This window comes from Neobacillus terrisolis (genome assembly GCF_051233475.1).
Classification (GTDB): Bacteria; Bacillota; Bacilli; order Bacillales; family Cytobacillaceae; genus Bacillus_BU.
On sequence record NZ_JBKFGH010000035.1, the window covers coordinates 1 to 57,671 of the forward strand.

The window sequence follows — 57,671 nt, forward strand, 5'->3', positions numbered from 1 at the left end:
GTGGTGTGACACCTGATCAAATACAATACGGTTTAAATAATCCAACGATGGTAACTCCAGAGACGAATACGGTCTTTAATGATTTTGAGGTAGCGAACGCATTGCTTCAAGCACATAAAAATGCTGCTGCCAATGGTGTGAGAGCCACAATGGAAATTGCCGACCCAAATCTTCGTCACATGCTATTAAACGGTGCGGTTAACTGTGTGAATCAAGCGTATGAGGTATTTTTATTTATGAACCAACAAGGGCTATATCAGGTACCTAAAATAAAAGATCACACAGCAAAAACGTTTCTTCACAGCTTTCAGCCTGCCGGAGAAGCGCTAAAAGCTCAATATACTTCCCAATTTGGACAACCACAAGGTCAGCCGATGATGGGGAATTTGATGGATGTAACTTCTGGAACTATGGCTACCCAAAACATGGCAATACATGGAGCAATAGGACAATCAGGACAAAGTCAATCCATCCCAGCAGTTGGTTTAGGGAGACAGACAAAAAGGGGCAGTGTTGGACAGCCATCTCCATCTTTTGGACAAATGGGGATGGGAAATGTAAGTGCTGGAAGTCAAACAAACATGCACCAATATCCAATTAATCAGCAGCATTAATAGAGGGTGACGATGATCGAAAAAACGGATTTTACCCTTTGATCTGCTTCATAAGTGTGGAAAAGCTAGACCATGCAACCGCATGGTCTTGTTTAATTGAATTAAATCAAGGATTCTTATATTTTGGGATTACAATATTTCAAGTGTCATAATATATTCAAAATCAAGTTGTGATAGAAGAAATGGATGTTGATATAATTGAAATATTAGAATAATCTATCAATTGATTCTTTCATAAAAGTTATGAATGAAGGAGGATTATTATGGTCGTAAATGAGGGTAGAATGGCACATGGCCATGCTTTAAATGCATTGTCTTATCTTCTTAATGAAACTTGGTCTTTTGAATTACTTGGATTAGTAAGGTTTGAGTTAGGCCAGGCGTACTACATGCTTAATAGGCATATAAAGAAAGGGGAATGTGCATGTGGTGACAGTCTAATAGATTTGAATTTGTACCGTTCACTATTAATTGACGTTAACGGAGCTATTTCCACTGAATCGCTTAGCCCCATCCCATTAGTCCGTGACGAACTAAAAGCCTATTTCTCCCAAAGAAAATCTTCTCACAATTGTATTTGTTCTACCCTGAACCAACAATCCATGATGTATGATGTTTAAAAGATTTATTAGATACAATCTTTTCTGAAAAAAAGTGAAATAACAATCATGATCATCCGATATATGGATGGTCTTTCTATTTTTTTGTCGAATTATAACAAAACGCCCTGGAAGAACTAAGTTCGTAATAAAACATGAAAATTTGCTTGTTTTTGCTGAAAATTATTAAGCAACACGGCCTTGGAGTTGTTATAATAAAGAATATCTGTGTTTTTAATTGGAAATATTTACAATTAGTAAAAATTTTTATTGCATGTATATAAACGATTTCATTCTGTTGTAAAATGAAGAAATACAGAGAATATTGTCGAATATAATTGAAAAATAGCGAAATAGACTTGAAATAGAGAGTAATATACAATGCCGTATAACTTAAGCCATGGATTGGAGACTGTCTGAATGCTAAGGGAACAAACAAGGTATTCTCGACTTGCAAATATAACAAAAATTATCAATACAAAACTAGAATTATCAATAGTATTGGAGCATGTTACTAGGGCAATATCTGAAGAAATTGTTCAATGTGATTCAGTTGGTATTTTTTTACCACAGGAGGATGGAACATATAAAGGATTTGCCGGAAAGCCTGAAATCATGAATGGTGAAACACTCCGTACGCAGGTAATTGATCCGAATATTGATATACTGGTCAGAGAGGTTATTGAAACCAAAAAAACGATCTACATACCTGATACGTCTAAAGATAGTCGTCCGGATCCTAGATCGGTTGATGCCTTTAAAATTAAATCCCTATTAGCTCTTCCAATCTCCTACGAGCAAGAGCTTTTTGGATTAGTATTTCTATTCGATTTTGGAACCCCTATGAACCTAACCGAATCAGAAATTCAAAGTGTTGAAGCTTATGTTAACATGGCTGCGGTTGCAATCCAAAATGCAAATAATCTACAACAAAAAGAAAACCTTATCGCTGAAAAGCAATTGTTATTGGATGTGACTCGAGAGCTTTCTATGTGTTCGTCGATGCAGGATTGTCTTGAAAAATGTTTTTTTTACTTAGGAAAGGTTTTAAACAATTATAATATTGATGTTCAGTTACTGGATCCTTTAGCTAATTCAAAAATTAGACCAATTATCCTTAATAAGGACCGTAACTGGTCGGATATTGATTGGATTAAATTATGTAATACTATTAAAAATGATCAAGGTTATGATTTCTGGATTCAAAAAGTGATTCAAACTAAAAAAGCGATCCACATTGCAGATATATTTACTGACGAAAAACTTAATCATGATGTATGCCGGAAATTTTACATTAAAGGACTATTTATTCTTCCATTAGTCTCAATGGGTCAGGTGTTAGGGGTTATTTCAGTTATTAATTTTGAGGAGGATAACCATCATTTCTCAAAATCACAGATTCAATTGGCACAATCCATTGTGGATACTACGTCTTCCACATTATCTAACCTTCTATATATGGACCAACTTGAAAATATGGTAGAAGAGCGAACAAAAGAACTAGCTGCTGCCAATGAAAAGGTTACGAATGTTATCGAAAGTATTTCGGATGGATTTTTTGCTTTAAATAAAGAATGGAAATATATTTATATAAATCAACATCAGATTTTGCCGCAAAAGAAAACAGCTCAAGAGGTCTTAAATAAAAATATATGGGAAGTCTACCCTAAATCCGTAAATACACCGATGTATAAGGAATTTCATCGGGCCATGTTTGAACGAGTCCCCGTTCATTTTGAAGCTCCTTCTGCCTATGACGATCATTGGTATGAGGTTGTTGCCTACCCTTTTGATGAAGGGATTTGTTGTCTTTTAAAAAATATAACCGAAAAGAAAAAATATGAGAAGGAAATGAAAAGATTATCTGGATTAGACTTAATCGGGCAAATGGCTGCAGGAATCAGTCATGAGATTAGAAATCCAATGACGACAGTCCGAGGTTTTTTACAGGTATTCAGTAAAGAGGAAAAATTTAAAAAATACGAAGAGTACTTAAACTTAATGATTGAAGAATTAGACCGTGCTAATTCTATCATTACGGAATTTCTTTCAATGGGTAATACCCGAAAATCTGAATTACAGAAGTTAGATTTAAATTTGATTATCCATGATATTACGCCACTACTAATGGTTGATGCTATAAACCAAAACAAATATATTCAATTGGAGACGAAAGAAATTCCGGAATTATTGTTAAATCGCAATGAGATTCGTCAATTAATTTTGAACTTATATCGGAATGGCTTAGAAGCTATGGAACCGGGGAAAGTCCTAACAATCGCAACTCATAAGGAAGATGATTGCGTTGTGCTTGCAGTGAAGGACCAAGGAAATGGAATCAAGCCTGAAGTATTAGAAAAATTGGGAACCCCATTTTTTACGACAAAGGAAAATGGAACTGGCCTGGGATTAGGTGTTTGCTATGGTATAGCAGCACGACATAATGCAAAAATTGAAATTCAAACAGGACCAGAAGGCACTACTTTTTTTGTGAAATTTAAAGCTTGAAATGGGATATTTTACCAAAAAGAAAGTTTTTTTAAAAAAGCTGTAGTATACAAAAATCTGTATACTACAGCTTTTTTCATGATAAAAAGGGTAGTTCAACAATATTTTTTTCAAATTTAAGGAAAAATACTATAGATGATTTCTTTGCTCTAACCGTTATAATTTTATAGTGTGTAAAAAAATATAATATTTTTCCATTGTTTGGTATCATTAACAATTTGTGAACTTTGATAATCTTTGTATTAAATTGATTGCAAATTAAGGTAAAATGAAAACTAAAAGTGAATGTGTCGAAAAAAGACGAAAAAGCGGTACCATTTACTGATCCAGGTCTTAAAACATCAGTGTCAAATTAATTATGCTAAGATTGGAGACCGGTTAAATGCAAAAGGAACAAACGAGGTATTCTCGTCTTGCTAATATAACAAAATTAATCAATACGAAACTTGAATTACGTGAAGTATTAGAGCATGTAACAACAGCCATTTCTGAAGAAATTGTTCAATGTGATTCTGTTGGGATTTATTTGCCGCAGGAAGATGGGAATTTCAGAGGTTATGTAGGAAAACCAGAAACAATTGATGGTTGGACACTCGATATGCATGTTATAGATACTGAAATAGATCTTTTGGCAAAAGAAGTAATTGAAACAAAAAAAACGATCTATATTCCCGATACTTCAAAGGATAATCGTCCGGATCCTAGAGCGGTCGAAGGATTTAAAATTAAATCCTTGTTAGCTCTGCCGATATCTTTTGAGCAGGAATTATTTGGTTTAGTATTTTTATTTGACTACGGGATTCCGATGAACTTAACGGAGTCAGAAATTCAAACAGTTGAAGCCTATGTCAACATGGCTGCTGTTGCGATTCAAAATGCAAATAACCTGACTCATAAAGAGAATCTTATCGCCGAAAAGCAGTTGTTACTTGATGTTACACGGGATTTGTCGATGTGTTCGTCAATGCAAGAAAGTCTCGATATTTGTTTTTCTTATGTTGGAAAGGTTTTAGATAATAATAATACAGGTGTTCATTTATTAGATCCTCTATTAGTCGGGAGAAAAATTAAACCGGCTGGATTGAGTAAGGATAGTGACTGGACAGAAGAAGCCTGGATTGAGACGCATAGAAAGATGAACAACGATCAAAATAATGATTTGGTTTTTCAAGAGGTAATAAAAACTAAAAAAGCTATTCTCATACCGGATGTGTTTGCAGATATTAGACCGAATCATGAACTTTGTGAAAACTTTGGCATAAAGGGACTATTTATGCTTCCATTAGTTTCTATGGGTGAGGTTCTAGGGACTATAGCTGTTGTCAATCTTGAGAAAAAAGGCGTCATCTATTCGGATGCTCAAATCCAATTGGCGCAATCGATTGTCGATGCAACGGCCTCGACTTTATCTAACCTATTGTATTTGGAAAAGCAAGAGGTCATTATCGAGGAAAGAACGTTTGAAATCACTGAGAAAAATTTCCAACTTGAACGAGTTGTAACAGAATTACAGAATATGAGCCGTGAGAAGGAGTTAATTCTTAACTCTGCCGGTGAAGGAATATTTGGTTTAGACCTTAATCGAAATATTACATTCTGTAATCCGGCTGGAGCCATGATGCTTGGATATGAGTCAAAATGTGAACTTATTGGAGTACCTGTAAGTCGGATATTTAATGGGTATGAATTGGGCTACCAAGAGGAAACATCGTCTATTTTCGAAGGAATATCTGATCATTATCATAAAGAAGAGAAGTTTTTTAGAAAAGATAATTCCTACTTTCCTGTTGAATTTGTCATCTCGTCTATAATGGAAGAAGATGAAATTGTTGGGGAAGTTGTTACATTTAAAGATATTACCCAACGGAAGCAGTTAGAAGAAGAAATCAAGTATCATGCTTATTTTGATAGCTTAACGGATCTGCCAAACAGGGTCCTGCTAAAGGACAGGTTAAACCAAGGTATTACTTACGCTCAAATGAATGGTGAAAAATTTGCAGTACTGTATTTAGACCTCGATCGTTTTAAGTATATCAACGATACCCTTGGGCATAGCTATGGGGATCTATTGCTACAAGATGTTGCCAAACGACTTTGTGGGTGTGTTCCAAAAAGTGCCACAGTATCCCGTCAAGGGGGAGATGAATTTACGATTTACCTTCCTAAAATTAAAAATGAAAATGAAGTGTTAAAGGTAGTCAATCTTGTTATCGATTCATTTTCTAAACCCTTTAATTTAATGGACAATGAAATCTACATTAAAACCAGTATTGGAATCAGTTTGTTCCCAGATAATGGGGATACGACAGATGCTTTAATCAAAAATGCTGATACAGCGATGTATAAATCAAAAGAAATATCAGGTAGCAGCTACCATTTCTTCAGTGAAGGTATGGATACAAGAACCTTTGAAAATATCAAGCTCGAAAATGCTTTATATAAAGCATTAGAACAAGAAGAGTTGATTTTATACTATCAGCCTCAAATCAATTATCAATCTAATAAGATTGTCGGGGTCGAGGCTTTGTTACGTTGGAATCATCCGAAGCGTGGCATGATTTCACCAGATAAGTTTATCCCAATTGCTGAAGAGACCGGTTTAATCGTTCCAATCGGTGAGTGGGTCTTAAAAGAGGCATGCAGACAATTGAAGGAATGGCATGAACAAGGAAGTCCATTAATCAGCATGTCCGTCAATTTATCTGTTCGGCAGTTTGAACAAAAAGACTTATATTCCACTGTAAAAAACGTCTTAAAGAAGGCGGGAATTTCACCAGAATATTTACATCTAGAGCTCACTGAAAATCTAATTGTTAAAAATGCTGAGTTAACGCTAAAAACAATGAAGAAATTAAAAGGTTTAGGAATAAATATCGCGATTGACGATTTTGGGACAGGGTATTCATCTTTAGGTTATCTGAAAAATATGCCGATCGATACACTAAAAATTGATAAATCTTTTGTTAAAGATATGCCAATTGATGATGCAGCCATTACCAATACGATCATTACCTTGGCTCAAAATTTAAACCTTAATGTCATTGCTGAGGGTGTTGAGACGAAACAACAGGCAGAATTTCTATCTGATCGAAAATGTTATTTAATGCAGGGGTATTATTTCAGTCGACCAATGGAGGCTGAAGATATTTCTAATAAATTCTTTACTTCAACAGAAAAACAATAATGGAGGAATAACATGAAAGCAGCTCGATTAGTACTAGAATATTTAAAGGGGAGTGGAGTCAAGCATATTTTCGGGATTCCAGCAGGGTCTGTAAATGGCATTTTCAATGAACTTTATGATATGCCGGAAATCACACCGGTTATCTCAAAGCATGAAGGTGCAGCATCCTATATGGCAGCCGCTTATGCAAAATACTCTGATCAAATGAGTGTTTGCATCGGTTGTAGTGGACCGGGTGGAACCAATCTGGTAACAGGTGCGGCCAATGCAATGCGTGAGCATTTGCCTGTTCTATTCATCACAGGTGCTGTCCCTGTAAATACTGAAGGGTTAAATGCTTCCCAGGAATTAGATGCTGAACCTATTTTTAGGCCAGTAACGAAGTACAGTGTAACGGTAAGAGATTCAAAGGACTTATTGAATCAAATCGTAACTGCAGCCGAAATAGCAGTGTCAGGAGTTCCAGGTCCTGTTCACATTGGAATCCCTATTGACGTTCAACATGAACAAGTGGAAGATGTTGAAATACCCGCTCCACCTAAAAGAACAGCGATGGTTCCTGATCTTGGAATCATAAAAAATGTAGCTGAGGAATTAGTGAAAAAAGAGCATGGCTATGTTTTTGTGGGACAAGGAGTTAGGAATTCCGTTGATCAATTAATCGAGCTTGCCGAGCTGCTTGAATGGCCGATCGTCGTGACACCGCAAGCCAAAGGATATATTCCTGAAAATCATCCTCTTTTTGCTGGAGTATTTGGTTTTGCAGGACATGAATCTGCTTCAAAATTGATTGGTGAAGGTAATGGACAAACATTATTAATTTTTGGTTCAAGCTTAGGTGAAACAGCAACCAATAATTATAATCAAAACCTTGCGAAAGATCGTTTCACGGTCCAATTCGACTTTGACCAATCGGTATTTAACCGAAAATATGAGATTGATATTCCTGTTTTAGGAGACATCAATTTAAGCTTATTATTTTTAATACAAGAATTGAAGGTTTTAGGTTTAGAGAAGAATATTAAACTAGTAGAAAACAATATCGATTCTATTGAAACTACAGATGAATATAATACGAAAAATGTGCTGTTAAATATTCAAAAGCATTTGCCAGAAAACACCCGATATTCGATTGATATTGGTGAGTTTATGTCCTATGTGATCCACCACATGAAGGTTCACCAATCGGATACATTTAATATTAATGTTCACTTTGGTGCGATGGGAACCGGAATTGCATCTGCAATTGGTTCCAAACTAGCTGAACCTGAGCGCCCAGCTGTCTGCATTACAGGAGATGGTTGCTTCTTCATGCATGGAATGGAAATCCTGACAGCACGAGAATACAATTTACCAATCTTGTTTGTGGTGATGAATAATGCTCGTTTAGGAATGGTTTACCATGGACATTCTCTACAATTTAAGCGTGTTCATTCAACCTTCGAACAAGAACCAACCAATATTTCTGCGATGGCAGCGGCAATGAATATACCAACCTATCGCGTTAATCAGTTAGAAGATATTAATCAAGAAGTGATTAATAGTTTATTGAATTTAGATGGACCGGCTGTTTTAGAGGTTGCATTAGTGGATAATAATGTACCGCCAATGGGAGATCGAGTTAAATTTTTATCTTCTTTTGGAAAATAAATATTTAAACACGATAACGCCTCTGTCTTGATGACAGAGGCGTTTTATGTTTATCCTTTTGGATATGATTGGCGGATCTCTTGAATCGTGGCGCCGATTGTTTGGCCTTTAAAGGAATCGGTTACCGCTTCCCCTGTGGGATTGGTGTATGTACAGCCGCCCAATTTCTCGTCAAAGGAATATCCGATTTCTGTTAAGGCATTGATTAAGTTAACCGGCAGGCTTGCTAACCCTGTTTGTTCAGTAAAATATCGGGTTGGAAAAATCTTCACCTCAACATCTCCCGTACCTGTGTGAACGACAAAAAGATCCTTTTCTTGTTGAAGCACCCACTGACCTTTTGAAAATAAAGAAATGCCTGCACCCTCTAATGAAGAAATCCCTTCTAAATTTATCCCAAAGATATCATTAATCAAGGTACGAATCTCTTTCCCTGTTATTACTTTATCCTCTTGGTTGAGGTAAGAGGAAATAAGTTTTCTTGCCAAAGTAGGTTCTGCAGGTGAAACCAATTCTAGTTCCACATCTATATCTTTTGTTAAAATAAGTACATTGTCTAGATTAAATCCGAAAAGGGCACTTACTATTTTACAAATCTCGTCACTAGTTATTTTTTTATGATTGGATTCGAAATATTTGTCCATGATTTCAATTTTTGTCATAGAAAGAATTTGTTCATTTAAAGCGTCATCAGAGCGTGCTCCGTCAAGTTCTTTTCTTAAAGCTTGCTTTAGCCCTTCGAGTATTTCAGAAGGATACTTGATTGTGTTTGAACTTAACATAAAAATAACCCCTATTCCCATAAATTAATTAGTACGTATCATTTATCTTATTTCCGAAATTGTTTATAATTTGGAAGTGAATAAACTTTATATCGATATAATTATATCTTAATTTTGGGGTTAAACCAGATAGATCAAGAGAACTTCTTTAGTTTTTTTGAAAGTGATAACCTTTAATAATCAAGAATAGATAACATCAGGGGAGGAACGAAAGGTGAAGGGACAAGCGAAATTTATTACTGCAATGCTGATCTTCGGTAGCATTGGAATTTTTGTGAAAAATATTAATCTCTCTTCAAGTGAGATTGCCTTATTGAGAGGGACAATAGGAAGTATTTTCTTAGTCATAGCCAGTTTATTTTTTAAGCAGAGACTTTCTTTTCATGCTATTAAGGATAACGTTGTATTGTTGATTTTTTCAGGTTCCGCCATTGGGTTTAACTGGATTTTCTTATTTGAAGCCTTTCGATTTACGACGATCGGCAATGCAACAGTAAGCTATTATTTTGCACCTGTCTTTGTAATGGCTCTTGCCCCAATTGTTCTTAAGGAAAAACTAACCCCTGTAAAAATAGGAAGTATTATCGTTGCCATGATCGGGTTATTTTTAATCGTAAATAATGGGGGAAGCACTACAGGGGGCTCGTATAATCACCCGGTTGGTATTTTTTATGGTCTTCTAGCTGCAGGATTGTACGCTAGTGTAGTTTTGATGAATAAATTTATTAAAAATCTGTCTGGTTTTGAAACGACCTTAATCCAGCTGTTGGTCGCTTCAATTGTGCTGCTTCCTTATGTGTACATAAAAGAAGGACTCGATTTCTCAGGTCTTGATCGGCATTCAGTCGTTTTCATTCTCATTCTCGGCATGATTCATACTGGATTAGCTTACTTCTTATATTTTGTGTCTCTCAAGGATCTAAAAGGACAAACGATTGCGGTATTAAGCTATATTGACCCGATTTCAGCGGTGGTGATGGCGGCGATTCTCCTCGGGGAAAACATGAGTCCGATTCAAATTGTTGGCGGGTTTCTGATATTAGGTTCAACTTTTTTTAGTGAGAAACTTGAAACGATACGTTTGCAAAGGGAAATTTAGAAGGTGGATTTCTTGGAGCTCCGGCGGAGTTGACTTTTGCCATTGGGACTTGCTTACTGACCATTATGGAGGTTTTACGGGTAAGTTTTGCCAGTGAGTGGAAATGGGAACGATCAGAGGGGGAATGTGCCCGCGAAGACCGAAAAAAAGCGGAAATGGGAACGATCAGAGAGTGAATGTGCCCGCGAAGACCCAAAAAAAGCGGAAATGGGAACGATCAGAGGATGAATGTGCCCGCGAAGACCCCAAAAAAGCAGAAACGGGAACAATCAGAGGATGAATGTGCCCGCGAAGACCCAAAAAAAGCAGAAACGGGAACAATCAGAGGATGAATGTGCCCGCGAAGACCCAAAAATAGCAGAAACGGGAACGATCAGAGGGTGAATGTGCCCGCGAAGACCCAAAAAAAGCAGAAACGGGAACAATCAGAGGATGAATGTGCCCGCGAAGACCCAAAAATAGCAGAAACGGGAACGATCAGAGGGTGAATGTGCCCGCGAAGACCCAAAAAAAGCAGAAACGGGAACAATCAGAGGATGAATGTGCCCGCGAAGACCCAAAAAAGCAGAAACGGGAACAATCAGAGGATGAATGTGCCCTCAAAGACCCGAAAAAAGCAGAAACGGGAACGATCAGAGGATGAATGTGCCCGCGAAGACCCAAAAAAAGAGGAAATGGGAACGATCAGAGGGGGAATGTGCCCGCGAAGACCCAAAAAAAAGCAGACCAATATGGAGGTCCAACGGGTAAGTATTGGCCAGTAGAAAATAATTTACTAACCACTTTGTAGCTTATGTACAGGTTTTAGAGTTCTTTACCAAAGTTACAATTATTCTATAAAGATCACTCTTTTTGATTGGTGGGGGAAACATGATTATTAATCATATATTAATTGTCAGTCCAATGTACAAGGAACTTCAGATCCTTATTGAAAGGGAAGGATTAACACCAACTTTTCGTTATCTTCCTGAGGAAGAGTTAGCTCAGGAAGATTTAATATGGGCTGATGCGTTGGTTTGTTTTAATTTAAAATCAACTATCGATTACAGTCAGGTAAAATGGGTTCATTCCCTTGGAGCCGGAGTTGACCGGTTTCTTTACCAAAAAAAATGGAATGAAGAGGTTTTGTTAACAAGAACAATTTGTTCATTTGGTCAACGAATTGGGGAGTATTGTTTAAGCTATATTTTGCGTGATTTGCAGTACCACATGGAATTTCAGGCCTTTAAGCAACAGAAAAAATGGGAACCGATCACTCCGAAGCTGTTAAATGAACAAAAAGTAATGATCTATGGAACAGGGGAAATCGGTCAAACAGTAGCGAAAATATTTTCTGCTTTAGGGATGGATGTAATTGGAGTGTCTTTAAGCGGCGAAGCAAAGAAATACTTTAAAGAAGTTCTCTCGGTTGATTCACATTTACCGCGCTTAAGCGAGATGAATTATCTTATTAATACCTTGCCGTTAACCGAACAAACAGCGAATATGTTCAATAAAGAAATCTTTCAACTCTTATGTAGTGCCGGGTTTATCAATGTTGGGAGGGGTGCCTCTTTAAATGAAGATGACCTCCTTGTTGCAATCGATGAAGACCGCGTCCGATTTGCTGTAGTTGACGTATTTTCAGAGGAGCCGCTTCCTACGGAGCATCCATTTTGGAATCATCCCAAAATCCATATAACCCCACATATTTCAGCTGTTACCACTCCGGATGAAGGGGTAGCTTGTTTTATTGAAACACTGAAAAATATCCAAGAAAATATGCCGCTTACTAATAAAGTAGATATAAAAAGAGGATATTAAGCAAAAATTTTTTCAGGACAAAGCTTTCATAGAGTTAATTAAACAATTACTAAGATTAGGTTCGCCCGGATACTCACAAAAATAAATTTATATTATACTAAATATGAAGTCATATATATATTTAATATCAGATATTGGCATCAAAACTGAGTTCAAGTGCCTTGTAATGCCAAAGGAGAATAAGCAGGTTATAGTCATTCAAAGACATGGACTAGAACAATTTGAAAAGGGCGGGGTTGACAATGAAAAAAGTTTCCGCATTTTTGGCTGTCGTTTTTCTATTTGGTATCTTGGTTGGTTGCAGCATGAATAACGGTAACAATAGTGTTGATGACAATAACAACAAAAACAATAACAACAATAGTAGCAATAATGGCAGCAATAACAACAACGAGAATGAAAAACCGAAACCGGAATTGTTGACTATCGAGAATTATTATCCCATTAAGAAAAACGCTCGATATATTTATGAAGGAGCTGGAAACGAGTTTGCATCCTTTGATATTTACACTGACTATGTATCAGGAACAAAATTCCAACAAAGAATCAACAATGGCGGCTCGGTGTTGGCTCGGGTCCTGGAGCTAAAGGATGGCAAGCTAATAAAGGTTTATTCAAGAGGAGAAGCGTATTATCGAGAAAACCATTTAAACACAGCGGATGATAATCAAGAAATTTTATTGATGGAGCCGATCAAAAAGGGAACAACATGGACATTAAAAGACTCAAGAGTTAGAACGATCACAGCTACTTCAGTTGCCATTTCCACACCGACAGGAAATTATCAAGCGCTTGAAGTTACAACAGAAAGCGATAATGATAAAACAATTGATTATTATGCTAAAAACATCGGATTAGTAAAATCCGTTTTCATCTCAGGTGGTAATGAAATAACCTCCACATTAAGTAAGATCGAGGAGAATGTTCCACTTATCCAAAACATTAATTTTTACTATCCGAATATCAATGACGGGAAAATCTATTATAAGAGCAAGCCCGTTTCGTTTTATACAAATGACATCACTAGAAAAGTTGTCGCAGAAGCCTACAAACAAGCGGCTAATAATCAGGTAGGAATTGTGTTTTCTGCAAATACCATGATAAACAGCTTATATTTAAATAAAGATCAACATGTGTACATTGATTTAAATCAGAAGTTTATCGACGAAATGGTGGCTGGTGCCGGGTATGAAGGAATGATTCTTCAAAGCATTGCCAATACGTTCGGGCAATACTATAATTCCGAGAGAGTGTACATCACCATTGATAACAAGCTATATGAGTCCGGTCATATCTCCATGAAAAAAGGAGAATACTTAAAGGTTCAATTTGAAAACACAGTTGAACTGAAGTAGGATGGAAACTGTTTAAAAAGCAGGGGTACCATGAATGGTGTACCCCTGCTTTTTTTTCTACATTTTGAATGCAATTATTTGGTAGCGGACATATGTTCCGCTATTTTCACAAAAAGGGTTGTTTTGATTGGCTAAGCGGACACCAGATTCCTTATTTGCTAATAAATTGGCAGTATTTTGTGGTTTTTATGTAAATAAGGTATCCTGTGTCCGCGTAAGTCTAGAAAAAGGGTAATTTTATCAAAATAAGGTCCTCTATGTCCGGTAAATAATTGAGCTTTGTAATAGAAGATAAATTAGCTAGAATTGACTGGGTTATTTTTATAAAAAGTTATATTTGAACTCCTACTTTTGGGAAGCATTCTTTATAAAATCATTTCAGATTGTACGTAATGATAAAGAAGCTTCGCCGTGTTTGCAATGGAATCCTGATGGGTTCTTTCAAATGCGTGGGAAGAGTCGATACCAGGGCCAACTAAGCCATGAATGATATCATGTCCTGCACGTATGGCAGCTGAAGCATCTGAGCCATAATACGGATAGATATCTAGTTTGTAGCCAATTTGATGATCCTTTGCTAGCTGCACAAGTCTTTTTCTTAATTCATAATGATAGGGCCCGCTTGCATCTTTCGTACAAATCGAAACGGTGTATTCATCTGTAGCTTGACCATCACCGATGGCGCCCATATCCACAGCTAGGTATTCAACCGTTTCAATAGGAATGTTGGAGTTTCCGCCATAGCCAATTTCCTCATTATTAGAGATAAGGAAATGGGTTGTGTAGGGAAGCAGAATTTTTTCTGATATTATTTGTTTTATTAGCTGAAGAAGGATCGCAACACTTGCTTTATCATCAAGATGTCTAGATTTAATAAAGCCAGTTGGTGTTTTTTGCACCCGAGGGTCAAAGGAAACAAAGTCGCCAATTTGAATTCCAAGGGAACACACGTCGTCTGCGTTATGTACTTTTTCATCTATACGCACTTCCATATTATCCTGATTGCGTTCGGTTTTGTCTGCATCTTTATACACATGAACGGATGTTTGATGCATTAAAATCGTGCCAGTGAACTTTTGGCCTGAGGATGTTTCAATTTCGCAATATTCACCTTCGATGGAATTATATTTAAACCCGCCAATTAAATCTAGCTTAAGGCGGCCGCTCGGCTTAATTTCTTTTACAATCGCACCAAGAGTATCAACGTGAGCAGTTAACATTCTGTGGTTTTGCTCGTCTTTGCCAGGAAGGGTTGCGATCAATCCACCTTTGCGATTCCTCTTTGTTTTAACATTTAATTCATTGAGGAAATGTTCTACAAACGTGATGACTTCATTGGTATTTCCAGAAGGACTTGGAATTTGGACCAATTTTTTTAATAAACATATTGTTTCTTCAGTGTTTGGATAAGCCAAGTGAAAGCTCCTCTCTTCGAAAAATCATTTTCATTTATCATTATAATCGTTTATGTTAATAGAAGATAATCTAAATATAGAACGAGAACTTATCCAAAAAAGGAGCTCCGGAAATGAATCCCAAAACAAAGTGGAATTCAAAACATAAAGAACGTATTAACAATGCTGAAGAACCTGCACCCAATGAACGATTAATGAAGTTATCTTCTTATCTAAACGGGGGGTTAGCCCTTGATCTTGCTTGTGGTCTTGGAGGAAATAGTGTTTTCTTAGCTCGACTAAACTATGAAGTGGAAGCAATTGATATATCAGAAGTGGCAATACAATATATTGCCGAGCAGGCCGCTATACACAAGCTTGAAATGGATGCTCACATGTATGATCTTACTGAAATGAATCATCTCAAGCTCCATCACAGTTCTTATAACCTGGTGGTCATTACATATTATCTAGATCGTTCACTGTTTCCATTGGTAAAATCCATCATAAAAGAGAATGGGTATTTCTTTATGGAAACCTTCTATTTATCACCATACAATAAGAACGAAGGAGTTTCTAATCAATACAAATTATACTCTAATGAGTTGTTAACTGAATTTGCAGATTGGAAGATTCTTTATTATGAAGAAAATGAACAGGATGGAAGGCAAACAATTTTTTGTGAAAAAAAATGAACGAGCCGAATATTTTGAAAGTGAGGCAGACGATGGTGCATTTGGAAAAACAATTTCCGATCATAATAGATATGCAGAAGGAAAAAGCGGTTATCTGGTTTAATCAATGTGTTAGTTCTCAATCCGCACCACAAATTTCGGCTGAGGATATTGAAGGAGCAAGACAACGGTTAGAACGATTTGCCCCATACATAGAAAAGGTCTTCCCGGAAACAGCTATGAATCATGGAATAATTGAATCGGAGCTGAAAGAGATTCCGAAAATGAAGGTGGCGCTTCAAAAATATAGTGAAAAAACTTTAGTAGGCAGATTGCTGATAAAATGTGATAGTCATTTGCCTATCTCAGGTTCGATTAAGGCAAGGGGAGGCATTTATGAAGTTCTCTCTATCGCAGAAACGATTGCCATAGACAAAGGAGAATTATCAATTGAGGAGGATTACTCTGTCCTAGCTGATGATAAATATAAAAGGCTTTTTTCTAATTACTCTATCTCTGTTGGTTCTACTGGGAATCTTGGATTAAGCATCGGCATCATCAGTGCCAAGCTTGGTTTTAACGTTACTGTTCATATGTCAGCCGAGGCAAGACGATGGAAAAAAGATTTACTTAGGGAAAAAGGCGTTACGGTTATTGAATATGAAGCGGATTACGAAAAGGCAGTAGCCGAAGGGAGAAAACAAGCGGAGCAAGACCCAAACTGTCATTTTATCGATGACGAAAATTCTAAGGCACTCTTTCTCGGTTATGCCGTTGCAGCCAAGCGGGTTGAACATCAATTGAGACAACAAAATATATCAGTAGATGCTCAACATCCATTGTTTGTCTATCTCCCTTGTGGTGTAGGTGGTGGACCAGGCGGAGTAGCATATGGTCTAAAACAAATTTATGGGGACCATGTCCATTGTTTTTTTGCGGAACCTGTCCAGGCGCCATGCATGCTTCTTGGTGTTATGACCGGATTACACAGTAACATATGTGTTCAGGATATAGGCTTAACCGGTCGGACAGCAGCGGACGGTTTAGCGGTGGGGAGGGCTTCACAGTTTGTCGGAACGATAATCGGTCATCAGTTAGACGGGATTTTCACTGTTGAAGATGACCGTTTATTCCAATTCCTCTCCACATTAGCGAGTGAGGAAAATATTGCAATTGAGCCGTCAGCAGCCGCTGGTTTTCCAGGATTTTTCCTAACTCAAAATCATTCTGACTACTGTACAAAAATCGGTCAAACTGCCATGAGCCAATCCACTCACATTGTATGGGCAACTGGAGGAAGTATGGTCCCAAGTCAAGAAATGCAGCAATATATTGAAAAAGGAAATGCATTGAACGCCTCATCTGGAGCATGAAAAATAAGAAATGGGAACCAATTCAAGCAAAAGGTTCCCATTTCTTATTTTTTTATCGTCGATCTTTGGCCTTATCTCTATTCTGACTTCGTTGTGCATTCATACTCGAGATAGCATGACTTACTACATTTGATGCAGATTTTGCATTACGTTCGTCTTCGATTGCTTTTTGTTCAATTTGGACAAGCTCCTCAGGGGTGTTTTCAGTCATTCTCCACACTTCCTTGTATTTGATTTTTCTATTATTGTGCCTAGTTAACCCCCAAAAAATGTAGATATTTCCGAAAACGCTGATGAAATTATTACTCTTTTAACCAACCTCAAATTTAGCTTTATCTTTCCCGGTCAACTGCTTTACTTTTAATAAAAATACTAAAGTCATAATGATGGATACTCCTCCGAAAAGGACGGACATTAGCTGGAGCCCCATCAAATCTAAGAGGAAGCCAGTTATTAGCAAGACTATCTGAAAGGTGACACGGTCCAACATGTTACGGAAGGAGAAAAATCTGCCATGGAAATCCTTCGGCACCTTTGTTTGAAATATCGTGGCAGCGGTTGGGAAAAAGGATCCTACTGAAAAACCAAATAAGATAAACGCGATAATCGTTAACACTGGGCTGTCCGCAAAATACAGCATAACCTGGGAAAGACCAATCATAAACGAGCTCCCGAACAAAATAATATATTCAGAAATTCGGTCACTGATCTTTTTAATCAAAAAGGCCCCGAGCATAAAAGCGATTCCTTCTGTTGTGTAGATCAATCCTTTAATGGCAGAGCTGTCTTGCAGTTCACTGATATTGATGATCACAAGGTTTATTCCACCTAAAAATAGTACAGGAACAAGTGTCATGATAATCGTCATATAGACGACAGGAAGACGTTTAATAATCGGAAAAACATCTTTAAAGCTAGTTTTTTCCGTGCTTCTTGGAAGCGAATGGATATTATCTTTCTTTTCATCGATGTTCAAGAAAAAGGTGAGAATAAATAAAGCAATATAAGCAACAAGGTTAGTCACGTACACGATCGAAAGCGGAACGATGACCAATAACAGTCCAGCCAATGCAGTCCCTGCAATTCGGGAAAGGGTTGAGACATTCATATGAATTCCGTTTAATTGGAGCAAATCCTTGTCTTCGACAACAAGCGGAATCGCTGCTTGTAGGGCTGGAAAATAAAATGCGGCCGAAATTTGGATTAAAACGAGAAATACAACCATCCACCAGATCGAACCCGTTCCAAGTGCAATGAGCATGAAAATAACACTGACCGCACGGATAAAGCCGGCAATCAGCATAACTTTTTTCTTACTTATTAAGTCGGTAAGTCTGCCTGCATAGGGTCCGACAGCAATTCCTGCTAACAGTCCAGATGCAAGGAGGAGTGACTTTAAGAAATCCGAGGGAATCTTCTCTTGCATGAATTCTAAATTTCCGATAATGCCAAGCCATAATCCGACACCGGCAATAAATTCTCCTGTTAGTAAAATCAAAACATTTCTATTTTTAAGCATAGGTTGTGCCTCACAATCATTTAATCATGTACTTAACAATATTACTATATTAATAGAATTATTGTTAGTCTAGAAATATGAATAGTTTCTCGCAAAGGAAAAATAGTTTAGGCAGAAGTTTATGTACTAAAAAGCTTTATATTTGATATTTTCTAATTAATAATGAACCATATAGTTATCGTTGCATTTGAAGGAGGGGTTCGTATGACAAGAGCTTTGATCAATATTGATTACACCGTTGACTTTGTGGCAGATGAAGGGGCGTTAACCTGCGGAAAGCCTGGGCAGCAAATTGAAGAGGAAATTACGAAAATTACTCTGGATTTTATCGAGAATAACGATTATGTCGTTTTCGCAATTGATGCCCATAGCCAAAAAGACGCCTTTCATCCGGAAACGAAATTATTCCCACCCCATAATATTATCGGCACAGAAGGGCGCTTATTATATGGTGCCTTAAACAAGGTATACGCAAATAATAGGTTTGAAGAAAATGTGTATTGGATCGATAAGACACGATATTCAGCCTTCGCAGGAACAGATCTGGAATTGAAATTACGAGAGCGTAGCATTACAGAGATTCATTTAGTGGGGGTATGCACAGACATTTGTGTCTTACATACCGCAGTTGATGCGTACAATAAAGGGTTTAAAATCGTCGTTCATCAAAGTGCGGTTGCCAGTTTTAATCAAACAGGGCATGAGTGGGCTTTGCAGCATTTTTCCCAATCTCTTGGTGCAGAAGTAATTTAAGTTAGGTACAGGTAATGTTTCAAAATTATGCTTAGCATTCATAAAAAATAACTAGGCACCATCCAAAAGGAATGGTGCCTTTGCAACTTAAGGGATATATTTGGTATGTTAGACCAAGCCCCTTTTTTCTAATTGTACAAATCCGCTTAATCAGATTTGAACAGCTACCTTTAAAAAAACACAATTAGTACCAGCCCCACCTACGCTGAATACCATGATGACCACTGATGTCATCCCACCCATATATATTATAAATGAAAACGCTTACATTATTCAATGTTTATTTGGTTACTTTTTGAAAAAAGGGACAAAAGTACCAATTGGCTCCTTGGTTGGTTTCACATACATATGTTAGAGCACTAAAGTTTTTGGCAATTTTAAAATATTTTTACTTTAAAAGAATAATTATGTCAAAATAATTCATTCGTTTTGTTTTGAGATAACCTTCGAAAATAGGTTTTTATTATCAAGAGGTTGTTGGTAAATGTGGTATTTTACCATAATATATCAATATCATTTGTTATTTTTCATAATATTTTTACTTTTTGTTTTCGCATTCACATAGAATAATGTCTGTGCTACTATCAGATTTATCTTAGGGTGCTTAATTAAAAGTATCCAGAACTTATGGGGTATGAGTTCAAGTGATCATGCATTCAAAATCATTTAACAAAAGGTGGTTATAGGATGAGATGTGTGAATTTGGAAAGAGAACCTATACAAAGTGAAAACATGACCCTTTTAATGGAGATTCTGACACTCAAAACAGACTTGCGTGAATTATACTTACAAAAGGGTCCGGGGAATTCAGATTATATTTCCCTATCTTTAAAGCTTGATAAACTAATCAATGAATATTTTGAGGAGAAATTACAAGCTCTTAACTTATACTTATAGGTTGTTTTTGGATTGAAATAATAAGTTCCAGCTAATTCGAATAAAAACTCGCGATGGCTAACTATATTTCAAAAGAAATTCAATTCTCTCAAATGTCTGGCGCTATCTATATCAGGTGGTGCTTTTTTTGTGTCTAAAGGCCCAAAAAGGGAAGCAGCAGCTTAGCGCTTCCCAACTGGTATGTAGTAATCAAGCCTGCTAAATTTCCTCGGTGTCAACCCATTCCTTTACTTCGTATATGCCGACTATATCTTTTTTTGCTTTTTCAAATACTTCTACTGATTCATCGTTTGAGAAGGAAAAAATATAATGTGTTGGTGTTTCGGTTAGAACTCGAAAAGAATCAATCTCGCTACCTGCAAGTTTGACCATATAGACTTTCCCTGAAATGACTTCATTTGTCAGCGCTAAATTTCTCATCTAACATCCAGCTCCCTTATGATGCTTTTCCCTATTATTATAGCAAAACCATGTATTCATTAATGCAACAAATTCCGAATGATCTGTTTGTTTTGCTTATAAAACAAAACGTATCATTCGAAAAAAAACGAACAGTACAACCGTGCTGTTCGCTTACCATATTGGAAGCATCCCGCTTCACTAAATGTTAATCAATTCAACCTCGAGCCATTTCCGAACACTATTGATAAACCAAATTCGAGTACATTTGCTTAGGTCAGCAACAGTTAATGTTTTTTCTTGAATATCCCCATCTTTAAGCAGCTTTTCCCGAAAGGTGCCAGCGAGGAGGCCGCTGCTGATGGGCGGAGTATAAAATTGCCCATCCACCTCAAGGACAACATTCCCATTTGTGAATTCCGTCAATTCTCCGTCTTCATTCCAAAGCAACACATCGAATACATCGGCTGGTTTCTTCTGCTGAAACGGAGAGTAAATATCCCGATGTGTTGTTTTATGGTAGAGGAAGGGGGTGTGTTTATTTACTGGCACCTCTGCCAGGATAGCCTTAATAGGGGAACCAAGTTGTCCAGCGGGTTGACTCTCGATTGTTATATCACCGTTCTTGCTTAAAAGGAAACGGACCTTTACCGAGCTGTTGCCATGCTCTTTTGCAAATTGCGTTAGTTTATTTCGAGCATCCCTCTCTTGATAGGCGAACCCAAAGTATTTGGCTGAGCGCGCCAGCCTTCCTAAGTGTTCCTCAAGCAAGAAATATTCTCCCTTATTTAATAAAAAGCTTTCTAATAGCTGAAACTCGGGACGATCCTCTCCAAGTAAACTTGCTTTAACCAGTATTTCGTCGTATTCACCCTCAGCCGTTGAATCCCATGTAATACCACCACCCACTCCATAGGTGGCCTTTCCTGTTTTCTTCTCAATGACTACGGTTCTAATCGGGACGTTAAAAATCGCTTCCCGGGTCGGTGTGATGAAGCCGATTGCTCCGCAATAAATTTCACGCGGCTCTGATTCCAGTTCAGTAATGATCTTCATTGTACTAAGCTTCGGCGCCCCGGTTATCGAGCCACAAGGGAAGAGGGCTTTGAAAATATCAACAAGGGACGTCTCTGCAGAAATCTTCGCTGCAATTGTCGAGGTCATTTGATGAACGGTTGGGTAATGTTCGATTTCATAAAGCTTTGGGACATGTACGGTTCCTGGTTCTGACACTATGTTTAGGTCGTTACGAAGCAGGTCGACGATCATAACATTTTCGGCACGATTTTTTTCAGAGCGATATAACCAACTGGCGTTTTCCTCATCCTCTGCCAATGTATTCCCTCTTTTAACAGTTCCCTTCATCGGCCTGGTGGTAATGTTGTCCCCTTCCAAATGAAAGAACAGTTCAGGGGAGGCCGACAAAATACTGTGGTCACCAGTATGGATATAAGCGCAATAATTGGAGGCTTGAGCTTTTTTAAGTTTTGTAAAAAAAGCAAGCTCGTCGCCAGAGAATTGGGAGTGAAGCCGAATTGTATAGTTCGTTTGATATGTATCTCCGCTTTCGATGGCCGCTTTTATATACTGAATCGATGTGTGGTATTCTTCTTTTCCAACAGAAGGCTTCCAATCTGAAAGCGTATAGGTTCCGGCGCTTGTTAGTTCGAGCTTTTCTGGTCCGGTAAAGATACCAAACCATACCAGTGGCATTGCATGACCGGGTTTTACTTTCATCGCCGGGTCAAATGCCGCTGCGCTTTCGTACGTTAAAAATCCAGCCGCATAGTAGCCGTGATTGACGGCAATTTGAACCTGCTCCATGCAAGATAGAACTTCCTCAATCGATGAGGTTGATATGATTTTCAGTGGATTTTTAAACGTAAATGGCTCAACTACTCCGGCAGATGTGGCAAATTCAAAAGATAAAAGTGGTTCTTGTTTGTCAAAGTTTGGTGTTGACATGTCTATGATCCTTTACAGCTTATTTTTCATTTTCGTAACAACAATATTATATAAGAGTAGAAGTGCTTCTGAGAAGAAGATAATTTCAACGCTTTGCAGGCAAAGGGTGAGAACCGGCAAATCACCTTAGTTGTTAACGTTTCCAAAAAATTGGTTGTTAACTTACCTTACTAATTAATAGAAAATTATAAATATTCAGAAGATAATCATCTTATGAGCTACAGGATAAGACAGGTCAATACCTGTACATCCAGATGAAACAGTTCAAAACCCTTTTCTTTACTAAAAATATGGAACATGTTCACGAAAGGAGTATGAGCAATCATGAAACAACAAAAGTTGCTTATTAGCAGCGCGAGATTAAAAGATACGCTTGAACAGTTTGCTCAATTTGGACGGACGGAAAATAACGGGGTTACCAGGCTATCATTGTCCGAAGCAGACCGTTTAGCCCGGGATTTTTTTCGCTCATCCTGTGAGGAATTAGGAATGTCTGTAAAGGTTGATGATATGGGAAACATGTATGCAGTTTTAGAAGGAAAGGAAAACAAAGCACCGGTTGTTATCGGTTCCCATCTTGATTCAGTTAAAAAGGGCGGGCGTTTTGATGGTGTGCTAGGTGTGGTAGCCGGTTTAGAGGTGGCGAGGACACTAGTAGAAAATAGAATTACCCCCACACTGCCGTTGATGATTGTTAATTTTACGAATGAAGAAGGAGCCCGATTTGAGCCGTCGATGATGGCATCTGGTGTTTTATCCGGAAAATTCACAAAGGCGGCTATGGTTCACAAAAGGGATGTGGACGGAATTACGTTTGAACAAGCCTTAAAATCAACGGGCTATGCAGGCAAGGAAGAGAATCGCTTAACGGAAGCTTCTGCTTTCCTTGAACTCCATATTGAACAAGGGCCGATTTTGGAGCAAGAAGTTCTCTCTATTGGGATCGTTGAATGTGTTCTTGGCATGGTTTGTTATGAAATTGAAGTGACTGGCGAGTCCGATCATGCAGGAACAACGCCGATGGAAATGAGAAGGGATGCTTTATTTGCAACCAATAACATTATCGCCCAAGCCCGGGAGCAGTTGAGTACCATCGATCATGAGCTTGTGTTTACGATAGGGAGAATGAATGTTTGGCCTAATATTCATACTGTGATTCCAAATAGGGTCATTTTTTCGTTAGAAGCACGTCATAAGGATCCCGTAGTGATGAAGAAAGTGGAAGAGATTATTCAAGGACTAACCGCAATTTCAGCCAATGAAGGCTGTATCATTACCGCAAAAAAAATGTGGGACCGTTCAACGGTCTGGTTTGATCAACTTCTTTGTGATCAGCTAGAGGGTGCTTCTAAATCATTAGGATATCGATATAAACGGATGGTCAGCGGAGCGGGCCATGACGCGCAATTTATCGCAAGCTTCATACCCTCTGCAATGGTTTTTGTCCCAAGTAAGAAGGGGAAAAGTCATTGTGAAGAAGAGCTAACCAGTTGGGAAGACTGCACGAATGGTGTCAACGTTTTGTTGGAAACAGTGTTATCCTTACAAGCTAATCACTAAAGGGAGGGACCGTGATTGAGTCAATCAAAATCAACTTCGATCGACTTAAGCGTAAATTTTCAAGAAATCAATCCCGGTTTCACAAAACAGGAAGCGGCTGAAGAGGCGAACCGATGCCTTTTTTGCTTTGATGCCCCATGTATTCAAGCCTGTCCAACAGGTATTGATATCCCCGTATTTATTAAAAAAATTGCATCCGGAAATGTTAAAGGATCAGCGAAAACGATTCTTTCTGCTAACCCGATGGGAGCAAGCTGTGCCCGTGTTTGTCCAACCGAGGAATTATGCGAGGGTGCTTGTGTTCTCAACCACTCTACGAAGCCTGTTAAGATTGGGCTGCTGCAGCGCTATGCTACCGATGTAGCCATCCAAAACAATGAAAAATTATTTGAACCCACACAAAAAAATGGGAAAACAGTAGCGATAGTTGGCGCCGGTCCAGCTGGATTGTCTGCTGCGTGGGAACTTGCCCTGCTCGGTTATACTGTTACGATGTTTGAAGCGGAGGAGAAAGCCGGTGGGTTAAACTCGTACGGGATTGTGTCCTTCCGGCTGCCGCAAGCTATCCCCGCATGGGAAGTAAAGCAGGTTGAAAGCCTAGGTGTGCAAATTCGGACCCGTTCTCGAGTCGGAAAGGATATTTCGGTCGAGGATCTCCTGAAGCACTATGATGCGGTCCTGCTAACCATTGGAATGGGAAATGTTCCAAAGCTGGGTCTCAGCGGTGAAGACCTTGATGGAGTTATGGATGCCATTGAGTTTGTGAAGAGTACAAAGACGAAACCAATTAAGACTAACTTGTTTGGTAAAAAAATAGCCGTGATTGGAGCTGGAAATACAGCGATTGACGCTGCGACTTGCTCGGTGAGGCTTGGCGCAGACAATGTGAAGATTCTGTACCGGCGAACGGTTGATGAGATGACCGCCTATCCTTTTGAATATGAGTTCGCTAAGCAGGAAGGGGTAGAATTTAGGTGGCTAACCGCTCCTGTCCGGATCATCGGAGATGAAAACGGGCGCGTTAAAGGTATTGTATGCATCAAAATGGAGCTGGCTGAACAAGGTGATGATGGTCGACGGCGCCCAAAACCGGTTTCCGGAACAGAGTTTGTCCTAGAGGTAGACGCTGTCATTAAAGCAACAGGGCAGTCGAGATATATTGAGCTGGTCGAGCAATTTAATCTCAAACATGAGAATGGCGTGGTCATGATTGATCCGAGCCGCTTTCAAACCTCAAACAAAAAGGTGTTTGCCTGTGGTGATGTCATTTTTGGACAGGGCCAGGGTGAGGCGATGGTTGTATCTGCTGCTCAGCAAGGGAAACAAAGTGCTTATGGAATTCACCAGTTCCTAAATGAATCCGCAGCGGATCCTGGATTGCTTTTTCAAATAAATAAGGAGGTATGAATATGGCCGATTTACGGATTCAAATAGCCGGAATCAAATCAGCTAATCCATTTTGGTTGGCATCGGCTCCGCCGACAAACTCTGGATATCAGGTGCAGCGAGCCTTTGAAGCTGGCTGGGGAGGAGTAGTATGGAAGACATTAGGGGAACCGATCGTCAATACATCCTCCCGGTTTGCAGCTGTAAACTTTAACGGTCAGAGGGTAGCCGGATTTAACAATATTGAACTAATTACCGATCGGCCTTTGGATGTGAACTTGAAGGAAATTTACGAGACGAAAAAACGTTTCCCGGAGCACGCAATCATTGCTTCGTTGATGGTTGAGCCAAGACAGGACAAATGGCATGAAATTGTGAAAAAGGCGGAAGCGGTCGGAGTAGATGGACTGGAGTTGAATTTTGGCTGTCCACACGGAATGGCTGAACGGGGGATGGGCTCGGCCTCTGGACAAGTGCCAGAGCTTGTTAAAAAGCAAACGGAATGGGTTAAGGAAGTGGCAAAAACGCCCGTTATTGTAAAATTAACTCCGAATATTACGGATATTACGGCTACTGCCGAAGCAGCGGTTAATGGTGGCGCGGATGCTATCAGTTTAATCAATACGATTAACAGCTTGGCAGGCGTGGACCTTGATACTTGGAATACGATTCCTCACGTAGGAGGCAAAGGAGCCCATGGAGGCTACTGCGGACCAGCAGTAAAACCGATTGCTTTACACATGGTTGGGGAATGTGCCAGAAATCCACGCATTCCGATTCCTATTTCAGGAATTGGCGGAATTTCTAATTGGCGTGATGCTGTTGAATTTATGTTAATGGGTGCTACCAGTGTACAAGTTGCCACAGCGGCGATGCACCATGGATTCCGAATCGTTGAGGATATGATTGACGGGCTATCAAACTACCTTGATCAAAAAGGAATTTCAGCGGTTATGGAGATCATCGGAAAAACCGTACCAAAATATTCAGATTGGGGTGACTTGGATCTGAATTTCAGCGTGGTGGCTAGAATTAATCAAAATTTATGTATTCAATGCAATAAATGCCATATTTCCTGTGAGGATACCTCGCATCAATGTATTGACAGGTTACTAGATGAGCACGGAAATAGCTTTCTTCAAGTAAGAGAAGAGGATTGTGTTGGCTGTAATTTATGTTCGATTGTTTGTCCTGTTGATGGTGCAATTGACATGATTGAAGTTACAAACGGTTTGCCGTCAATGACCTGGAATGAACGACAGGAAGTATTAACGGCAATGTCACATGAGCTAAATGCAAAAGAGAGGAATAATGTTGATTATTCTCAAAAGGCTTAAATACTCAACCAATAGCTAAGCAATTAGGATTTTCTACGAGTTCAATAGTTTGAATATTGAAAAATGAGGAGGTTGAAAATGAAAAAAATCATAAAAAACGGAACGATTGTAACAGCAGTCGATACCTTTAAAGCGGATATTTGTATTGAAAATGGAACGATTAGCCAGATTGGAAGTCAGTTATCTTACCTAGGTGCCGAGATCATTGATGCGAAGGGCTGTTATGTGTTTCCTGGTGGAATCGACCCCCATACCCATTTGGATATGCCTTTTGGGGGGACGGTAACAAAGGATGATTTTGAAACAGGGACGATAGCAGCAGCCTTTGGGGGAACGACCACAATCATAGATTTTTGTTTGACAAAGAAAGGTGAAACATTACAAAGCGCAATCGATACATGGCATGCGAAAGCACAGGCTAAAGCGGTGATTGACTACAGCTTCCACCTGCAAATTGTTGAAATGAATGAGAATGTGTTAATGGAGCTTCCTGTTGTGATGGAACAAGAGGGGATTACTTCGTTGAAGGTGTTCATGGCCTATAAACATCAGTTTCAGGCAGATGATGAAACCTTGTTTAGAACCTTGGTGACAGCAAAGGAGCTCGGTGCACTTGTCATGGTTCATGCCGAAAACGGAGATGTCATTGATTTTTTAGTGAAAAAAGCACTGCAGGAAGGCAACACTGAGCCAATTTTTCATGCGTTGACGAGACCGCCCCAAGCTGAGGGCGAGGCAACCGGAAGAGCGGCGATTTTAACAGAGCTTGCTGGCTCACAGCTTTACGTTGTTCATGTCTCCTGTGCCGAGGCGGCAGAAAAAATTGCGAATGCGAGACGAAAAGGAATTGACATTTGGGGCGAAACCTGTCCCCAATATTTGGTGCTGGACCAATCATATCTTGAAAAGCCAAATTTCGAGGGAGCCAAGTATGTGTGGTCTCCGCCTCTTCGCGAGAAGTGGAATCAAGAGGTGCTATGGAATGCCTTGAAGAGCGGTGAGCTGCAAACCATTGGCTCGGACCAATGCTCGTTTGATTTTAACGGGCAAAAAGATCTAGGCAAGGGCGATTTTTCAAAAATACCAAACGGGGGACCGATCATCGAAGATCGCGTCAGCATCCTGTTTTCTGAAGGAGTTGTAAAGGATCGAATCAGCCTTAATCAATTTGTTGACCTGACTTCTACAAGAGCGGCCAAACTGTTTGGGCTATATCCGAAAAAAGGCACAATTGCCGTTGGTGCTGATGCGGATATCGTTATTTTTAATCCAACCGTTGAACGAATTATTTCTGGAAAAGCACACCATATGGCGGTGGATTACAATCCGTTTGAAGGAATGAAAGTGACGGGTGAGCCGGTATCCGTTCTATCACGCGGGGAATTTGTGATTCGAAATAAGAAGTTCGTTGGAAAAGCTGGCGCCGGAATGTATTTGAAACGGGCTAAGTATGGAAACAGCCAAGTAAATAACGAAATGAAAACAATCAAGCTTTAGATGCGATTGTTATTGGTGCCACAAATCGTCCTTGCAAAAACATGTCAAAACAGGGGGTATTATCATGAATAAAGATGGAAATTATTTGAAATCCCAAGATTTGCTGCCCATTTCTCATCAGAACCGGAATATTGGCCCATTTGGTTTTTCAGTTATTTGGATCGGCATGGCGATTGTTTTGGCGGCGTTCGCGATGGGCGGGGGAGGCGTTCAAAGCCTGTCACTGCCAATGGTGATCCTCGCTACACTAATCGGTTCAGTGGCGATTGGGATTTTCATGGTGATTATTGGAGATATCGGAGTTGAACACGGTCTTTCCTTTCCTGTTTATATGAGGGCCCCGTTTGGAACGATAGGCACCCATATTCCATCGATTGTCCGCGGTGTAACAGCGGCTAGTTGGTTTGGGATTAATACTTATTTTGGTTCAACGGCAATGAACGGGATTTTAACCCTTCTGTTTGGCTATGATAATTGGTTTATTTGCTTTTTAATTTTTGCGGCGGTTCAGCTGTTCAATACCTCGCTTGGCATCAAGTCGATTGAACGCTTTGCCGATTTAGCGGCACCGGTCATCATCTTAATTTCTTGCTGGATGTATGTAACCCTCGCCGATCAAGCAGCAGAGAATGGGAAGGACATTTGGAATTGGGTTGAAACCCCCGTTACCGGCGGGGCAGCGTTTACAGCATTTATGGTGGTCGTGATGAGCAATATGGGCTTTTGGGGTACGCTAGCAGCGGATATGCCTTCCTTATCACGTTATTTTAAAGCACCTGCAAACGAACGAAACTGGTTTAAACGCAATAAAACCCAGCTTGCAGGAAGTCTCATTATCATGCCGATTTTTAATACTTTGATGGTTGTGATTGGGGCAGTTTCTTACATTGCTTTAAACAATTATGACCCGGTTTTCGCACTACAGGAGGCAGCCTCCGGTTTCGTATTGGGTATTTTGTTATTGATGATTGTATTGGCTCAATGGTCAACCAACACGTCTGCCAATGTTATCCCTGCGGCTACGATTTTCTCCAATGTCGGTGGTCCAAAAGTTCCGTTCTGGGTCGGGGTACTGGTTGCTGGCATTATAGGGATTTTGGCACAACCGTGGAATTTGTTTGATGTGTTAAGCACCGCTCTCCTTGTAATAGGCGGGATTTTATCTTCTATCGTTGGGATTCTTTTTGCAGATTACTATATGATTCGAAAGCGCCGCGTCAACGTGTATGATTTGTATGAAATGAATGGCCAGTTCAAATACATGAAGGGATTCAATCTTGCTGGGTTGATCTCCTGGATCGTCGGTGGAATTATTGCTAATTTATTACCTGCCTATTCTTCGCTCGTTGGGTTTGTGGCGGGGGCATTTCTTTATTACTTGTTAGCGAAATATTGGTGGTTTGCAAAATACAAACAAGCTGAGCTTGAGGACCCGAGTGATGAAAAATATTTAGGGATAACGGTTGGCCGAGACTGGGATATTGCCGTTGACGAGGAGTTAGGCGTCATCCCGGAGACAGTGAATGAACAAATTTAAGGTGATCCGGAAAGGAGAGCGGCATGTCCGAATACAAACAGTTTTTGATAGAACGAGAGCAAATCGACTCACTTATTCAAAAGGGCTACAAAATTTTCAGTGTGAACGAGGATTTGAACGGTTCGCAGGTGGAGTTTTTGAAAAGCGGGTCAGATAACGAATTAATGGAAACATTGCATATCATCTCTCCTGGGGGAAGGAAGTATTTTTCGGTGAAGCTGCTGGAGCAACAGAATCATTGATAGGAAGAAGTTAGATAAACCTCAATCTCCATCAATTATTGTTTAAAGGAGCTTTAAAATGACGATTTTTCTAGACAAAATCAAGCATATAAAAAACTATATCGGCGGGGAATGGGTCCAACCAGGCTCCAATCAGAAAGAACTCGTACTTAACCCAGCAACAGGTGAAACGATTGCTGAAATTCATCTTTCTACTAGAGAAGATGTCGACCGGGCGGTTCAAACTGCTCAAGCAGCATTCAAAACATGGGCACAAACTCCAGTTCCGAAACGAGCTCGAATTCTCTTTAAATATCAGCAGCTACTTGTTGACAATGGGGAGGAGCTCGCCAGGCTCATCACATTAGAGAACGGGAAAAGCGTGACAGAAGCTATGGGCGAGGTGCAGCGCGGGATAGAATGTGTTGAATTCGCGGCAGGCGTTCCGGCTCTTATGATGGGGCGGCAACTCCCTGATATTGCAACCAACCTGGAGTCGGGCATGTACCGTTACCCGATAGGTGTTATCGGTGGGATTACCCCATTCAATTTTCCAATGATGGTGCCATGCTGGATGTTTCCACTTGCGATTGCCTGTGGAAACACCTTTGTCTTAAAGCCATCTGAACGAACACCGCTCATGGCAGCGCGGCTTGTTGAACTTTTCGAAGAGGCGGGCCTGCCAAAAGGAGTTTTAAATATTGTGAATGGTACTCATGACGTTGTCAATGCATTATTAGAACATAAGGATGTTAGTGCCATCTCCTTTGTCGGTTCACAACCTGTTGCAGAGTATATGTATAAAAAGGGAACCGCCCATCTCAAGCGAGTTCAAGCACTTTCTGGTGCAAAAAACCATTCTATTGTGTTAAAGGATGCAGATATCGATCTCACAGCGCGTGAAATCACCAATGCTGCCTTTGGATCTGCAGGAGAGCGCTGTATGGCGGCAGCAGTCGTCGCGGTGGAGGAGACAATTGCTGACAAATTAATCAAACGTTTGATGAAATTAGCCGATAGCCTAATCATTGGCGACGGTTTGGATGAAGCGGTATCCCTTGGACCTGTCATTCGCGAAGAACACAAGGCACGGACGATCGGATATATCGAATCTGGTATCTCCCAAGGAGCAAAGCTAGTCCGTGATGGCAGGAAAGATGAAGCGGCAACCAGCAAAGGATTTTTCCTCGGACCAACGATTTTTGATAACGTTACACCAGAAATGAACATCTGGAAGGACGAAATCTTTGCGCCAGTTCTCTCCATTGTTCGTGTGAAGGATTTGTCTGAAGCAATCGAAGTGGCCAATTCTTCACGCTTTGCAAACGGCGCCTGCTTGTACACAGATAGTGCCGCTGCTGTGCGGCAGTTTCGGGAAACAATTGATGCCGGCATGCTTGGGGTTAATATTGGCGTCCCTGCCCCGATGGCCTTTTTCCCATTCTCTGGCTACAAGCATTCGTTTTATGGAGATCTGCATGCGAATGGAACGGATGGAGTTGAATTTTATACTCGAAAGAAAATGCTAACCGGTCGGTATGAATTGAGAACATAAGGAGCTGAACCTATGTCGATGATTAAAAATAAAGCAGATAGAATGATAGAAAAGGATCAGCAGTATTTATGGCATCATATGACACCCTATAAAGAACAGTCAATCCCCACTGTGGCGGTGGAAGGCTCCGGTTCATGGGTAACTGACATCAATGGTAAAAGATATTTAGACGCTATGTCAGGTCTGTGGTGCGTCAATGTAGGCTATGGAAGGGAAGAGCTAGCACTCGCTGCCTATGAACAAATAAGAATGATGCCCTATTTTCCGTTATCGCAAAGTCATCTTCCCGCAATTGAATTAGCCGAAAAACTAAATGACTGGCTTGAGGGAGATTATGTTATTTTTTACTCTAACAGCGGCTCCGAGGCAAACGAAACAGCCTTTAAAATTGCCCGTCAATATCATCAGCTTATGGGTGAACCAAGCCGGTATAAGTGTATTTCCCGATACAGAGCTTATCACGGTAACTCGATGGGGGCTTTATCAGCAACAGGGCAGGCAGTCAGAAAATATCAATACGAACCGCTTGCTCCTGGCTTTATTCATGTCAGTCCCCCGGATAGTTATCGTCGTCCGGCCGGGCAAACTGCTGAAGAGTTTAACTTGCAATGTGCTTTGGAAATTGAAAAAACCATTATTTGGGAGGGGTTGGAGTCTATTGGCGCTATTATTATGGAACCAGTGATAACAGGAGGCGGTGTGCTCATACCCGAACCGATTTACATGGAAAAGGTACAGGAAATCTGCGAAAAATACAGGGTCCTCTTGATTATCGATGAGGTGATTTGTGGGTTCGGCCGGACCGGGAAAAAATTCGGCCATATGCACTTCAAGGTAAAACCAGACATTGTCACAATGGCGAAAGGCTTAACAAGTGGTTACCTGCCACTATCAGCTACAGCGGTTCGAAGGGACATTTATGAAGCATTTAAGAGTACGGACGAGTACGGCTATTTTCGGCATGTCAATACATTTGGCGGCAATCCTGCTGCCTGTGCAGTCGCATTAAAGAATCTTGAAATCTATGAAAAAGAAAACCTGATTGAACGTTCACGTATATTAGGCGACCGCCTAAGTCAGGAACTGAATGAACTAAATACCCATCCGCACATAGGCGATATTCGCAGTTTTGGATTTATTTTAGGAATAGAATTGGTGGAGGACAAACAAACAAAAATACCGCTCGCTAACTCCAAAGTCGAGCAGATGATTTCTGAATGCAAGTCACATGGACTCATTGTGGGCCGAAACGGGGCGACAGTTGCCGGTTACAATAATATTTTAACACTAGCACCGCCATTATCCTCAACCGACGAGGATTTAGAATTCATAATCAAAACAATTAAAAAAGTCATCGGTAAAAAAGATTAGCGAATTTTCTAGTCAGGCAGGATTTTGTCTGACTGTTTTTTTGTTTATTACTGTGTCAATTTGTAAAAACCTTGTCAGATAATATTACAGGTTAATAGTAGAGAGTTCGTTTTTTTAATATTCTGAATAGGCGGTTGACAATACTAGTATTGTAACCCGAACTTCACTTATTTTAGGAGGATTCAAATGAAAACATTATCTTTAAACCTAGCAAAGAAATTAATCGAAGCTTCTGAACAAAAAGCGAAAAGCCTTGGCCTATCCATGGTTATTAGTATTGTTGATGAAGGCGGCAATTTAATCGCTGTTCATCGAATGGACGATGCGTGGATCGCCAGCATTGACATCGCTCAAAATAAAGCTTGGACATCTGTTGCTTTAAAAATGCCAACATCAGCATTAGCCAGTGCAACGATTCCAAACTCAGACCTGTATGGTTTGAATACAACTAACAATGGCAGAATCGTCGTATTTGGCGGAGGAATTCCCCTTGTTCAAGATGGTAAAGTGATTGGCGCAGTTGGCGTCAGCGGCAGTACGGTCCCGAATGATATTCAGGTAGCAGAAGCAGCGGTTAAGGCTTTTGAAGAGATCGCGGTTATGAACTAATCCTATTGGACAAGTACCAGGCTCGTTCCTTAAAAGGATGAGGCCTGGTACGGGTTAGGTTATTGAAGGTTGGAATCCTGTGTCTTAATGAAAAAAGCGTTTTGAAGGACTCTCGAAAACCCCTCAAACTAAGATACCACCATATTTCCCAAAAGATTACTAAAATCTACATAATTATGTTTCGATTACATTTCTGTCCCTTTTCAAATCTATTATATAATCAGAACAATGAACTTAATCTATTTGGATTATTACATCTAGGAAAGGACTATAAATAAAAACAAGCTCTTTTTTTATGATTTCAGCCCATTTTTGTTATATAATTGTAGAAATGACTTTGAGAAAGCCATAAAAGGAAGGTAGTATATGTCTGTAGAAAACGAAAACATTACAAGAATACATCTAGATGGCAAGGAATATATCCTTGTTGGAACAGCCCATGTTTCGCGACACAGTGCGGATTTGGTTAAAGAAGTGATTGAAGCGGAAAGACCAGACTCAGTTTGTGTCGAACTAGATGAACAACGATATCAATCGATTGTAGATGGTAACAAATGGAAAGATACCGATATCTTTAAGGTAATTAAAGAAAAGAAAGCTCCATTGCTGTTAATGAATCTTGCCCTATCTTCCTTTCAAAAACGGATTGCAAATCAATTTGGGATTAATGCTGGACAAGAAATGATCCAAGGGATTAAATCAGCCGAAGAAGTTGGCGCCAAGCTTGTCCTTGCAGACCGAAATATTCATATAACCTTTTCTCGGATTTGGCGTGGTGTGGGCTTTAAGGGAAAAATGCTCCTGCTTGCTCAAGTCATTGCGAGCGTATTCAGTAAGGAAGCCATTTCCGAAGAGGAACTGGAAAAAATGAAGAACCAGGATACGATTAATGCTGTTCTTAATGAGTTCACCGAAGCTTTCCCAAGATTAAAGAAACCGTTAATTGATGAACGGGATCAATATTTAGCTCAGAAAATTAAAGATGCACCAGGGGAAAAGGTAGTTGCTGTCTTAGGGGCAGCTCATGTACCAGGCATAAAAGAAGAAATAAAGAAAGACCATGATCTCGCCCGCTTAAATGAGCTTCCAGCAAAATCAAATGCACCGAAATTAATGGGCTGGATCATTCCAATCTTGATTATTGCGATGATTGCTTATACTTTTTATGCGAACCCTACAGCGGGATTGCATCAGACGATGAGTTGGATTCTGTTTCATGCGTCATTCTCTGCACTTGGAGTAGCACTTGCATTTGGGCACCCGCTCGCGATTCTGACTGCATTTGTTGCTGCACCCATCACTGCATTAGACCCGATTACCGCAGCAGGCTGGTTTGCTGGTTTTGTTCAAGCTTATTTCCGCCGACCAAGTGTGAGAGATTTTGAAAACTTGTCTGAGGACGTTTTCTCCGTTAAAGGATTTTGGCGCAACAAGGTAACCCGAGTTCTCCTTGTCGTGATGTTCGCGAATATAGGAAGCTCCTTAGGGACTTTCATTGGTGGAGCTAATATTGTTCGCTTATTTTTAGAGAATTTTAAATAAAAGTATAAGTTATGGACAAAGACAACAGCCTTTTCACCAATCGGTAGGGGGGAGCTGTTGTTTTTTTGTGCTGTTTTGGTTAGAGTGAGATATAAATTAACTGCTTTATCTGTAAAAAAAACAATATATCAAGAAAAAAACGAGGTATATCTGTAAAAAATTAAATATATCAAGAAAAAACAACAATATATCTGTAAAAAATTTATTTTATCAAGAATTTACCATTTATTAGGAGGGAAATATGGACAAAACTTTAAAAAAGTTACAAAAGCTTCATCGTTCCGTTCAACAATTAGAAACAGCTTTGCATGAGGTTTGGAGTGGCATCGAAGAGATTGGTGAGGACGAAAGATTTAGTGGATTAATGGAGGAAGCGAGACAATACCAATCCAAAAGAAAAAATTCAGATCCCAAGATGGAGGAATTCTGTCAACGGCTGGATGAATTTGAAAAGTACATGGAAGATATTCCAGAAGACGGTACAACAGCAGAATATTTTGATGACGCTATTGCAGAGCTAATAGCCTGGATTGAAGAAAATCGATGATACCAGAAAGACGTGTTGAACTCCAAAAATGACGATGGAGCAACACGTCTTTTTTAAAAAAAATCGACAATTCCTCAAAATCTATTATTATTTCAAAAAAATGTAAAGGGATTTTGTCCAAAAAACTCGAATTTAATAGAAATAACAAAGTTATTACATCACAAAAATATTGTAAAGGTCCGCGGTATTTACTTATTGAGTGAGGGATTAATGTGTGATTCTTTTAATAAATAAGGTTGGTTCAAGAAATGGATATACGCACAATTTTGTTTAAAAGTATTAATTTACAACTTTCCTTATTAAAAAGGTGTTTTAACGAGGTTTTTACTATTAATCACCTAACAAATATACATACGTGTTCGTTAAAAAAAATAATTTGTTGTTATTTTTCATAAACCTCTTGAAAACTTATACGTACATATATATAATGTGAATATAACGATGAAGAACAAGTTGGAACTATGTGGATAGTGAAAACTATGTTTTTATTATTATATCAATACATATTTTATTTGAAAATGAAAACGCTTTATTCTGTGGGGTTGCGTGAAGTATATTAAATCACATTCCGTGATTTTAATATAAAAATTTTTACAATATAAAAAGAGGGGGCAGTACATTGAAAAAATTTATTTCTTTAATGTTAGTTGCAATCCTAGCTTTAGGATTAGCTGCATGTAACAAAGAAGAAAAGGCAGCAACTGACTCAGGTGGCGAGAAAAAGAAAGATGATCAAATCGTCTTTGGTTATACCTCTATGACCCAGAATAATCCTTTCTTCCAAATTCTTGAAGAGTCTATTCGTAAAGAAGTAGAGGCAAAAGGCGATAAACTGATTACAACAAACCCTGCAATGGATGTTGCGCTTCAAATTAACCAAATTGAAGATATGATTGCTCAAGGTATCGATGCAATCTACTTAAACCCAGTTGACTGGGAAGGTATTCGTCCTGCTTTACAAATGTTAAAAGAAGCTAATATTCCTATTATTAACTATGATACAGAAGTAAAAGATTTCGATTATGTAACTGCTTATGTTGGTTCTGATAACAAAAATGCGGGCCGCGTTTGTGGTGAAGACTTAGTAAAAAGATTCCCTAATGGCGGGAAAATCGTTATTCTTGATAGCCCAACTATGAACTCTGTAAACGATCGAATTGCAGGTTTCGAGGAAGCTATTAAGGGTAAAGGTTTTGAAGTAGTAGCACAACAAGATGCAAAAGGTGATTTAGAAACAGCTCTTGACCTTACTGAAGATATTCTTCAAGCGCACAATGATGTAATCGCTATCATGGGCGGAAATGACCCAACTGCTTTAGGTGCTTTAGCTGCTGTTAAAGCTGCAAACAAAACTGATATTATCATCTACGGTGTTGACGGATCTCCAGATGCAAAAGCTGCAATCGCTGAAGGTGGCCCATTTGTTGGAACAGGTGCACAATCACCAATTCAAATCGGTGTTCAATCAGTTGAAGTTGCATACAAAGTGTTAAACAAAGAAAAGTTCGAAAAGAGAACTCCAGTTGAAACTTTCTTAATTAACAAAGACAATGTAGAAAAATATGGCCTAGATGGCTGGCAGTAAGATTTAACCAATAATGGTCTAGATTATAGTGGGTGACTCAAAACATAGGTTTCAGCCTTCAAACTACATATTTTAGTAGGTAAATCTGCTATTTATGTATAAGAATTGGTGCCAAACACTTATGAGTCACCCTTTCTATTTAACGAGGTGGAGAATATGAGCGGCAAACTGTTGGAAATGAGTGGCGTAAATAAACGGTTTCCTGGGGTTTATGCTTTAAAGGGTGTTGATTTCGAACTGGAAAGTGGAGAAGTTCACGCGCTTCTTGGAGAAAACGGAGCAGGTAAATCAACGCTCATGAAAATACTTAGTGGTATTTACAGCATAGATGAAGGAAAGATCTTTATCAATGGACAAGAGGTGCAGATCAACGATGTAAAAGATGCCCAAAAGTATGGAATTAGCATTATTCATCAAGAAATCTGTTTAGTACCTTATTTATCCATCGCGGAAAATATATATTTAGGGCGTGAACCAGTCAAGAAAACAGGTTTTATTGATAAAAAAACGATGTATGAGAATGCTCAAAAGTTTTTGGATGAATTTGATCTTGGGGTGTCTGCTCGTACAATAGTCAATAAACTTAATGTGGCCCAGCAGCAAATGATTGAAATTATTAAAGCGGTATCGTTCAATTCGAAAATTATTGTCATGGACGAACCAACTTCTTCCTTAACAGAAAAAGAAGTTGATTTCTTATTTAAAACAATTCGAAACTTAAAGGCGCAAGGCGTTGGAATGGTTTATATTTCTCACAGAATGAATGAGTTATTTGAAATTACCGATCGTATCACGGTCATGCGTGATGGTGCCTGTATTGGGACTGTAGTCACAAAAGAGACTACACATGAAAAATTAATTGCCATGATGGTTGGTCGAGAATTAACCAATTATTATGTTAGAGACTTTTCAACTACTGGGGAAACTGTGTTGAAGGTGAATAATTTATCCAGAAAAGGGGTATTAGAAAACGCCAGCTTCGAACTTAAGAAAGGTGAAATCCTTGGTTTTGCTGGATTAGTTGGTGCAGGCAGATCTGAACTAATGAAGTGTATCTTTGGACTGGATCCATTTGAACAAGGTGAAATCTTGGTGAATGGAGAAAAGAAAGCGATTAAAAATCCAAATGATGCCATAAAAAATGGGATTGCCTACGTAACGGAGAATCGAAAAGAAGAAGGCTTATTCCTAATCCAGTCTGTTCGATACAATACAACTATTAAGATTTTGGATAAATTTATGAAATTCTTCAGTGTTGATTCTAAATATGAAAATAATGCAGCTAATAATTATATAAAGGATTTATCGATTAAAACCCCTAGCGCTGATCAAGAAGTCGGAAATTTGAGCGGCGGCAATCAGCAAAAGGTTTTAATTTCTAGATGGTTAGCGACAAAGCCACGAGTGTTAATCCTTGATGAACCAACCAGGGGTGTCGATGTTGGGGCAAAAGCAGAAATCTATTCAATTATGAACCGATTGGTTAAAGAAGGGGTTTCGATCATCATGATCAGCTCAGAGTTGCCGGAAGTTATCAATATGAGCGACCGAGTTGCCGTTATGTGTAAGGGGAAAATTCAGACCATTTTAGATAGAGGTCGCTTTAGTCAGGAAACGATTATGCATTACGCTACTGGAGGTAATTAACATGTCTCAATTGACTGTATCAGAAAAGAAGAACACCAATTTTGTTCTAAATGTTGGAGTGGGGCTAAAAGATTTTATCCGTCATAATTTAGGGATTATTTTAGGGTTTTTAGTATTATGTATTGTCATTTCCATCGTAAACCCTAACTTTTTATCATCAAACAACTTAATGAACGTATTAAGACAAACTTCTACTAACCTTTATTTAGCGTTAGCGATGACGATGATCATCATTTTGGGTGGAATTGACCTTTCAGTAGGCTCGATTATGGCGGTTGTCGGGGTTGTCACGACTGCTCTTATTGCTCAATCTGGTGTACCCGTTTACCTTGCAGTAATCGCAGGTGTTTTGGTAGGTATTTTGATTGGATCAGTGAATGGTTATGTAGTCGCCACAACGGTTATCCCTCCATTTATTGTTACGCTGGCCACGATGAATATCGCACGTGGAGCCGCATATGTTTTGACAGACGGGAAACCGGTTCGGGTTATGTCGGATTCCTTTAACTTTATCGGTTCTGGTTATGTTGGTGGAGTTGTTCCTATGCCGGTCGTCTATTTAATTATTATTCTACTTCTATGCTATTTAATCATGAATAAAACAAAGCTGGGTCGTTATATGTATGCGGTTGGCGGAAATGCTGATGCGGCTAAATTTTCAGGGATCAATATTAAAAAAGTAAAATTCTTTGCTTATACATTTAGCGGATTAATGGCATCAGTTGCTGGTATCGTTTTAGCATCACGGATGTTCTCAGGTCAGCCAACTGCAGGAAATGGAGCAGAGCTTGATGCCATCGCAGCTGTTGTCTTAGGTGGTACTAGTATGACCGGAGGATCGGGGCGAATTGGTGGTACGGTAATCGGCGCATTAATTATCGGTGTACTGAGCAATGGCTTGAATTTAATGGGAGTTAGCTCATTCTGGCAATACATTGTAAAGGGTATCGTTATTTTAGTGGCTGTTTATGCCGATGTTATTAAAAAGAGAAAAGCTTAACCTAAACAAATTATTGTTTAGGTATTCTTTTTACCCAAATCGATACTCAATTATTCTGTTGCATGTTAAGACTATTAATGCGAGTAGGTGATAGTTTGAGAGAGGGAATTGCAATTGCGGGTACAATCGCATTGGATGAAATAAAAAGAATTGAAAAATATCCAAATAAATCTGAACTTACCACGATTCAAAGTATCGGTAGATCGATAGGTGGAGCCGTCTCCAATTGTTCGGTTGCTTTGTCAAAAATTGATCCAGGTCTACCTATCGAGGTAGTAACGCTTATTGGTGATGATGAAAAAGGTCTATTTTTGAAGGATAAATTATCTCAATATAAAAATATGGATCTGAGTCGAGTAAAAGAGATTGGAAATACACCGTTTACTGATGTAATTGCGGATTCTTCGGATCATACGAGAACCTTTTTCTACTACAGAGGAAATTCAAGTTTATTTGATGAAAAGACAATTGATCTTGAAACATTAAATTCAAAGATCCTTCATATTGCCTATATTTTATTGTTGGAATCTTTGGACCAAGAAGATAGCGAATACGGTACAAAGATGGCCAAGGTGTTAAAGCAAGCACAAGAACTCGGGATAAAAACTTCGATAGATATAGTTAGTGAGAATAGCAACAGGTACGAACGGCTTGTTCCTCCAAGTTTAAAATATACAAACTATTGCGTCATCAATGAGCTTGAAGCGGGTAAGAGTGTCGGTATTAACTTGAGAGATGTTGATGGAAAATTAGTTACTCAGGATATTAAGAAGGTTCTGTTTAAGTTAAAGGATTTTGGTGTAAAAGACTGGGTGGTACTTCATACCCCGGAAGGAAGCTTCGGTTTTGATGGTATGAATGTGCATAGTATCCCTTCCTTATTATTAGATAAACACATGATTAAAGGTACGGTTGGTGCTGGGGATGCCTATGTATCTGGAGTTTTATACGGTGCTTTAATAGGTTTAGATCTTCCTAGTTCTATGAAGTTAGGGACAGCGGCAGCTGCCTCATCATTGTTTGAAGAGGATAGCACTTCGGGAATTAAAGGTTATCAGCAATTAATTGCTATGTATGAAGAGTTTCCTAAGCGGGACGAATTACGATTATAAGGAGGATATTATGTTAGTTACTTTAAACGAAATTCTAGCTAAAGCAGAAGAAGGAAATTATGCAGTGGGTGCTTTTAATTGTCCTACTTTAGAGGCGGTTCGGGCTGTAACGGAAGCGGCAGAGGAATTGCAAGTGCCAATTATCTTATCCCATGCCGAGGTACATAATGAACTTGTTCCGATTGAAATTATGGGGCCGATTCTCGTAGATTTTGCGAAAAGAGCTAGTGTTCCTGTTGCAGTCCATTTAGATCATGGTACCAATATAGAGATTGTCAAAACAGCCATAGATTTAGGCTTTAGCTCTGTCATGATCGACGCTTCCCATATGAGTTATGAGGATAATATTCGGACTGTTAAGGAAGTTGTAGAATATGCCCATCAACATAATGTATCAGTTGAAGCAGAGCTTGGCGTCATGACTTCCTCCGGGATTGGTGGAGAAGAAACGCAAGGTGCAGAGCTAGCGGCCTCTGGTGAAGCTTCAGATTATTATACCGATCCACTGATTGCGAAAGACTTTGTTGAGAAAACAGAAACGGATGCGTTAGCAGCTTCCTTTGGAACGGTTCATGGAATTTACATGAGTGAACCTAAGCTTGATTTTGACCGCCTTCAAGCGATTTCAGATAATATTCAAAGACCTGTCGTGATGCATGGCGGATCAGGGCTCAGTACCGATGATTACCTTAAAGCAATCAATAACGGTGTAAGAAAAATAAATTATTATAGTTATGCGGCTAAAGCGGGTGCGCAAGCTGTTAAAGAATATATTAATGCCCATGAAAATCTCTTCTACCATGACCTTACAACTGCAGCAAAAGAAGCTATTAAAGAAGATGTGAAACGAGCAATGGAAATCTTTTTAAATACAAAAAAATAATCTGCATATTTTACAAATAAGATTGGACTGGAGATGAGCAGTATGGATCGCAAAGATTATGAAAGAATGAAAGAAAAAGCATTAGAGCTGTTTGATAAAGCAAATATTATTCTGACGGATGAAGAGAAAGAACAAGTAGAGGTTGCCGATTTTGGCTTGAATAAGGTTGAGGATACAGGATTGCAATTGATCACTTATGTCAATACAGAACAAGTTTGTGCAAAGGAGCTGGCCTTACTGCCATTCCAAACATGTCCGGAACACAGACATCCGAAACGTGCATTTGATGACGGAAAAGAAGAAACATTTCGGTGTAGATATGGTACGGTTTATCTTTATGTTGAAGGGGAAGAAACAGAAAATCGTACGATGCAGCCTCCAGTTGGTGATGAAAATTATTACACTGCATACAAAGAAATCGTTTTGCACCCTGGTGAGCAATATACCATTTATCCAAATACACTTCACTGGTTTAAAGCAGGAAGTGAAGGGGCGGTAGTCTCTGAATTTTCAACAAGAAGTACAGATGAAGAGGATATTTTTACCGACCTAAGAATCAAAAGAATACCAGAAATCAATTAATACGTTCAAAATGCCCTTAATAGATTTTGCTATCTTTAGGAGGTTGGGAGGGTTGTCCTCCCTTTTTTTTGCAGTTATTGAATGTACGTACAATTTATATTAAAATAGAAATAGGTTTATAAATATGCGTACAACTTTGTGGTGTTTATTACAACAACTAAGTACAAGTTAGTCTTATCCAAATAATAGGATAAGAGAATGAAAGAGGTAATAAGGAATTTCTAAACTAATTTCATATTGGAAAGGTGTTGATTTATAGTGTTAGAAAAGTTAAAGGAACAAGTACTAGAAGCTAATTTATCTCTCCCGAAATACGGCTTAGTTACGTTTACTTGGGGAAATGTAAGCGGTATCAACAGAGAAGAAGGGCTTATCGTCATTAAGCCGAGTGGTGTTTCCTATGACGAAATGAAAGTGGAGGATTTAGTTGTTCTTGATTTAGATGGCCATATTGTGGAAGGCCATTATAAACCGTCTTCAGATACGGAAACTCATCTAGTTTTATACAAGCATTTTCCTGACATTGGTGGGATTGTTCATACTCATTCCCCTTGGGCAACAGCCTGGGCCCAGGCGGGAAAATCGATTCCTGCCTTGGGAACAACACATGCAGACTATTTCAATGGGACCATTCCTTGTACAAGAGAGATGACTGAGGAAGAGATTGAAGGTCAATATGAGCTTGAAACAGGTAATGTGATTATCGAAACATTCAAAGGCATAAACCCTAATGAAGTGCCAAGTGTGTTGGTACATAACCATGCACCATTTAACTGGGGAAAGAATCCTTTAGAAGCAGTTCATAATGCGGTCGTTTTAGAGGAATGTGCTAAGATGGCTTACCACGCCTTTCAATTAAATCCAGGTTTACCTTCCATGAATTCAATTTTATTAGAGAAACATTTTTATAGAAAACACGGTGTTAATGCTTATTATGGCCAAAAATAAAGAGGTGATATTGCCATGACCAAATATACAATTGGGATCGATTATGGAACACAGTCAGGGCGAGCAGTGTTAGTTTCGCTTGCTGATGGAAAGGAAATAGCCGATCATGTCACTCCATACCGGCATGGAGTGATTGATGAGGTGCTGCCAGAGTCCGGGATTGTTCTCGGGCATGAGTGGGCCCTTCAACACCCTTATGATTATATTGAGGTTATCAAAAATTCAGTACCAGCAGTATTAAAGGAATCTGGTATCGACCCAAGCCTAGTAATCGGAATTGGAATTGACTTTACAGCATGTACGATGCTGCCAGTGAATGAATTTAAGCAACCCCTTTGTTTATTAGATGAGTATAAGGATAATCCGCACAGCTGGGTTAAACTTTGGAAACATCATGCTGCACAACCTGAGGCGAATAAAATTAATGAAATCGCAGAAAAAAGAGGAGAGAAGTTTCTTCCGCGGTATGGCGGGAAAATTTCCTCAGAATGGATGATCGCTAAGGTTTGGCAAATCCTCAATGAAGCACCAGAAATTTATGAGGCAACAGACAAGTTTGTTGAAGCAACGGATTGGGTTATTTCACAACTATCCGGCAATCTGATTCGAAATAGCTGTACAGCCGGTTATAAAGCAATTTGGCATAAGCAGGAAGGATATCCTAGTAAGGAATTTTTTAAAGCTTTAGACCCACGCCTTGAACATTTAACTGAAACAAAGCTCCGTGGTGATGTGGTTGCTCTTGGAACTAAAGCGGGTAAATTGACAGAAGAAATGGCTCGTTTAACGGGTCTTACGCAAGGTATTGCGGTTGCAGTAGGGAATGTTGATGCCCATGGCGCTGTACCTGCAGTAGGCGTAGTTGAGCCTGGGAAATTAGTTATGGCAATGGGGACTTCCATATGCCATATGCTGCTTGGCACAGAGGAAAAACAAGTTGAAGGCATGTGCGGGGTTGTTGAGGACGGGATTATACCTGGGTTATACGGTTATGAAGCTGGACAGTCTGCCGTAGGGGATATCTTTGAGTGGTATGTCGAAGAAGGGATACCTGCATACGTCAAAACGGCAGCAACTGAGCAAGGCTTAAATATCCACCAGTATTTAGAACAAAAAGCTTCTGAATATAAACCGGGTGAAAGTGGTTTACTGGCATTGGATTGGTGGAATGGAAACCGTTCCATATTAGTTGACACGCAACTTACAGGACTCATGCTTGGAATGACGCTACAAACAAAACCAGAAGAGATTTATCGGGCTTTACTAGAAGCGACTGCTTACGGAACAAGAACTATCGTCGACGCTTTTAATGAAAATGGTATCCACGTAAATGAACTTTATGCATGTGGTGGCCTCCCGCAGAAGAATCGATTGTTAATGCAAATTTATTCAGATGTGACCAACCTGCCGATTAAAATAGCAGCTTCCAAACAAACTATGGCATTAGGTGCGGCCATGTTTGCTGCAGTAGCTGCAGGAAAAGAAGCAGGTGGCTATGACACGATTTTAGAAGCAGCTGAAAAAATGGCCCGCGTAAAAGAGGAAGTTATTCAACCAATAGCTGAAAATGTTGTAATCTATGATAAAATATATGCAGAATATAAGAGATTACATGATTATTTTGGTCGTGGGGAAAATGATGTCATGAAAAGACTGATGGTACTCCGGACATCTTCCTCCGAATAACTACTATTTTCGATTCATCTAGGAGGTTCATATGTTACAAGTAGGGCCATATCAATTTTGGTTTGTTACAGGCAGTCAGCACTTGTACGGTGAAAATGTCTTATTCGAAGTGAGCAAAAACTCACAAACGATTGTTGATGTTTTAAACCGTGCCGAAAATCTTCCACATAAGATTAAATTTATGGGTGTTTTAACAAAAACAGAAGAAGTTAACAATCTCATTCTTAAAGCAAATTCAGATGAGAATTGTGCTGGAATCATTACTTGGATGCACACCTTTTCACCGGGTAAAATGTGGAAGGCTGGCTTGACTAAACTACAGAAACCATTACTTCATTTGCATACGCAATTTAATCGAGATATCCCTTGGGATTCGATTGATATGGATTTTATGAACCTCAATCAATCTGCACATGGTGATCGGGAATTTGGATATACTGTTACGCGCTTAAAGATTCCAAGAAAAGTGATTGTTGGATATTGGGAACATGACGATATGAAGAGAAAAATCGGCGACTGGATGAGGACTGCGGTGGCCGTTATCGAAAGTCAAAATATCCGAGTGGCACGTTTCGGAGATAATATGAGAAATGTTGCTAGCACAGACGGGGATAAGCTTGAAGCACAAGTAAAATTCGGCTGGATTGTAGATTATTACGGTATCGGGGATCTAGTTGTAAAAATGAAAGAAATTACTGAGGACGAGGTAGATAGACTTTTTGAGGAATACAAAGAGCTTTACGACATGGAGCCAGAAAGCTTAGTACCTGGTCCTCATCAAGAATCAATAAAGGAACAAGCACGGATTGAATTAGGCTTAAAGGCATTTTTGAATGAGGGAAAATATACTGCTTTTACGACCAACTTTGAAGATTTGCATGGAATGAAACAACTTCCAGGCCTAGCTGTCCAACGGTTGATGGCGGAGGGATACGGCTTTGCCGGGGAAGGGGACTGGAAAACAGCTGCCATGACACGGCTTTTAAAAGTCCTAACAAATAATAAAGAAACCTCTTTTATGGAAGATTATACTTATCATATGGATCCTGAAAATGAAATGGTTCTAGGCTCTCATATGCTGGAAATATGCCCAACGATTTCAGCCGTAAAACCTAAGCTGATTGTACGACCTTTAAGTATTGGCGGCAAGGCAGATCCTGCACGGCTTGTTTTTGATGGTAAAAAAGGAACGGGAATTGTAGCTTCCCTTGTTGACATGGGTGGACGTTTTCGACTGGTGTTGAATGAAGTAATTGCAGTTCAACCAGCTGTCGAAACACCGAACCTCCCAGTAGCAAAGGTGCTTTGGAAGCCGCTTCCTTCGTTGACAGAAGCCGCTGAAGCATGGATCTATGCAGGGGGATCTCATCATACTGTTTTCTCATTATCTGTAACGAAGGATCAATTGTTTGACTTTGCTGAAATGATGAAAATCGAGTGTGTGATGATTGATCAACAAACGGATCTTTACCGTTTTAAACGTGAACTTCAAATAAATGAGTTTATATGGAAATAATGTGAACAAACAAGATAGTCTGCTTATGAAGGCAGTATATAGAGGATTTTAAGCTGAGCATTCAGCTGTAATGATAGATTTGAACGGTTTAATCATGCAGCTTGTTGGCTTATATTTTATCCCAGCCTAAAAGAATAATGAGGTGTCGGTCTGTGGCTGAAACAAAATATAATAAGGTTAAAGGTTGGATTAGGTCAAAAATATTAGATGGAACATATGCTCCTAATCAAAAAATTGCTTCTGAAAGTGAATTAATGAAACAGTTCGATGTCAGCCGGCATACGGTTCGAGTTGCTATTGGTGAGCTGGTTAGTGAAGGATGGCTATATACGGAGCAGGGAGCGGGTACTTTTTGTACGGATCGTGCTTTAAATCAACAGGAAGCACCTCCTTCGAGTCCAAAAAAGATTGCGATAATTACTACATATATTTCAGATTATATCTTTCCTTCCATCATTCGCGGAGCAGAATCAGAAATTAGTAAAAAAGGATATCATGTTAGTTTATTTAGTACAAATAATGATCATGAAAACGAAAAACGTATTCTAGAAACCATTATCACTCAACGATTTGATGGTGTCATTATTGAGGCAACTAAAAGTGCAACATCCAATCCTAATTTAAACTACTATCTGAATTTAGAATCATTAGGAATTCCTTACATTATGATCAATGCTTATTATGATGAGCTAGAACCCGTGAGTGTAGTCGTAGATGATGAAAATGGAGGATATTTACAAACTGAACATTTAATCAAATTAGGACACCGAAATATTGCCGGTTTCTTTAAGACCGATGATCTTCAAGGTGTAAAGAGGATGAAAGGCTTTATAAAGGCATTACGGGAGTATGGAATTCCAATTAACCCCAAGAATATTATTACGTATACGACTTCAGAGAAAACTGTAAAACCAGCTGAATGTTTGAAGTCAATGTTGGAATCCAGTCAAGAGAAGCCATCAGGTCTCGTTTGTTACAATGATGAATTGGTCATGAGATTACTTGATGTCATCAGGAAAAAGGAATTAAATGTACCAGAAGATATTTCTATTGTAGGCTTTGACAATTCCTTTCTTGCGGAGGTCTCTGAAGTCAAGCTAACAACCATTGAACATCCAAAAAGTGAACTAGGTAAAATGGCTGCCAAAATGATTCTCGAAATGATCGCAAAAGGCAAAGGGTCAAAGCAAGGCAGTTCAATCGAATCGTACGTTTTTGAAACCAAACTCATTATCAGAAATTCGACAAGTTGCCTTTCACCTGAATAAGTTGCAAGTCAATACCCGAAAAAACTTGTTTTAGGAAAAAGTAATCATGTGCTGGAATGATAACATTTCCAGCACATTTTCACGATGATAGAAATAACAAGAATAGGGTGATGAACGTGAAATATGTGATCGGAGTCGATTTAGGTACAAGTGCTGTAAAGGTATTATTAATGAATCAACAAGGTCAGGTTTGCGGTGAAGTTTCAAAATCCTACCCTCTCATACAAGAAAAGTCCGGGTATACTGAGCAAAATCCAGAGGAATGGGTGGAAAAAACCGTAGAAGCATTACAAGAATTAACTTCGCATTTTACCGGTTCCCCATCAGAAATCGAGGGAATAAGTTTTTCAGGTCAAATGCATGGTTTAGTTTTATTAGATAACCATGATAAAGTACTGCGAAATGCCATTCTTTGGAATGATACAAGAACGACGAAACAATGTCAGGACATTTATGAACTGGTCGGGGAAGAACGGCTTTTATCGATTACAAAAAATCCTGCCTTAGAGGGTTTCACACTGCCGAAAATTTTATGGGTAAAGGAAAATGAACCAAGCATATACGAACAAGCTAAAATGTTTTTATTACCGAAAGACTATCTTCGTTATCGACTAACCGGACAAATACATAGTGATTATTCTGATGCTGCCGGAACGTTACTATTAAATGTCGCTGAGAAGGAGTGGAGCACTGAGGTCTGTCAAGCAGTTGGTGTTGATATCCATCTTTGCCCTCCGTTGCTTGAATCGCATGGTTTTGTGGGTACGATTACAGCGGAAATTTCCAAAGCGACTGGACTACCTGAAGCGACAAAGGTTTTCGCAGGTGGAGCTGATAATGCTTGTGGAGCTATTGGTTCTGGCATTTTAGCTGAGGGGAAGACATTATGCAGTATTGGAACCTCAGGTGTTGTTTTATCGTACGAAGAAAGCAATTCTCGCGATTTTAAAGGAAAGGTTCATTATTTTAATCACGGAAAAGAGGACGCTTTTTATACGATGGGGGTTACGTTAGCAGCCGGTTACAGCTTAAGCTGGTTTAAGGATACGTTCGCCGAAAAAGAAAACTTTTCTGAAATGCTTCAGGGCTTAGCAGACATTCCGATCGGAGCAAATGGATTATTGTTTACACCCTACATAGTAGGAGAAAGAACCCCTCATGCTGATGCGTTAATTCGTGGAAGTTTTATTGGGATGGACGCTTCACATAAGCGGATTGATTTTGCAAGAGCGGTGATTGAAGGCATTACCTTTTCCCTGAATGAGTCTATTGAGATTTTTAGAGAAAGCGGAAAGATGATTGATACGATCATTTCAATTGGTGGAGGAGCCAAAAATGAAGCCTGGCTGCAAATACAGGCCGATATTTTTAATGCAAAAATTCAAAAGCTTTCAAGCGAACAAGGACCTGGTATTGGAGCAGCAATGCTTGCAGCATACGGCTGCGGCTGGTACAGTTCCTTAAATGAATGCTCAGATGTATTTACGCAAGTAGTTAAAACCTATGAACCTATTGAAGAGAATGTTCAAAAATATAAAGAATTATTCCAACTATATAAAATGGTATATTCGCAAACAAAAGAGCTAAATAGTCAGCTTAATAGGTTTAGAAAGTAAGAAGAAGTGAAGTAGTAATAAGAAAACGGCCGTCAAATTTGATGGCTGTTTGTTTTTGTCTTAGGAAGCATTATGGGAATTATTTTTATCTCAATCGAGGGTGTCCGCAAACATATCCTTTAGTGCCTTTAGTGCACTCATTTTCCGGTTTATCTACAATTCAGGGTACTAACATATCCTTTAGTTCTCTCTGTTTTTCCGATTTATCTAAAGAAAACAAACTATCATGATCCAAGATGGGTTATAATGGAAAATAAATGGAATTTTTTAAAAAAAGGAGGATAAAAAGTTGGAGTTGATTGAAAAAGCTTTACAAATTGCAAGTAGAGCACATGAAGGCCAATATCGAAAACAAACTGATATTCCTTATATTGCACACCCGGTTGCAGTAGGGATGTTGTTATTAAGAGCCGGTTATGAAGCCGAACTGGTCGCTGCAGGTATCTTGCATGACACCGTTGAGGATACAGCTGTTACGATTGAAATGATTGAACAAGAATTCGGTCCAAAAATTGCAGAAATTGTGTCAGGTTGTTCAGAACCCGATAAATCGCTTCTTTGGAAGGAGCGCAAGGAGCATACAATCCAGTTTTTAAGAACAGCTCCTGAGGAAATTCGAGTCGTTGTTTGTGCAGATAAATTACATAATATTCGTTCGATCATTGATGATTATGAACTTTATGGAGAACAAGTTTGGGAAAGATTTAATGCAGGTAAACAACAGCAGGAATGGTACTACAGGAATGTGGTGGAAAGTTTAGGAGCCACATCAACCTTTCATTTACTTGAAGATCTTCAAAAAGAGGTGGAGCGATTATTTAATTTTCATTAAAACATTGAGAGAAGGGGGTAATTTTCAAAATTTAGTAGTGATTGTGCCCTTGAGGATTTCTAATGAGCGGAAACGGTAATGATCAGAGTGTGAATGTGCCCGCGAAGACGCAAAAAAGGCAAAAACGGGAACGATCAGAGGTTGAATGTGCCCGTGAAGACCTAAAAAAAGCGGAAACGGGAACGATCAGAGTGTGAATGTGCCCGTGAAGCCCCAAAAAAGGCAGAAGAGGGAACGATCAGAGGTTGAATGTGCCCGCGAAGACCCAAAAAAGGCAGAAGAGGGAACGATCAGAGGTTGAATGTGCCCGCGAAGACTCGAAAAAAGCGGAAACGGGAACGATCAGAGGTTGAATGTGCCCGCGAAGACCCGAAAAAGGCAGAAGAGGGAACGATCAGAGGTTGAATGTGCCCGTGAGGACGCAAAAAAGGCAGAAACGGGAACGATCAGAGGCTGAATGTGCCCGCGAAGACCCGAAAAAGGCAGAAGAGGGAACGATCAGAGGTTGAATGTGCCCGTGAGGACGCAAAAAAGGCAGAAACGGGAACGATCAGAGGCTGAATGTGCCCGCGAAGACCCGAAAAAGGCAGAAGAGGGAACGATCAGAGGTTGAATGTGCCCGCGAAGACCCGAAAAGCGAAGAAACGGGAACGATCAGAGGTTGAATGTGCCCGCGAAGACCCGAAAAAGGCGGAAATGGGAACGATCAGAGGTTGAATGTGCCCATGAAGCCTCGAAAAAGGCGGAAATGGGAACGATCAGACAATGAATGTGCCCGCGAAGACCCGAAAAAAGCGGAAACGGGAACGATCAGAGGTTGAATGTGCCCGCGAAGACCCGAAAAAAGCAGAAACGGGAACGATCAGAGTGTGAATGTGCCTCTGAAGATTCGAAAACCGAAGTGATTTAAAGGAAACCTTTACCCCATCACATCTGGAGAGGAGAAGCAAATGAACCTATTAAACATCATATTTATTGTCCTATTTATTTTGGGAATAATCTACTTGCTCTCATATCGATTAAATCTAAAGAAGGCTACTGAAATTGCGAAAGATGCCATTTTCCCTAGACAAAAAGAAGAGTTTGCTAGGGTTCTAATTCCTATTGAGTGGAAGGAAATGCGGCCACTTACCAAAAGCACTAGATCGTACCAGACGGTCAAATGGGGAACGGTAGCGGTAATCATCTTGTTTTCGGTAGTATTATGGATGGTTTTCGCCACCGAATGGTTAGAATCTGCATTTTTAGAGGTCATTTATTTATTTTGTGCCATTATAAGTGCGGTTCATCATCCCGGCAATTTTTATATTTTACCAAATGGAGTCATACTGAATGGTAGATACTTCTCATTTAACAAAATTAAAAGTTATGAAGCTGAAAAAATAGTTCGTTGGCATGATTTATATGGACTGGATTCGCGGGTGAATAATGCGTATAAATTAACGATAAATGTAAAAAAATCATTCGTTCAACCCAAATTCGTTGTGGTAGAGGACCAGGTGTACTTGGAGAAGATTATTAGCTTACTTGAGCAGCAGGGGATCGAAGGGATACAAAAAATTAGAAGCGAAGTGAATGATTCAAGAAAAACTCAAGGATAAAATCTTTGAGTTTTTTTAGGTCATTTATTAATAGACAATAATTATGTTATGTAAATAACACAACCGAAAAAATTCAAAGAAAAGATAAATAAAAGGTAAGGGAGATTGACCAAGGTCAACCTCCCTAACAAGCTTTTCAAACCCCCAAGAATTCACTCCTTCTTATCAGCAGAAGCAATTACTTTCTTAATGATACTTTCATAATTCTTTTTCACCTTCTCTAATGGCAGTGAAAGGTCTGATGACAGTTGGAAAAGGTAGTCATTATCGTAACGGAGCCATGAAGTATAATTCCGTTTTATAAAATACTCTGCCTTTTCATACGAATCAAATGCCTCGGTTATTTTTTTACCTTGATGAATGACCTCGTACATTCCATCAGATAGAGGATGAATAAAGGAGACTTCACCTTTTCGATTTTCATACGAAGAACCATATGAGGCACCTTTAACATTGATTTCATTGCGGTCCGCATCCAGTTTGGCTGGTTGGATAGGGAAGACATTTACCACAAATTTCTCGAATGCATCTGGGGTTAAATCACAGCCAGAAGCTTTAGGGTGGCCGCCGCCACCGAAACGGGTAGCGAATTCCGATACATCCACATGATCATGTATGGTTCGAAGGCCCACTTTTTTCGTACCAACATTGAGCAAAACAATCATGTCAAGATGGGGATTGAGCTTGTTTAACGCGTTTCCTAGCTCTGATAAATATTGCTCGGCATGGACTATTCCTACACAGTACTCTTCAGTTAGAGTTTGAACCATCTGTCTGTTTTTTGAATTGATGTAGCGTTCGATTTTCTTTTCCTCTACGTCGAGTAAAAGATTTTCGGTTTCTGTTAAGGTAAAGGTTTCGGGATTTTCGCGGAGCCTTTTTAAGATGCTTTCTTCAAACGGCTCACGGTCAATAATATAAAATAGGTCATTTAACCGTTTGGCGGTGACATTGTTGTTTGCATCCCATTCCCATGTATCGTACTGACGGACTAGATCGATGAACTCCTCGAGCGCTTTGCTTCTTTTAATTTTATTTTGACTAACAAGATAGTCGTAAAACAAAGAGGTTGCACATGTTTTTTTACCTGTTTCATATTCGGGGATAACTGTTCCCCATGCATATTTGTTAAAGTGCATCGCCGTTACATGATGGTCGATTACTTTGATATGGCGGCCTTCTTTGAAGCGCTGCTCTAGTTTTTTTTCTACTTTTTCATTAACAGCAAGGTCGGTAATATACGTTTCTGTATTATGAAAATCAGGGTTTTCAATAAAATTTTCAACACGCTGATTTAAAACACGATAAGAGCAATACGATACATAAGCCTCTTCTCCAAAAGCAAGCTTTGCGATAATACCGCAGCCAAGCCCATCCAAGTCTATATCCGTAAATAATTTCATTTAGTGAGATCACCATCCTGTAAATTTTTCCATAAAGTCTATTTTAAACCATGCCCGAATACTTATACAGCTTTGGGGTGAAAATATTCTTATTTTTATATTAGGCGCCATTATTGTTTGTACATTTTGTTCTGTTCATTTAGTAATTCTTATGCGATTTTTTCAGGATTTTTTCAGAATCATTGTCTAATATTTATGGTAATTGGACCAATAAAAAAGGGGTGTACGTTAATGAAATCATTAAAAATAATCATGACTGCTTTTCTTTTTACATTTGTTTTCGCATTTTTCGCAAATATCATTGTCAGTGCAGATGATTTTGAAGATGAAAAATATGAACAATACGATGAAGATGATGAAAAGGAAGGGCCGTTTGAAGAGTTTGGTAAAATGGTCGGTTGGGGCACAGCTATTTCGATGGGCGCGGCCGGAATCTTACTCCCGGTTAGAAGAACGACCAAAACAATAGTAAAAAAAGCACCAAGTGCAAAGAAATTCGTTCTAACCCTTTCACAATTTTTAGGAAAAAGGCACGTGTTTTTTGGAATAATAGCCCTTGGTCTAAGTCTTCTTCATGGTGTTTTCATGTTTTTAAGCGAAGGGGAGTTAGAGGGAGAAGCGATTTCAGGAATTGGTTCGGTCCTTTTTATGTCTATTGCAGCAGGATTTGGATTTGCTTTACTTAAAAATAAAAAAACAAAGAGAGTTAGAACAGTTCATATTACCTTGTTAGGAATTACCGTCCTATTAGGAATGTTTCATATTTTTATTTAATGGAGCAATATAATTTCTATATTTTCAAATTGTTTAATTAGTTAAGAACATTTTTAGAATTTTCTCTAAATAAATAGACAAATCCAAAGTTAACCAAATATACTTCAATTGAATAGGATCTTTTTATTTTGCTAAAAAAGGTAATTAATTAAAATGATAGGGATCATTTAATTAATTACCTTTTTTAAACATTGAAAGGATCCTTCTATTCCGTATTTTAAAAGAGATAATCAGAAGAAGAAGGAGATTCGTTGATGCCCCGTTACAACTGGTTAGAAGCAATAAATGTTACAGAAGAACTTTTGACTGAACCAAAAACACGTTTACCCGTTATTTGGATAAGCGCCTTGGATTGTACCGGGTGTAAGGAAGCTTTTATTCGTTCGTTTGAACCCACTGCTTTGGAAACGATTCTCAATTTCATCTCATTGGAGTATAGTGAGCTATTGTCAGTTGCGAGCGGTTATCAAGCGGAGGAACATAAGGAATCCATATTTGAAAAATATAAGGGTGAGTATGTTCTAGCAATTGAAGGAGGAATTCCGGGAAGTGATGACTATTTAACGATTGCCGGAAAATCCGTCCAAAAGGAAATCATCTCCGCTGCCAAACATGCCAAGGCAGTGATTGCATTTGGAAGTTGCTCCGCCTGGGGTGGAATACCAGCAGCAGTGGGCAACCCTACTGATTCCACTGATGTTGTAAGCATCCTTCCTGAAGGTATTCCCGTTGCCCTTGTTCCAGGCTGCCCTCCCATTCCTGAAGTAATTATTGGGACGCTTTTATACGTGCACTTTCACGGTGAATTACCAGAGCTAGACAAAAAACTGCGCCCGACCGCATTTTATCAAAAAACTGTCCATATGACATGCCATCGCAAACCCTTTTTTGATCAAAAATTATTTGCAGAATCGTTTGATGACGAGGGTGCGCGAAAAGGCTATTGTCTATTTAAACTGGGCTGTAAGGGGCCTCAGGCATTTAATTTTTGTGAATTAATTGGTAAGGACCACTGTATTGCCGCAGGCTTCCCGTGTATTGCCTGTTCCGAAAAATCCTTTTGGGATAAAGGAGGCTTTTATGGGAAAAAGAAAAGAGGATGAGGAAAAGGCGATAAGTTTTATGTTTAAATAAAGAGCAACTAGGTGTTCGTTCACAACCCATAACTTACAAGTTTAAGGGGGAAGAAGGATGACACCCTATGTTATTTTAATCATAACCGGCTTATCATTCCTTATAAATTTTTTAGCGTCATATTATCTTAGTAATATCGTAAAAAATACAAGGTCCGCCAGTATGTCTGGAGACGAAGTAGCTAATACCATTTTGAATTTAAATCATATCAGTAATGTCAAGGTTAGAAAAATTGATATTGCTGGAGAAAATGATTATGATCCGATTCTGAAGGTTATCCAATTAAGTCCAGACGTGTATGGCTGTAAGACCATTTATTCAATTGCTGTTGGTAGTCATGAAGCTTGTCATGCGGTAGATTTTCAATATTTTCGGTTTTTATTTATTCCTGTGACCTTTTTCGTTAAATATATTTTTATTCCATTATTTCTGTTATCATTCTTCATCGATTCAAATCTATTTCATGGAATTGTTTTACTCGTCTACCTATCTTTATTGTTATTAAAATTAATCGTAGAAGTGGTGGACGAATTCCATATTAATCGAATGTCGGTTCATACATTGAAACATTTTCAGCTAGTTTCACCTGATGAAGTCACTGAAACGAAGAAACTTTATCGATTTTTCAATTTTTCATACCTCGTTAGTCTGCCATTGATGATATTGTTTAATCGCTAAGGGTGAACATTGATAATTAATGTTTAAATCTCAAAAAAAGAGCTAGCATCAAAGCTAGCTCTTTTCCTTATTTCTTCTATTTTATTAACTTTGTTCGAAGTAATTCTGTTAACTCTTCAAGTTCACCCAGCGCAGCTGCGACCCGTTGCATATTGATTGGACCAATAGGCATAACATGGATCGATTCATCCGGCAGAGTGGATTTATGAGCAATCCTTTCGAAAACCTCATCATTTATGTCGGCAACACCAAGGTCTGTAAGTGAAACGGGTAAGCCGAGCTCACGATAGAAAGGGAACAACTGATTCACTTCATCTTGTTTTTCTTCAAGAATAAGTTGAACGAGTATCCCGTAGGCTACTTTATCCCCGTGTAAAGCGTGGTGGGTTTCTTCCAATACCGTCAGTCCATTATGAATCGAGTGAGCACCGGCAATTCTTCCAAAATGATCACCGAAACCGCCCACCATTCCACCAAGCATGATAATCGTTTCAATGACTTTGATGAAATCTTCATTAAGCACGCCGGCATCTAGAGTATGGATTGCTCCACTGGAATGAGCTAAAAGCAGGTCCTTGCATTGTTTTGCAGCATAATGCGAAATTTGCAATGGGACAGGCTTGTTTTCAATTACAGCCATTTGAACATCGGCTTCGTACCATTTTGCTAGAGTATCACCAATCCCGGCGATAAGCATGTTCAGAGGAGCATTCACAATAATCATCGGTTCTACTAACACAAGGCTCGCGCTATTCGGATAAATATCATAGCGGATAAATACCCCAGATTCATCATAAATTACACTGATTGGCGTCCAAGGGGAACAATTAGATGCAAGCGTTGGGATTAAGATCGATGGGGTGTTGGCTAAATGACATACAGACTTAACCAAATCAAGCACCTTTCCACCACCAACTCCGATGACTGCTGTATAACTTTTAGCACGAACTATGCTTGCAATCGTGGAAATCTCAGTTGTTGAACATTCGCCGCCATAGATGTATTCCTCAAATTCAACCTTGGTTAATTCAGGAAAATAGGGGAGGGCAGCCTCCCAAGATTTCTGCCCGTGTACAATCAAGACTTTCCTTAGTCCACGTTCCAATAGTTTGGATTCAAGTTGATTTAAAGCACCTTCCTGTAAAATATATTCGCTAGGCGCTCCATGAATAGAAAAGCTCTCCATGACTATCACTCATTTCTTAGCATGTTAACCCTTAACGAGCATGGACTACCATTGCTTTCAAATAGTTTTGCCCTGTAAATAATAACGAAAGCTATTTGATTACTTCATCCAATCAGGCTTACCAAAGCCTTTAAATTGCTCATCAATGATTTTTTCAAATTCATCAGATTCGACAACTTCTTTAATATCTTTTGCAAGCTGAGAATCCTTGTTTACTGTAGTTACAGCCACAACGTTACGATATTGATCGAGCATATTTTCTAACGCAAGAGCACTTAAAAGATCCATTTTTGCAGCCAAAGCGAAGTTACCAGGAACGGCAGCTAAATCTGCGCTTTCAACAGAACGAGGGAGCTGACCAGCTTCAATCGGTTGGAATTTCAAGTTTTTCTTATTTTCTTTAATATCTTTTTCAGATACCGTAAGTGGGTTTGCATTTGGATCTAGTTTAATTAAACCCTCATCTTCAAGAGTATTTAAAGCCCGAGCC

50 protein-coding genes (1 of these 50 running past the window's edge) are annotated in these 57,671 nt (G+C 39.2%); 41 read left to right on the forward strand and 9 right to left on the reverse strand.

The window, feature by feature from the left end; genetic code table 11:
* The 5 genes from ACI48O_RS18965 to ACI48O_RS18985 form a co-directional block, all read left to right on the forward strand.
* Positions 1-614, forward strand: a 614-nt coding sequence (locus tag ACI48O_RS18965) for a spore coat protein (RefSeq protein ID WP_435563414.1), incomplete at its 5' end; no start/stop codon positions are given.
* 263 nt (positions 615-877) lie between these two features.
* Positions 878-1,234 carry a hypothetical protein gene (locus tag ACI48O_RS18970; RefSeq protein ID WP_435563415.1) on the forward strand — a complete coding sequence of 119 codons (357 nt, stop codon included), beginning with the start codon at positions 878-880 and terminating at the stop codon, positions 1,232-1,234.
* A 399-nt stretch (positions 1,235-1,633) separates the two neighbouring features.
* A complete protein-coding gene (locus tag ACI48O_RS18975) occupies positions 1,634-3,721 on the forward strand; it encodes a GAF domain-containing protein (protein ID WP_435563416.1) in 2,088 nt (695 codons plus the stop codon).
* A 382-nt stretch (positions 3,722-4,103) separates the two neighbouring features.
* Positions 4,104-6,905 carry an EAL domain-containing protein gene (locus ACI48O_RS18980; RefSeq protein WP_435563417.1) on the forward strand — a complete coding sequence of 934 codons (2,802 nt, stop codon included), beginning with the start codon at positions 4,104-4,106 and terminating at the stop codon, positions 6,903-6,905.
* Positions 6,906-6,917: 12 nt separating this feature from the next.
* The gene (locus tag ACI48O_RS18985) at positions 6,918-8,555 is read left to right on the forward strand and encodes a thiamine pyrophosphate-binding protein (protein ID WP_435563418.1); all 1,638 of its coding nucleotides are present in this window, start codon (positions 6,918-6,920) and stop codon (positions 8,553-8,555) included.
* Positions 8,556-8,605: 50 nt separating this feature from the next.
* Here the strand turns inward: ACI48O_RS18985 and ACI48O_RS18990 are convergent, their stop codons facing one another.
* The gene (locus ACI48O_RS18990) at positions 8,606-9,337 is read right to left on the reverse strand and encodes a hypothetical protein (protein ID WP_435563419.1); all 732 of its coding nucleotides are present in this window, start codon (positions 9,335-9,337) and stop codon (positions 8,606-8,608) included.
* Between the two features lie 214 nt (positions 9,338-9,551).
* On the opposite strand from ACI48O_RS18990, the gene ACI48O_RS18995 reads away from it, so the two are divergent.
* From ACI48O_RS18995 to ACI48O_RS19015, 5 genes are all read left to right on the forward strand, one after another.
* A complete protein-coding gene (locus ACI48O_RS18995) occupies positions 9,552-10,436 on the forward strand; it encodes a DMT family transporter (protein WP_435563420.1) in 885 nt (294 codons plus the stop codon).
* A gap of 29 nt (positions 10,437-10,465) precedes the next feature.
* A complete protein-coding gene (locus ACI48O_RS19000) occupies positions 10,466-10,612 on the forward strand; it encodes a hypothetical protein (RefSeq protein WP_435563421.1) in 147 nt (48 codons plus the stop codon).
* Between the two features lie 314 nt (positions 10,613-10,926).
* Positions 10,927-11,079 (forward strand): hypothetical protein, encoded by a 153-nt coding sequence (locus ACI48O_RS19005; RefSeq protein WP_435563422.1) that lies wholly within the window; start codon positions 10,927-10,929, stop codon positions 11,077-11,079.
* A 227-nt stretch (positions 11,080-11,306) separates the two neighbouring features.
* Complete coding sequence (locus tag ACI48O_RS19010) at positions 11,307-12,239, forward strand: D-2-hydroxyacid dehydrogenase (RefSeq protein ID WP_435563423.1); 933 nt, start codon at positions 11,307-11,309, stop codon at positions 12,237-12,239.
* Positions 12,240-12,481: 242 nt separating this feature from the next.
* Positions 12,482-13,594 carry a GerMN domain-containing protein gene (locus tag ACI48O_RS19015; protein ID WP_435563424.1) on the forward strand — a complete coding sequence of 371 codons (1,113 nt, stop codon included), beginning with the start codon at positions 12,482-12,484 and terminating at the stop codon, positions 13,592-13,594.
* Between the two features lie 365 nt (positions 13,595-13,959).
* Here the strand turns inward: ACI48O_RS19015 and ACI48O_RS19020 are convergent, their stop codons facing one another.
* Positions 13,960-15,009 carry a M42 family metallopeptidase gene (locus ACI48O_RS19020; protein WP_435563425.1) on the reverse strand — a complete coding sequence of 350 codons (1,050 nt, stop codon included), beginning with the start codon at positions 15,007-15,009 and terminating at the stop codon, positions 13,960-13,962.
* Positions 15,010-15,122: 113 nt separating this feature from the next.
* On the opposite strand from ACI48O_RS19020, the gene ACI48O_RS19025 reads away from it, so the two are divergent.
* Both ACI48O_RS19025 and ACI48O_RS19030 read left to right on the forward strand, forming a co-directional pair.
* Positions 15,123-15,683 (forward strand): class I SAM-dependent methyltransferase, encoded by a 561-nt coding sequence (locus tag ACI48O_RS19025; RefSeq protein WP_435563426.1) that lies wholly within the window; start codon positions 15,123-15,125, stop codon positions 15,681-15,683.
* 32 nt (positions 15,684-15,715) lie between these two features.
* Positions 15,716-17,035, forward strand: coding sequence for a D-serine ammonia-lyase (locus ACI48O_RS19030; RefSeq protein ID WP_435563427.1), 1,320 nt, complete (start codon positions 15,716-15,718; stop codon positions 17,033-17,035).
* Positions 17,036-17,087: 52 nt separating this feature from the next.
* On the opposite strand, the gene ACI48O_RS19035 is transcribed toward ACI48O_RS19030, so the two are convergent.
* Together ACI48O_RS19035 and ACI48O_RS19040 are read right to left on the reverse strand one after the other, a co-directional pair.
* Positions 17,088-17,246 carry a hypothetical protein gene (locus tag ACI48O_RS19035; protein ID WP_435563428.1) on the reverse strand — a complete coding sequence of 53 codons (159 nt, stop codon included), beginning with the start codon at positions 17,244-17,246 and terminating at the stop codon, positions 17,088-17,090.
* Positions 17,247-17,345: 99 nt separating this feature from the next.
* Positions 17,346-18,554: an MFS transporter gene (locus ACI48O_RS19040; RefSeq protein ID WP_435563429.1), complete on the reverse strand. Its 1,209-nt coding sequence runs from the start codon at positions 18,552-18,554 to the stop codon at positions 17,346-17,348.
* Positions 18,555-18,758: 204 nt separating this feature from the next.
* On the opposite strand from ACI48O_RS19040, the gene ACI48O_RS19045 reads away from it, so the two are divergent.
* A complete protein-coding gene (locus ACI48O_RS19045) occupies positions 18,759-19,307 on the forward strand; it encodes a cysteine hydrolase family protein (protein ID WP_435563430.1) in 549 nt (182 codons plus the stop codon).
* Positions 19,308-19,994: 687 nt separating this feature from the next.
* Entirely contained in the window at positions 19,995-20,204 is a 210-nt protein-coding gene (locus ACI48O_RS19050) for a Spo0E family sporulation regulatory protein-aspartic acid phosphatase (RefSeq protein ID WP_435563431.1), read from the forward strand.
* 198 nt (positions 20,205-20,402) lie between these two features.
* Here the strand turns inward: ACI48O_RS19050 and ACI48O_RS19055 are convergent, their stop codons facing one another.
* Complete coding sequence (locus tag ACI48O_RS19055; protein WP_435563432.1) at positions 20,403-20,624, reverse strand: hypothetical protein; 222 nt, start codon at positions 20,622-20,624, stop codon at positions 20,403-20,405.
* Positions 20,625-20,804: 180 nt separating this feature from the next.
* Positions 20,805-22,568, reverse strand: a complete 1,764-nt coding sequence (gene pabB / locus ACI48O_RS19060; protein ID WP_435563433.1) for an aminodeoxychorismate synthase component I — start codon at positions 22,566-22,568, stop codon at positions 20,805-20,807.
* A 324-nt stretch (positions 22,569-22,892) separates the two neighbouring features.
* Here pabB and ACI48O_RS19065 point away from each other — a divergent pair, with 324 nt between their 5' ends.
* The 24 genes from ACI48O_RS19065 (at position 22,893) to ACI48O_RS19180 (ending at position 52,006) form a co-directional block, all read left to right on the forward strand.
* The gene (locus tag ACI48O_RS19065) at positions 22,893-24,128 is read left to right on the forward strand and encodes a Zn-dependent hydrolase (protein WP_435563434.1); all 1,236 of its coding nucleotides are present in this window, start codon (positions 22,893-22,895) and stop codon (positions 24,126-24,128) included.
* A 15-nt stretch (positions 24,129-24,143) separates the two neighbouring features.
* Positions 24,144-25,535 carry an NAD(P)-dependent oxidoreductase gene (locus ACI48O_RS19070; protein ID WP_435563435.1) on the forward strand — a complete coding sequence of 464 codons (1,392 nt, stop codon included), beginning with the start codon at positions 24,144-24,146 and terminating at the stop codon, positions 25,533-25,535.
* A gap of 2 nt (positions 25,536-25,537) precedes the next feature.
* On the forward strand, positions 25,538-26,851 hold the full coding sequence (gene preA / locus ACI48O_RS19075; protein ID WP_435563436.1) for an NAD-dependent dihydropyrimidine dehydrogenase subunit PreA: 1,314 nt from the start codon (positions 25,538-25,540) through the stop codon (positions 26,849-26,851).
* A 78-nt stretch (positions 26,852-26,929) separates the two neighbouring features.
* A complete protein-coding gene (gene hydA, locus ACI48O_RS19080; RefSeq protein ID WP_435563437.1) occupies positions 26,930-28,348 on the forward strand; it encodes a dihydropyrimidinase in 1,419 nt (472 codons plus the stop codon).
* Positions 28,349-28,412: 64 nt separating this feature from the next.
* Complete coding sequence (locus ACI48O_RS19085) at positions 28,413-29,885, forward strand: NCS1 family transporter (RefSeq protein ID WP_435563438.1); 1,473 nt, start codon at positions 28,413-28,415, stop codon at positions 29,883-29,885.
* A gap of 23 nt (positions 29,886-29,908) precedes the next feature.
* Positions 29,909-30,127 (forward strand): hypothetical protein, encoded by a 219-nt coding sequence (locus ACI48O_RS19090; protein ID WP_435563439.1) that lies wholly within the window; start codon positions 29,909-29,911, stop codon positions 30,125-30,127.
* A 58-nt stretch (positions 30,128-30,185) separates the two neighbouring features.
* On the forward strand, positions 30,186-31,661 hold the full coding sequence (locus ACI48O_RS19095) for a CoA-acylating methylmalonate-semialdehyde dehydrogenase (RefSeq protein WP_435563440.1): 1,476 nt from the start codon (positions 30,186-30,188) through the stop codon (positions 31,659-31,661).
* Between the two features lie 12 nt (positions 31,662-31,673).
* Positions 31,674-33,032 carry an aspartate aminotransferase family protein gene (locus tag ACI48O_RS19100; RefSeq protein WP_435563441.1) on the forward strand — a complete coding sequence of 453 codons (1,359 nt, stop codon included), beginning with the start codon at positions 31,674-31,676 and terminating at the stop codon, positions 33,030-33,032.
* A 186-nt stretch (positions 33,033-33,218) separates the two neighbouring features.
* Positions 33,219-33,641 carry a GlcG/HbpS family heme-binding protein gene (locus ACI48O_RS19105; protein ID WP_435563442.1) on the forward strand — a complete coding sequence of 141 codons (423 nt, stop codon included), beginning with the start codon at positions 33,219-33,221 and terminating at the stop codon, positions 33,639-33,641.
* A 366-nt stretch (positions 33,642-34,007) separates the two neighbouring features.
* Positions 34,008-35,183: a TraB/GumN family protein gene (locus ACI48O_RS19110; protein WP_435563443.1), complete on the forward strand. Its 1,176-nt coding sequence runs from the start codon at positions 34,008-34,010 to the stop codon at positions 35,181-35,183.
* 241 nt (positions 35,184-35,424) lie between these two features.
* Complete coding sequence (locus tag ACI48O_RS19115; protein ID WP_435563444.1) at positions 35,425-35,730, forward strand: hypothetical protein; 306 nt, start codon at positions 35,425-35,427, stop codon at positions 35,728-35,730.
* 619 nt (positions 35,731-36,349) lie between these two features.
* Positions 36,350-37,315 (forward strand): sugar ABC transporter substrate-binding protein, encoded by a 966-nt coding sequence (locus ACI48O_RS19120; RefSeq protein WP_435563445.1) that lies wholly within the window; start codon positions 36,350-36,352, stop codon positions 37,313-37,315.
* Between the two features lie 156 nt (positions 37,316-37,471).
* A complete protein-coding gene (locus tag ACI48O_RS19125; protein WP_435563446.1) occupies positions 37,472-38,962 on the forward strand; it encodes a sugar ABC transporter ATP-binding protein in 1,491 nt (496 codons plus the stop codon).
* 1 nt (position 38,963) lies between these two features.
* Complete coding sequence (locus tag ACI48O_RS19130; protein ID WP_435563447.1) at positions 38,964-39,962, forward strand: ABC transporter permease; 999 nt, start codon at positions 38,964-38,966, stop codon at positions 39,960-39,962.
* A 95-nt stretch (positions 39,963-40,057) separates the two neighbouring features.
* Positions 40,058-41,074 (forward strand): carbohydrate kinase family protein, encoded by a 1,017-nt coding sequence (locus tag ACI48O_RS19135; RefSeq protein ID WP_435563448.1) that lies wholly within the window; start codon positions 40,058-40,060, stop codon positions 41,072-41,074.
* 10 nt (positions 41,075-41,084) lie between these two features.
* The gene (locus tag ACI48O_RS19140) at positions 41,085-41,957 is read left to right on the forward strand and encodes a class II fructose-bisphosphate aldolase (RefSeq protein ID WP_435563449.1); all 873 of its coding nucleotides are present in this window, start codon (positions 41,085-41,087) and stop codon (positions 41,955-41,957) included.
* Positions 41,958-41,999: 42 nt separating this feature from the next.
* The gene (locus ACI48O_RS19145; protein WP_435563450.1) at positions 42,000-42,539 is read left to right on the forward strand and encodes a D-lyxose/D-mannose family sugar isomerase; all 540 of its coding nucleotides are present in this window, start codon (positions 42,000-42,002) and stop codon (positions 42,537-42,539) included.
* Positions 42,540-42,797: 258 nt separating this feature from the next.
* The gene (gene araD / locus ACI48O_RS19150) at positions 42,798-43,487 is read left to right on the forward strand and encodes an L-ribulose-5-phosphate 4-epimerase (RefSeq protein WP_435563451.1); all 690 of its coding nucleotides are present in this window, start codon (positions 42,798-42,800) and stop codon (positions 43,485-43,487) included.
* A 15-nt stretch (positions 43,488-43,502) separates the two neighbouring features.
* Entirely contained in the window at positions 43,503-45,173 is a 1,671-nt protein-coding gene (locus tag ACI48O_RS19155; protein ID WP_435563452.1) for a ribulokinase, read from the forward strand.
* A gap of 31 nt (positions 45,174-45,204) precedes the next feature.
* Complete coding sequence (gene araA / locus ACI48O_RS19160; protein WP_435563453.1) at positions 45,205-46,689, forward strand: L-arabinose isomerase; 1,485 nt, start codon at positions 45,205-45,207, stop codon at positions 46,687-46,689.
* A 137-nt stretch (positions 46,690-46,826) separates the two neighbouring features.
* Entirely contained in the window at positions 46,827-47,957 is a 1,131-nt protein-coding gene (locus ACI48O_RS19165; RefSeq protein ID WP_435563454.1) for a GntR family transcriptional regulator, read from the forward strand.
* 116 nt (positions 47,958-48,073) lie between these two features.
* Complete coding sequence (xylB, locus tag ACI48O_RS19170) at positions 48,074-49,573, forward strand: xylulokinase (protein ID WP_435563455.1); 1,500 nt, start codon at positions 48,074-48,076, stop codon at positions 49,571-49,573.
* Between the two features lie 289 nt (positions 49,574-49,862).
* Positions 49,863-50,405, forward strand: a complete 543-nt coding sequence (locus tag ACI48O_RS19175) for an HD domain-containing protein (RefSeq protein ID WP_435563456.1) — start codon at positions 49,863-49,865, stop codon at positions 50,403-50,405.
* 950 nt (positions 50,406-51,355) lie between these two features.
* Positions 51,356-52,006, forward strand: a complete 651-nt coding sequence (locus ACI48O_RS19180; RefSeq protein WP_435563457.1) for a hypothetical protein — start codon at positions 51,356-51,358, stop codon at positions 52,004-52,006.
* A gap of 152 nt (positions 52,007-52,158) precedes the next feature.
* Here ACI48O_RS19180 and ACI48O_RS19185 read toward each other — a convergent pair whose 3' ends face one another.
* Positions 52,159-53,409, reverse strand: coding sequence for a DHH family phosphoesterase (locus ACI48O_RS19185; protein WP_435563458.1), 1,251 nt, complete (start codon positions 53,407-53,409; stop codon positions 52,159-52,161).
* A 231-nt stretch (positions 53,410-53,640) separates the two neighbouring features.
* Between ACI48O_RS19185 and ACI48O_RS19190 the strand changes: the two genes are divergently transcribed.
* From ACI48O_RS19190 to ACI48O_RS19200, 3 genes are all read left to right on the forward strand, one after another.
* Complete coding sequence (locus ACI48O_RS19190) at positions 53,641-54,183, forward strand: hypothetical protein (protein ID WP_435563459.1); 543 nt, start codon at positions 53,641-53,643, stop codon at positions 54,181-54,183.
* A gap of 254 nt (positions 54,184-54,437) precedes the next feature.
* On the forward strand, positions 54,438-55,286 hold the full coding sequence (locus ACI48O_RS19195) for a hydrogenase small subunit (RefSeq protein ID WP_435563460.1): 849 nt from the start codon (positions 54,438-54,440) through the stop codon (positions 55,284-55,286).
* A gap of 88 nt (positions 55,287-55,374) precedes the next feature.
* Complete coding sequence (locus tag ACI48O_RS19200) at positions 55,375-55,995, forward strand: zinc metallopeptidase (RefSeq protein ID WP_435563461.1); 621 nt, start codon at positions 55,375-55,377, stop codon at positions 55,993-55,995.
* 76 nt (positions 55,996-56,071) lie between these two features.
* Here the strand turns inward: ACI48O_RS19200 and ACI48O_RS19205 are convergent, their stop codons facing one another.
* A complete protein-coding gene (locus ACI48O_RS19205; RefSeq protein WP_435563462.1) occupies positions 56,072-57,181 on the reverse strand; it encodes an iron-containing alcohol dehydrogenase family protein in 1,110 nt (369 codons plus the stop codon).
* A gap of 99 nt (positions 57,182-57,280) precedes the next feature.
* On the reverse strand, positions 57,281-57,671 hold the final stretch of the coding sequence (locus tag ACI48O_RS19210) for a MetQ/NlpA family ABC transporter substrate-binding protein (protein WP_435563463.1). 452 nt of this gene lie beyond the right edge of the window; 391 of the gene's 843 nt are visible here — the last part of the coding sequence; its start codon lies off the right edge, out of view — the gene reads right to left on this strand; the stop codon is at positions 57,281-57,283.

Bases quoted from the DNA above. Each gene is read 5' to 3' on its own strand.
- ACI48O_RS18970 (WP_435563415.1), top strand. From the start codon at position 878: ATGGTCGTAAATGAGGGTAGAATGGCACATGGCCATGCTTTAAATGCA.
- ACI48O_RS18975 (WP_435563416.1), top strand. From the start codon at position 1,634: ATGCTAAGGGAACAAACAAGGTATTCTCGACTTGCAAATATAACAAAA.
- ACI48O_RS18980 (WP_435563417.1), top strand. From the start codon at position 4,104: ATGCAAAAGGAACAAACGAGGTATTCTCGTCTTGCTAATATAACAAAA.
- ACI48O_RS18985 (WP_435563418.1), top strand. From the start codon at position 6,918: ATGAAAGCAGCTCGATTAGTACTAGAATATTTAAAGGGGAGTGGAGTC.
- ACI48O_RS18990 (WP_435563419.1), bottom strand. From the start codon at position 9,337: ATGTTAAGTTCAAACACAATCAAGTATCCTTCTGAAATACTCGAAGGG.
- ACI48O_RS19010 (WP_435563423.1), top strand. From the start codon at position 11,307: ATGATTATTAATCATATATTAATTGTCAGTCCAATGTACAAGGAACTT.
- ACI48O_RS19015 (WP_435563424.1), top strand. From the start codon at position 12,482: ATGAAAAAAGTTTCCGCATTTTTGGCTGTCGTTTTTCTATTTGGTATC.
- ACI48O_RS19025 (WP_435563426.1), top strand. From the start codon at position 15,123: ATGAATCCCAAAACAAAGTGGAATTCAAAACATAAAGAACGTATTAAC.
- ACI48O_RS19030 (WP_435563427.1), top strand. From the start codon at position 15,716: ATGGTGCATTTGGAAAAACAATTTCCGATCATAATAGATATGCAGAAG.
- ACI48O_RS19035 (WP_435563428.1), bottom strand. From the start codon at position 17,246: ATGACTGAAAACACCCCTGAGGAGCTTGTCCAAATTGAACAAAAAGCA.
- ACI48O_RS19040 (WP_435563429.1), bottom strand. From the start codon at position 18,554: ATGCTTAAAAATAGAAATGTTTTGATTTTACTAACAGGAGAATTTATT.
- ACI48O_RS19045 (WP_435563430.1), top strand. From the start codon at position 18,759: ATGACAAGAGCTTTGATCAATATTGATTACACCGTTGACTTTGTGGCA.
- ACI48O_RS19050 (WP_435563431.1), top strand. From the start codon at position 19,995: ATGAGATGTGTGAATTTGGAAAGAGAACCTATACAAAGTGAAAACATG.
- ACI48O_RS19055 (WP_435563432.1), bottom strand. From the start codon at position 20,624: ATGAGAAATTTAGCGCTGACAAATGAAGTCATTTCAGGGAAAGTCTAT.
- pabB (WP_435563433.1), bottom strand. From the start codon at position 22,568: ATGTCAACACCAAACTTTGACAAACAAGAACCACTTTTATCTTTTGAA.
- ACI48O_RS19065 (WP_435563434.1), top strand. From the start codon at position 22,893: ATGAAACAACAAAAGTTGCTTATTAGCAGCGCGAGATTAAAAGATACG.
- preA (WP_435563436.1), top strand. From the start codon at position 25,538: ATGGCCGATTTACGGATTCAAATAGCCGGAATCAAATCAGCTAATCCA.
- hydA (WP_435563437.1), top strand. From the start codon at position 26,930: ATGAAAAAAATCATAAAAAACGGAACGATTGTAACAGCAGTCGATACC.
- ACI48O_RS19085 (WP_435563438.1), top strand. From the start codon at position 28,413: ATGAATAAAGATGGAAATTATTTGAAATCCCAAGATTTGCTGCCCATT.
- ACI48O_RS19090 (WP_435563439.1), top strand. From the start codon at position 29,909: ATGTCCGAATACAAACAGTTTTTGATAGAACGAGAGCAAATCGACTCA.
- ACI48O_RS19095 (WP_435563440.1), top strand. From the start codon at position 30,186: ATGACGATTTTTCTAGACAAAATCAAGCATATAAAAAACTATATCGGC.
- ACI48O_RS19100 (WP_435563441.1), top strand. From the start codon at position 31,674: ATGTCGATGATTAAAAATAAAGCAGATAGAATGATAGAAAAGGATCAG.
- ACI48O_RS19105 (WP_435563442.1), top strand. From the start codon at position 33,219: ATGAAAACATTATCTTTAAACCTAGCAAAGAAATTAATCGAAGCTTCT.
- ACI48O_RS19110 (WP_435563443.1), top strand. From the start codon at position 34,008: ATGTCTGTAGAAAACGAAAACATTACAAGAATACATCTAGATGGCAAG.
- ACI48O_RS19115 (WP_435563444.1), top strand. From the start codon at position 35,425: ATGGACAAAACTTTAAAAAAGTTACAAAAGCTTCATCGTTCCGTTCAA.
- ACI48O_RS19125 (WP_435563446.1), top strand. From the start codon at position 37,472: ATGAGCGGCAAACTGTTGGAAATGAGTGGCGTAAATAAACGGTTTCCT.
- ACI48O_RS19130 (WP_435563447.1), top strand. From the start codon at position 38,964: ATGTCTCAATTGACTGTATCAGAAAAGAAGAACACCAATTTTGTTCTA.
- ACI48O_RS19140 (WP_435563449.1), top strand. From the start codon at position 41,085: ATGTTAGTTACTTTAAACGAAATTCTAGCTAAAGCAGAAGAAGGAAAT.
- ACI48O_RS19145 (WP_435563450.1), top strand. From the start codon at position 42,000: ATGGATCGCAAAGATTATGAAAGAATGAAAGAAAAAGCATTAGAGCTG.
- ACI48O_RS19155 (WP_435563452.1), top strand. From the start codon at position 43,503: ATGACCAAATATACAATTGGGATCGATTATGGAACACAGTCAGGGCGA.
- araA (WP_435563453.1), top strand. From the start codon at position 45,205: ATGTTACAAGTAGGGCCATATCAATTTTGGTTTGTTACAGGCAGTCAG.
- ACI48O_RS19165 (WP_435563454.1), top strand. From the start codon at position 46,827: ATGAGGTGTCGGTCTGTGGCTGAAACAAAATATAATAAGGTTAAAGGT.
- ACI48O_RS19180 (WP_435563457.1), top strand. From the start codon at position 51,356: ATGAACCTATTAAACATCATATTTATTGTCCTATTTATTTTGGGAATA.
- ACI48O_RS19185 (WP_435563458.1), bottom strand. From the start codon at position 53,409: ATGAAATTATTTACGGATATAGACTTGGATGGGCTTGGCTGCGGTATT.
- ACI48O_RS19190 (WP_435563459.1), top strand. From the start codon at position 53,641: ATGAAATCATTAAAAATAATCATGACTGCTTTTCTTTTTACATTTGTT.
- ACI48O_RS19195 (WP_435563460.1), top strand. From the start codon at position 54,438: ATGCCCCGTTACAACTGGTTAGAAGCAATAAATGTTACAGAAGAACTT.
- ACI48O_RS19200 (WP_435563461.1), top strand. From the start codon at position 55,375: ATGACACCCTATGTTATTTTAATCATAACCGGCTTATCATTCCTTATA.
- ACI48O_RS19205 (WP_435563462.1), bottom strand. From the start codon at position 57,181: ATGGAGAGCTTTTCTATTCATGGAGCGCCTAGCGAATATATTTTACAG.